The following is a 57257-nucleotide window of genomic DNA, read 5'->3' on the forward strand; positions in this document are numbered from 1 at the left end:
TCATGGTCCCGGAAGGCATGATGCCGGAGGACGGCAGCGAGACCGGGGCGCTCGAATGCGCCATGGATATAGCGACGGTCCAACTGGCGCGGGCCGCGATGGAGGAGAAACCACGGGCCAAGCCGTTCCTGCTGATGCCCGTTCATATGGAGACGATCACCAACAAGCGCTTCCGGGAAGCCATTCTAGTTGAGCTCAAATTTCTGCCGGACTGGGCAGAGCGCCGGCTGCTGCTTTACGTGACGGGAATAGACGACGATGTCCCCCAGACAGTCGTGCACAACAGTTTCACCTATCTGGCACCGTTTTGCGCTGGATTCGTCGGCGGCTTTTCTCGCAAGTTCAAGAGGGCCGATCAATTGCAGGGCGCGGGCATGATCGGCACGGCCTGCACGGCCGGAGACGCGAAGGAGATCACGCCGAGCCTTGTCGAGGAATTGAGCAATTTCGTGGTGAACAACCACGGCGGCCGCAACAGGACGTTCTTTTTCGGCGCGCCGGACCTCGACACCGCGACCTCGGCCCGCAAGGTTCATTACGACTATGTCGACGGGCCGGGCGTTGCGCCGGCCCTCGGCAGTTTCGGGCCGGTCTTCAGCGTCGCCTAGGCCGTCTTTTTCGCCCGCGCCGCAGCGAGATAGGGCGCCAGATATTTTCCGGTATAGCTGCCCGCGGTCGCAGCGACGTCTTCCGGCGTGCCTTCCGCCACGATCTTGCCGCCGCCCGAACCGCCCTCGGGACCGAGATCGACGATCCAGTCCGCTGTCTTGATGACCTCGAGGTTGTGCTCGATGACGATCACGGTGTTGCCCTGGTCGACCAGCGCCTGCAGCACTTCCAGAAGCTTGCGGACATCCTCGAAATGCAGGCCCGTGGTCGGTTCGTCGAGAATATAGAGCGTCTTGCCGGTCGCCCGCCGGGAGAGCTCCTTGGAGAGTTTCACCCGCTGCGCCTCGCCGCCGGACAGCGTGGTCGCCGCCTGGCCGATCTGGATATAGCCGAGGCCGACCCGTTCCAGGGTCTCCAGCTTGTCGCGGATGGACGGCACGGCCTTGAAGAACTCGGCGCCTTCCTCGACCGTCAGCTCCAGCACCTCGGCGACGGACTTGCCCTTGTAGGTGATCTCGAGCGTCTCGCGGTTGTAGCGCTTGCCCTTGCAGACGTCGCACTGGACATAGACGTCCGGCAGGAAGTGCATCTCGATCTTGATGACGCCGTCGCCCTGGCAGGCCTCGCAGCGCCCGCCCTTGACGTTGAAGGAGAAGCGCCCGGCCTTGTAGCCGCGCGTCTTGGCTTCCGGCAGGCCCGCGAACCAGTCCCGGATCGGGGTGAAGGCGCCGGTGTAGGTCGCGGGGTTGGAACGCGGCGTGCGGCCGATCGGCGACTGGTCGATATCGACCACCTTGTCGAGGAACTCCAGCCCCTCGATGCTGTCGAACGGTCCCGGATGCTCGCGCGCGCCGTGCAGCTTTCGGGCGATCGCCTTCCAGAGCGTCTCGATGATCAGCGAGGACTTGCCGCCGCCGGAGACCCCGGTGACGCAGGTGAGGGTGCCGAGCGGCAGGGAGACGGTCACGTCGTCCAGATTGTTCGCCGTCGCGCCCCTGAGCGTGATGTGCCTGCCCTTCTTCGCCTTGCGTCGCTCCGCCGGGATCGGCACCTGACGGAAACCGGTCAGGTATTGGCCGGTGAGGCTCTGCGGCGCGCGCATGATCTCCTCGGGCGTGCCGGCGGCGACCACGGTACCGCCATGGACACCGGCACCCGGCCCCATGTCGACGACATAGTCGGCTGACCGGATAGCATCCTCGTCATGCTCGACCACGAGGACCGTGTTGCCCAGGTCGCGCAACCGCACGAGGGTCGCGAGCAGACGGTCGTTGTCGCGCTGGTGCAGGCCGATGGAGGGTTCGTCGAGCACGTAGAGCACGCCGGTCAGGCCGGAGCCGATCTGCGATGCGAGGCGGATACGCTGGCTCTCGCCGCCGGACAGCGTCCCCGAAGCGCGGGACATGGTCAGATAGTCGAGCCCGACATTGTTGAGGAAGCCGAGCCGCTCGTTGATCTCCTTCAGGATGCGTTCGGCGATCTCCGCCTGCTTGCCGGTCAGGTTTCCAGTCAGGGCGGTGAACCATTTCACCGCCTCGGAGATCGACATCTCGGTGACTTCGGAGATGTTCAGCCCGGCGATCTTCACCGCCAGCGCTTCCGGTTTCAGGCGCTGCCCGAGACAGGACTCGCACGGGGCGACGGACTGGTATTTCGCGAGCTCCTCGCGGCTCCAGGCAGATTCGGTCTCCCGGAAACGCCGCTCCATGTTGGTCACGATGCCCTCGAAGGGCTTGTTGGTCTGGTAGCTCCGGAGCCCATCGTCGAACGTCATCACCACGCGCTCGCTGCCGGTACCGTAGAGCAGGGCCTTCTGTGCGGCCTCCGGCAGGTCCTCAAAAGCGGTGTCGAGCGAGATGCCGAGATGCTTCGCCAGGCTTTCCAGCGACTGCATGTAATATTTCGAGGAGGAATTGGCCCAAGGCGCGATCGCACCCTTGCGCAGGCTCTTCGAGCCGTCCGGCACGATCAGGTCCGGGTCGAAATACATGCTGCTGCCGAGGCCGTCGCAACTCGGGCAGGCGCCGAACGGATTGTTGAAGGAGAAAAGACGCGGCTCGATCTCGTCGATGGTGAAGCCTGAGACCGGGCAGGCGAACTTGGCAGAGAAGGTCACACGCTCGCCGCTCGTCGCATCCTCGGCGATCAGCAGCCCGTCTGAGAGATCGAGCGCGGTCTCGACCGAATCCGCAAGACGCGTCGCGATCCCCTCGCGCACCACCAGCCGGTCGACCACGACCTCGATATCGTGCTTCAGCTTCTTGTTGAGGGCCGGCACCTCGTCGATCTCGTACATCTCGCCGTCGACCTTGAGACGCTGGAAGCCCTGCTTGCGCAGCTCCGCCATTTCCTTGCGGTACTCGCCCTTGCGGCCGCGCACGATCGGCGCCAGCAGGTAGAGCCGCGTGCCGTCCTCCATCTCCAGGATACGGTCGACCATCTGGCTCACCGTCTGGCTCTCGATCGGAAGACCGGTCGCGGGCGAGTAGGGGATACCGATCCGGGCGTAGAGCAGGCGGAGATAGTCATAGACCTCGGTCACGGTTCCGACCGTGGAGCGCGGATTGCGGGAGGTTGTCTTCTGCTCGATAGAGATCGCCGGCGACAGACCTTCGATGAGATCGACGTCCGGCTTCTGCATCAGTTCGAGGAACTGCCGCGCATAGGCCGAGAGGCTCTCGACGTAGCGGCGCTGGCCTTCGGCATAGATCGTGTCGAAGGCGAGGGAGGATTTGCCGGAGCCGCTGAGGCCGGTCAGAACCGTCAGGGAGTTCCGCGGGATCGCGACATCGACGCTTTTCAGGTTGTGCTCTCGCGCACCCTGAACGCGGATATCCTTCGGTTCGGAAGAGGCTGACATTGGCGGAGATCCCGAGCAGGAACGAAACAGAAACATTTATAAGCGGCATAGCGCGGCTTTGCCACCCGGATTTTGCGGGTGCAGCAAATCCGGGAGATGCCGCCTGACGGAGGCATCGCGACTGGATTAGCGCCTCCGGATATGGGACAGTCCGGCAACAAATTGCAGACTGGCAAATTCGCAGAGTGGAAATAGAACCATGGCAGGCAGCGTCAACAAGGTCATTCTCGTCGGCAATCTCGGACGCGACCCGGATATTCGCACGATGCAGGACGGAAACAAGGTCGTGAACCTGTCCGTCGCGACCTCCGAGACCTGGCGCGACCGCAACAGCGGCGAGCGCAAGGAGCGCACCGAATGGCACCGGGTGGTGATCTTCAACGAGAACCTGGCGAAGGTGGCCGAGCAGTTCCTGCGCAAGGGGTCGAAGGTCTATGTCGAGGGCCAGCTCCAGACCCGCAAATGGACCGACCAGTCGGGTCAGGAGAAATACAGCACCGAAGTCGTGCTCCAGCGCTTCCGCGGCGAGCTGCAGATGCTCGACGGACGCGGTGAAGGCGGAGGCGGCGGAGGCCAGGGCGGCGGCTATGGCGGCGACGACGGGTACAATCAGGGCGGCGGTTACGGCGGCGGCTCAGGTGGTGGATATGGCGGCGGTGGCGGTGGCGGACAGCCTCCTGTCGGCGGTCCGGGCGACCTCGACGACGAGATCCCGTTCTAGGAACCGCGTCGCGACCGGCTCTGGACCGGGAGTAGGGCGATGGATGAGTTCTTCAAATCCAACGAATTGAAATGGAACGAACTGGCCGAGGTGAATTACAGCTCGGCCAGCAGCGATTATGGCGTCGACGCGTTCCTGAACGGTCCCGAGGGCGCGCGAGACCTGCACAAGACGGAGCTTGAGGAACTCGGCTCCGTCGAGGGTCTCGATATCCTGCACCTGCAGTGTCATTTCGGGATGGACACGCTGCTGCTTGCCCGCAAGGGTGCGAAAAGCGTGACCGGTCTGGATTTTTCTCCCGTGGCGATCCGCCAGGCACGGGAACTGGCGGAGAAGGCAGGGATCGAGGCCCGATTCGTGGAGGGAAACCTCTACGACGCACCGCAGCTCATCGACGGGACCTACGATCTGGTCTACGTCACTTGGGGCACGATCTGCTGGCTTCCGGATATCGAGGGCTGGGCGCGCGTGGTCGCGCATTTCCTCAAGCCGGGAGGCCGATTCTACTTTCTGGATCAGCATCCGGTACTGATGAGCTTCGACGATCTCGCGCCGAGACCGCATGCGCCGGTCTACGATTACTTCCATAAACCGGAGCCGATCGCCTTCGACGGAACGGAGGCCTATGCCGACGAATCCGCGGTTTTGCAGACCAAACGAAGCTATGAATGGACCCATCCCGTCGGCGAGGTGGTGACGGCCCTAATCGATGCCGGACTCACCATCGAATACCTCCATGAGTTCGACACGGTCGCCTGGAAGGCGCTGTCCTTCATGGAGCCTTGTGAGGGCGGATTGTACCGTTTGCCGGAAGGAATGCCCCGGCTTCCGCTGAGCTATTCAATATCGGCCCGCAAGCCCCTGTAATCACTTGATTAATCGGGCCGAAAAAATCGCTCTAAAGATTGTCCGAAGATGACGGTTCTGTTATAAAAACAGGGTCTTCCTGAGGTCCCGGCGGAGGGTCGACGATCAAATGGCCGCTACCGCCTGCACAGGGACGTAACCAACCGGAAAAAGCGTGAATTGAGCTCGTCCGAATCCTCCTCCTTCGACATTTCGCCTGTCTCCATCGAAGACGAAATGAAGCGCTCCTATCTCGATTACGCGATGAGCGTGATCGTGTCGCGTGCGCTGCCCGATGTCCGCGACGGCCTGAAGCCGGTGCACCGCCGTATCCTCTACGCGATGAAGGAGGGCGGCTACGACTGGTCCAAGCCCTACCGCAAGTCGGCGAACATTGTCGGTGCCGTCATGGGGCAGTATCACCCGCACGGCGACAGCGCGATCTACGACGCCATGGTCCGCATGGCGCAGGAATTCTCCATGCGCCTGCCACTGGTCGACGGGCAGGGCAACTTCGGCTCGATGGACGGCGACCCGCCTGCGGCCATGCGATACACCGAAGCCCGCCTCGCCAAGGCGGCCGAAGGTCTGCTGCGGGATATCGACAAGGATACGGTCGATTTCGTCCCCAACTATGACGAGACGACGGAAGAGCCGGGCGTTCTGCCGGCCGAATATCCGAATCTCCTGGTCAACGGCGCCGGCGGTATCGCCGTCGGCATGGCGACCAACATTCCGCCGCACAATCTCGGCGAGGTGATCGACGCCTGCTGCGCCTATGTGGACAATCCCGGCATCACCATCGACGAGCTGATCGAGATCGTCCCGGGCCCGGATTTCCCCACGGGCGCGATGATTCTTGGCAAGAACGGCATTCACTCCGCCTATCACACCGGCCGCGGCTCGGTCATGATGCGCGCCAAGGCGGACATCCAGGAAATCCGCAAGGACCGCAACGCGATCGTGGTCAGCGAAATCCCCTATCAGGTAAACAAGTCCCGCCTGATGGAGCGGATCGGCGAACTTGTGCGGGAAAAAACCATCGAGGGCATCGCCGAGCTGCGCGACGAGAGCGACCGCGACGGCGTGCGCGTCGTCGTCGAGCTGAAGCGCGACGCGGTTCCGGACGTGGTTCTGAACCAGCTCTACAAGTTCACCCCGCTGCAGACCAGTTTCGGCGTCAACATGCTGGCGCTGAACGGCGGCAAGCCGGAGCAGATGAACCTGCGCGACATCATCGTCGCCTTCATCGCCTTCCGCGAGGTCGTCATCACGCGGCGGACCCGGTTCCTGCTGCGCAAGGCCCGGGACCGGGCGCATGTCTTGGCCGGCCTGCTCGTCGCGGTGAACAATATCGACGAGGTGATCCGGGTGATCCGGGCGTCCCGCGATGCCGCAGACGCACGCGAGCAGCTGATGGGCCGGGACTGGCCGGCCGAGGATGTCGAGGAATTCATCGGCATCATCGACGATCCGGGGCACAAGGTCATCGACGGCAAGTACCGCCTCTCCGACGCCCAGGTCCGCGCCATCCTCGAGCTGCGCCTGCAGCGCCTGACCGGCATGGAGCGCGAGAAGCTGATCGAGGAAACCAAGGAACTCGCCGCGAAGATCGCCGAGTACCTGGAAATCCTGCAGTCGCGCCCGCGCATGATGGAAGTGCTGCGTGCGGAGCTGGTCGCCGCCAAGGAAGCCTATGCAACGCCGCGCCGGACCGAGCTCGTCGAAGCTGAGTTCGAGCACGACATGGAAGACCTGATCCAGCGCGAGGACATGGTCGTCACGGTCAGTCACAACGGTTACATCAAGCGCGTGCCGCTCTCGACCTACCGGGCCCAGAAGCGCGGCGGCAAGGGCCGCTCGGGCATGTCGACGCGCGACGAGGATTTCGTCAGCCGGCTCTTCGTGGCCAACACCCACACGCCGATCCTGTTCTTCACCTCGCGTGGCATGGTCTACCAGATGAAGACCTACCGGCTGCCCATCGGCACCCCGCAGTCCCGCGGCAAGGCGCTGGTGAACCTGCTGCCGCTCGAGCAGGGGGAATGGATCCAGACCATCATGCCGCTGCCGGCCGAGGAGGAGGAATGGGAGAACATGCATGTCATGTTCGCCACGTCCGCCGGTACGGTCCGCCGGAACGCGCTCTCCGATTTCACCAATATCAAGCGCAACGGCAAGATCGCCATGCGTCTCGATGAAAACGACCGCCTGATCAACGTGCAGCCCTGCATGGAGGCGGACGATGTCTTCCTCACCACGCGGGACGGCAAGGCGATTCGCTTCCGTGCGACCGACGTACGGCTGTTCCGCGGCCGCGATTCGCTCGGTGTCCGCGGTATCAGGCTCGCCAAGGGCGACGAAGTCGTCTCGATGTCGATCCTGCACCATGTCGACTATCAGGACGTGCCGGGTTCGGATGTCCTGGAACGCGATCTCTACCTGAAGCTCGCCGGTCAGATGCGCCGTGCGACTGGAGAGGGCGAGGAGGAGGTCGAAGCACCGTCCGGCGACATCTCGCAGGAGCGCTTCATCCAGCTCAGTGCCGAGGAGGAATTCATCCTCACCGTCACCGAGAGCGGTCTCGGCAAGCGGACCTCCGCGCACGAATACCGGATTACAAATCGTGGCGGTCAGGGGATCGCCAATATGGAACTGACCAAGCGCAGCGGCGGGGTCGTGGCCGCCTTCCCGGTGGCCGACACCGATCAGATCATGCTCGTCACCGACGGCGGACAGGTGATCCGCTGCGCTGTCAACGAAATCAGCATTACTGGGCGCAGAACCCAGGGTGTCTGGATTTTCCGCGTCGATGAAGGCGAGAAAGTCGTGTCCGTCAGCCTCGCAGGCGATGAGAACGGAAACGATGCGGAAGAGGGGGAAGAATCGGAAGCCGACGGTAGCGGTGGCGGAGACGCCTCCGAGAGCTAGCAGGGGACTAGGGAACATGAGAGTAGGTGTTTATCCGGGCACGTTCGACCCGATCACGAACGGGCACCTGGACATCATCCGGCGCGGCAGCAAGCTAGTGGACAAGCTGATTGTCGCCGTGGCGCGCAATGCCGGGAAGGGTCCGCTTTTCAGCCTCGACGAGCGGGTCGAGATGGTTCAGGACGAGATCGACCTGATCAACAAGGCGCATGCGGAAAACGGCATCCACGGCGAGATCGTGGTGATGTCCTTCGGCAATCTGCTGATGCATTTCGTCGAGGAAAACGGCGCGGCGACCATCATTCGCGGCCTGCGGGCCGTTTCGGATTTCGAATACGAGTTCCAGATGGTCGGCATGAACGCCCGGCTCAATGCGAGCGTCGAGACCGTCTTCCTGATGGCGTCGGACCGCAACCAGTTCATCTCCTCTCGCCTCGTGAAGGAGATCGCGCATATGGGCGGGAACATCGACCAGTTCGTCCCGAACCGGGTGGTCGAGCGGGTCGAGGACAAGTTCCGCTGACGGCGGGAAAAAAACTTCTCGGAAGAGGTTGACCGCCGGGCCCTGTTTGCATAGGTTCCGGCTTCCTTTCGGGGGCGCGTAGCTCAGCTGGTAGAGCATCTGACTTTTAATCAGACGGTCACAGGTTCGAATCCTGTCGCGCTCACCATTTCCTCCAATACTCCGTCATCCTCTCTCATCCGCTGTGTTCTTGGGCTCAGCCAGGGTTGCGCACGCGAATCCGTCCGGAAGACCCTTAACCTCAAGGGGCAGGACCATGCGCCGCCAGTAGGGCGCGACGTTGACCGAATCCCTCGTATGGACCTCACCGAGCCAGGGTTCGCGCTTGTTCATCAGTTCCATGTAATGGGCCAGGAACTTGGCCCCCGCGCGGCCCGGATGGTTTCCGACCCATTTCCGGTGCATCGCCGCCTTCGCCGACCTAGCCGCCATTTCACCGTAGATTCGATAGAAGAAATCGTTCCGCTCGGCATCGTACTGGACCAGATGCAGGTATCCGACGGATAGGCGGATCTCCAGTGGATCGAACTCTCTGACCGAGAGACGTTTATTCGCATCGGATTTTGAAGACCAGTAGCCATAGAGCTGTCGCTGTCGCGGTGTCATCCGTGCCTCGTCGAATTTCCACGGGATGATTTCCACATCGTAGGCTTCTGTCGCGGTTAAGATTTCGCCGAGAACTTGGCGGGTATCCATGCCGGTCTCCCCGGAGCGCTTCCCAAAAGAAAATAACATAAAAATTTCTGTAATTTTAGTATCAATATTTGTTTATCATTCTGGCACTTCCTGAATGGCGACAGAGTTCATGCATCCCCGGGCGATCCCGTGCGCCTCTACCCCGTTCACTTTTCTCGTCTCGGCAGAGGTTTAATCCCTACCTTTAGAGCGAATATTTAAGTGCAATACCTTGTTACTTGAAAATTACGCCCATTTTGACGATAGTCTGGGTTGAGCCTTGGCTCAGTCCGAAAAACACGCTGGCTTGGGTGCGTTCTGCCTCTGGAAACCGGTGTGCATTCGGCAACCTTCTGGAAGCAATGACGCTGAATCGGCGCGAACGGCGAAAGGGAATCGGGCGTGGGGCTTCTTGACTTCCTCAAGATCACCGCAGATTCGAGAAAGAAGACGGCGCGGCCGACCAAGGCTCAGGGCATCAAGAGTGTCAAAGCCAAGGGCAAGCTCGATTCCTGCGGTATTGTCAAGATCGACAGCTTCACCTTCAATGTGAAGGACTACAATCTGAAGGGCTTCATCATCGAGCCTTACGACAAGGACTTGCTGATCAAGAGTCAGCGGTTCCGCTTCGAGATCGACGTCTCGAAGGGGCAGCACAAGATGAAAGGCTCCGCCGAGGCTGTGGTTACCAAGGTGACCCAGAATGCACTCGCCGCCGCCTTCACGATCAAGCCCTTCGATCACTGAGGCGCCGTCGGCCGGTTTCTGGTATCTTTCTTGCTGGGATGAGAGAGGTGGCCCTGGATCGGGAAGCTTCCACCGGCAAGGAGATCCGTCGTGGATGAACGCAAGAAACTGCTGCTGATGATGCGGGAGATCCGCAAGAAGATCGACCCGAAGGTCCTCGAACGAGCGCATCAGGCTGCCTTGATTCAGATGGGCGAGAAGCCGGCTCCGATGCAGGAGAACGAAGCGTCCCGGTTGTTCAAGCTCGCACGTGCCAACAATGGCGCCCGCAAGAGCGAGGTGCTCGCTTTCCTCGAGAAGAAGTTCCGCAACAAGCTGAACTGAAGCCTTCAGCCGGCCAATCTTTCCACGGCGCCCGCCAGCCGCTCGTAATCCGCCATCTCGTTGTAGATCTGCGCCGAGAGCCGGCACCAGAGCGTGCCTGTCAGCGGATTGATGGGTATCTGGATTCTGAATTCGTCCGTCAAGCGGTCGCGCAGGGCTTCGGCTTCCTCTCGCGTACTGCCGAAACCGTCCGGCAGACGCACCATGACCATATGTCCGGTCAGTTCCTGTCCCGCACCGCGCTCCGTGCCCCAGCGCGCGGCCAATGCATCGGCCGCCTCGTTGGCAAGCGCAGTGTTGTAGGCGCGGATCGCGTCCTGGCCGTGCGCGTCGATGAAGTCCAGCGCACTCTGCAGGCAAAGCTGGCTCGAGGCGTCGCGGGTGCCGACATATTCGAACTCGGCGTCGTAGCCTTGCTGGTACCAGTGAGAGATCGCCAAAGGATGCGTGGTCGCGCGCTGCACCTCGGCGGTCCAGAGGAAGCCGCAGCCTTTCGGCGTGAACATCCATTTATGCAGGTTGCCGGTGTACCAGTCGCAGGGAATGGCGCTGAGATCGAGATCCAGCATCCCCGGCGCATGGGCGCCGTCGACGAGCACCAGCGCGCCTCTGGCACGGGCGGCTTCCGCCATTTCCCGGAGCGGCAGCACGAGCGCCGTCGGCGAGGTGATGTGGTCGAGGATGACAAGCGCCGGAGCCGGATCCAGGGCGGCGCTGTAGGCCGCGATAATTTCGTCGGCCGATGCGGCAGGAAAGGGCAGGGTGACGCTGCGCAGGTTCCAGCCGTTGCGCGCGCTCATGTGACGGGCGGCGTTCTTAACCGCGCCGTAGGTCTGGTCGGTGATGAGGACGTCGGACCCTGCCGGCAGGTCCAGTTCGCGAAGCACGGCATTGACGGCCTGCGTGGCGTTCTCGACCAGGGCAAGCCCCTCCGATCCGACGCCGAGTCGCGGCGCCAGCGCTGCGATGGCCGCACGCATGCCGGGCTTGTAGTCTCGCCGCATGAAGCGGCTCGGCTCCAGCTCGAGCTTGTCCTGCCAGATCCGCTGCGCTGCCATCACCGAGACGGGAGTCGCGCCGTAGGAGCCATGATTGAGATGCGTGTAGTCCCGCTGCAGAGAGAAGGCTGCGCGGACGGGCGCGCCGAAGGACGGGGACGAGTTGCTGAGGGTGGCGGGACGCGGCATGGTGCTCTCCGGAAGTGGCCCCGTGAGAGTGCCATGGCGGCGAGAGGGAGCGCAGCAGAATGTTCGAGGGCTTCGAGCGGAAAAGAATCCGGACCTCAGGCACGGAGATCAATCTCGTCACCGGCGGGAGCGGACCCGGCCTGCTGCTGCTGCACGGCTATCCGCAGACCCACGCGATCTGGCACAAGGTCGCGCCGAAACTCGCCGAACGCTTCACCGTCGTGGCGACCGATCTCCGCGGCTATGGCGACAGCGGAAAGCCGCCGACCGATGCGGCGCACATGCCCTATTCCAAGCGCGAGATGGCGCGGGACCAGGCCGAGGTGATGTCGGCGCTCGGCATCGAGCGGTTTTCCGTCGTCGGCCATGACAGGGGCGGGCGGGTCGCGCACAGACTGGCGCGGGATTGCCGGGACCGGGTCGAACGGCTCGCCGTGCTCGATATCTGCCCGACGCTCGACATGTACGAGACCACCGACATGGCCTTCGCTTCGGCCTATTATCACTGGTTCTTCCTGATCCAGCCGGCGGACTATCCGGAACGGATGATCGGGGCGGATCCGGATTTCTATCTCGCGAAGAAGATGAAGTTCCTCGCCGATGGAACCGCCATAACGAAGGAAGCGATGGCGGAATATCTCCGCTGCTTCCGAGATCCGGCCACAATCCATGCCAGCTGCGAGGATTACCGCGCCGGCGCCACAATCGATCTCGAACACGACCGTGCCGACCGCAGCGAACGTCTCGATATTCCCATTATCGCACTCTGGGGCGCCGAAGGGATCATCGGAAGGCTCTACCGGCCGCTCGATGTCTGGCAGGCCTATACGAACGGGCCGGTTACCGGCGGTCCCGTGCCGTCCGGACACTACATACCGGAAGAGGCGCCGGAGCGGCTTCTGGAGAAACTTGAAGGCTTTCTTCAAGCCTGAGGGGAACCGATTGCTTCCGCGCCCGGCATCCCTATATGGTCAGGCTCGGGACAGGGAGCTCCATACATGACCAAGGACAATTCCGGCATCGTTCGGCCGACATTCTTCGGGCGGCTGCGGGCCTATCTTTTTGCCGGCATCCTTGTCACGGCTCCGCTTGGGATCACGCTCTATCTGACCTGGGTCTTTATCGACTTCATCGACGGCAAGATCATGCCGCTGCTGCCGGCGAAATATCATCCCGAGAACTTCCTGCCGTTCTCCGTCCCCGGCATCGGACTGCTCGTGATGCTGACCACGCTGACCCTGATCGGGTGGCTGACAGCAGGCATTCTCGGGCGCTGGATGATCCGTCTGAGCGAGCATCTGCTCGCCCGGATGCCCGTGGTGCGCAATGTCTACAGCGCCATCAAGCAGATCATGGAAACCGTGATGGCACAGCAGTCCAACGCGTTTCGCGAGGTCGTGCTGGTGGAATACCCGCGGCGCGGGATCTGGGCGATCGGCTTCATCACCGGTGGCACCGTGGGCGAGGTCCAGAACGTCACCGATGACACGATGATCAATGTCTTCCTGCCCACCACGCCGAACCCGACCTCCGGGTTCCTGCTGTTCATTCCGGACCGCGACCTCTACCGCCTGAACATGACGGTAGAGGAAGGCATCAAGATGGTGATTTCGGCGGGCATCGTGACCCCGCCCGACCGGCGTCCGGAATCTGAGCGCAAGAAGCCGGTGATCCACGTCGAGACCACTGGCATTACCCAGGAATAGGCGTCTAGCCGCCCCTCAGATAGCGGATCGCGGCATCGCGTTCGAAGAGATAGAGCAGGGTGCGCAAGGCCGCTCCGCGCTCGCCCTTCAGGTCCGGGTCGTTGTGGAGGACGAGACGCGCGTCGTCACGGGCGGCCGCCAGAAGATCGTCATGCACCGCCAGATCTGCCAGCCGGAAGGTGGGCAGGCCGCTCTGCTTGGTGCCGAGAATCTCTCCGGCGCCGCGGAGTTTCAGGTCCTCCTCGGCGATCCGGAAGCCGTCCTCTGTCTCCCGCATGACCGCCAGGCGCGCATGGCCGGTTTCAGATAGCGGCGTGCTGTAGAGCAGGAGGCAGGTCGAGGCCTTGCTGCCCCGGCCGACCCGGCCGCGGAGCTGGTGCAACTGGGCGAGGCCGAAGCGCTCGGCATGCTCGATCACGATCACCGTTGCGTCCGGCACGTCGACCCCGACCTCGATCACAGTGGTTGCGACGAGGATATCGAGCGGGCCGTTCTTGAAGCGGTCCATCACCGCGTCCTTCTCTGCCGCCTTCATCCGTCCGTGCACCAGCCCGACCCGGTCGGGATAGAGCCGGCTCAGGTGCTGGAAGCGTTCCTCGGCGGCAGCGACGTCGATCTTTTCGGATTCCTCGACCAGCGGGCAGACCCAATAGGCCTTGTTCCCCGACGCAGCGGAACGGCCGATGGCCTCCGCCACTTCCGAGAGACGGCCAAGCGGGATGGTGCGGGTGTCGATCGGCTGCCGCCCCGGCGGCTTCTCGGTCAGGCGCGAGACGTCGAGATCGCCGTAGGCGGTCATGGTGAGGGTGCGCGGGATCGGCGTCGCGGTCATCACCAGTGTGTCCACGGCGGCGCCTTTCTCGCCGAGGCTCATACGCTGGTGCACGCCGAAGCGGTGCTGTTCGTCGATCACCGCCAGCGCCAGATCCTTGAAGGCCACGCTCTCCTGGAACAGCGCATGGGTGCCGACGACGATATCCACCTCGCCGGCGGCGATGCGCTCCTGAGTCTCCGCGCGGCTCTTGCCCTTGTCGCGTCCGGTCAGAACCGCCATGCGTACGCCGGCGGCGTCTGCCAGCGGCTGCATGGAGGCGAGATGCTGGCGCGCGAGGATTTCCGTCGGCGCCATCATGGCGGCCTGTGCGCCGCATTCGACCGCGTTCAGCATGGCGAGCAAGGCGACAACCGTCTTGCCGCTGCCGACATCGCCCTGAATCATCCGGAGCATCCGCTCCGGTGCCGCCATGTCGCCGTAGATATCGGCAAGCGCCACGGCCTGGGCGTTGGTGAGCTTGAAGGGCAGGGCGGCCTCCGCCTTGTGCCGCAACCTGCCGTCGCCCTTGAAGACGCGACCCTTTCGCTTCTTCTGATGCGCGCGCACCAGCGCCAGCGCAAGCTGGTTGGCCAGCAGTTCGTCATAAGCCAGTCTCTGCCGCGGCAGGGCCGACGGGTCGATGTCCTCCATCGAGGCCGGCGCGTGCGCTGCCATCAGCGCAGTACGCCAGTCCGGGAAATGCCGCATGGCGAGGAACGGCTTGTTGCCCCATTCGGGCAGTTCCGGCACCTCGGGCAGGGCCGCGCCGATCGCCTTGCGCAGGGTCTTCTGGGTCAGGCCATGGGTCAGCGGATAGGTCGGCTCGACCTGCATGATCTCCTTGATCTTCGCTTCCGGGACCATGTGGTCCGGATGAGTCATCTGCAGGCGGCCGTTGAAATGCTCGACCTTGCCGCTGATCGCACAGCGGGTGCCGGTCGGCAGCATCTGGCCGATATAATCCGCCTTGGCGTTGAAGAAGACGATCTCCATCTCGCCGGTCTCGTCCCAGGCGCTGACCCGGTATGGCTGCTTGCGGCTGCGGCCTGGCCGGTGTTCGCCGACGGTGACGACCAGCGTCGCGATCGTGTCGTCCGGCGCGTCCGCGATCTTCGGATTGAAGCGCCGGTCGATGATCCCGCTCGGCAGGTGCCAGAGCAGGTCGATCACGGAACGGCCGGCCAATGTCTCCAGCAGTTTCGCGATGCGCGGGCCGACGCCGGGAAGGCGCGTCGTGTCGGCAAAGAGGGAATAGAGAATTTCCGGTCGCAAGTTACCCGCCGATGCTATTAAGTGCGCGGCTCCAGGACGCGGGCCGAGGGCTGACACGCCAAGGCTTCGATTTATATCCTAGCCGATGCTTCAGACAAACCGGGAGTGAGACCGATGAGCGGGCTCGACGATCGCCGCAAGAAACTGATTTACCGGAGCGCCTATACGGGCACCAAGGAAACCGACCTGCTGCTCGGGGCCTTCGCACGCGCGCACATTGCGGAGCTCGATGAAGAAGGCCTCGACACCTACGAAGCTCTGCTCGAAATTCCCGATCCGCGGCTCTACAAGTGGATCACTGGCCAGGAAGAAGCGCCGGAGGAATACGAAACCCCGATCCTGGACATGATCCGCAACTTCAAACTCGTCGACTAGTCTTTTGAAATATAACAAATCCCTGCTCGAGAGCCCGGCCAAGATCGCGTTCTCCGCGGCGCCGGAAGGCCACGATTCCCGCATCCTGCTGCAGATCGCCGCAAGCCATGGCGGCGCGGTCCATGTCGCACGCGACGATTCGCGTCTGGCCGTGCTGCGCCAGGCGCTCGGCTTTTTCGCGCCGGAACAACAGGTTATCACGCTTCCTGCATGGGATTGCCTGCCTTATGACCGGGTGTCTCCACACGGGGATCTGATCAGCCAGCGGGTCGAGGCACTTGCCCGCATTGCTTCATCCGGATTGCAGGGCGGAACCGTCCTGCTGACGACGGTGAACGCCCTGCTGCAACGCGTTCCGCCGAGACGCTTTTTCACCGATGTGGGGCTGTCGCTCACGCCCGGGGACAGCAGGCCCGTCGAGGAGCTGTCCGCCTTCTTCGAGGCCAACGGGTACCACCGTGCCGCGACCGTGCGCGAGGCTGGCGAATATGCGATCCGCGGCGGTATCGTCGATGTCTATCCTCCGGGTGCCGAAGAGCCCTTGCGGCTGGACTTCTTCGGCGACGAACTTGAGACCATCCGCTCCTTCGACCCGGTCAGCCAGCGCACCACCGGCAAGCTCGATGCCTTCGAGATCTTTCCGGTCGGGGAATTCCGGCTCGACGAGGAGAGCATCCGGCGTTTCCGTGCCGGTTACAGAACCCATTTCGGCGCGGAGATCTCCAAGGATCCGCTCTACGAGGCTGTCAGCGAGGGGCGCCGCCATGTCGGAATGGAGCATTGGCTGCCGCTCTTCCACGACGATCTTGAGACCCTTCTGGATTACACGGGCGCGGTGCCAATTACCTTCGATCATCAGGACGACGCTGCGATCGCCGGGCGGTTCGAGCTGATCGAGGAATATTACGAGGCCCGCAAGAGCTTCCACGACCGGGGCACGCCGGACGGCGGCGTGGTCTACCGCCCGCTGCCGCCGGACAGCCTCTATCTGACGCCGCGCGACCTCGAGAGCCTGCTGGCCAGCCATCCCGTCGGGCGATTTACACCCTTCGCCCTGCCGGAAGGCGGCGCCGGACAGACGGTCGTCGATTGCGGCGGCCATGGCGGCACAGGGTTCGCCGAGGCGCGGGCCATGCCCGACACCGATCTTTATGGCGTGGTCAGGGACACGGTGCTGAAAGAAGCAAAGTCCCGCCGCGTGCTGATCGCCGGATATACCTCAGGGTCGCGCGACCGCCTTGTCACGCTGCTGCACGAGCACGGTCTCGAACAGCTTGAACCGGTCACGTCCTGGAAAGAGGCGGACGCCCTGCCGGCCGGCACCGCCGCCGCCGTGGTTCTGCCGCTGGAGCAGGGTTTTGCCAGCGACGATCTTCTCTGTATCGCCGAGCAGGATATTCTCGGCGAACGGCTTGCCCGACCGACGGTGCGCCGGAAACGCCGCGGCGAGGATTTCCTGCAGGAAGTCTCGGCCCTCCATGAAGGCGACTATGTCGTCCATGTGGAGCATGGGATCGGCCAGTACGATGGCCTCGAGACGCTGGAGATCGGTGGCGCGCCGCACGACTGCCTGCGCCTGATCTATCTCGGCGGCGACAAACTCTTCGTGCCTGTCGAGAATATCGAGGTCCTGTCCCGCTACGGCTCGGCCGAGAGCGGCGCGCAGCTCGACAAGCTCGGCGGGGCCGCCTGGCAGGCGCGCAAGGCGCGGGTCAAGAAACGCCTGCGCGACATGGCCGAGCAGCTGATCCGTCTCGCCGCCGAACGCGAGATCCGCGAGACCGAGCCGGTTGCGCCGCCGCCCGGCATCTTCGACGAATTCTGCGCCCGCTTCCCCTATACCGAGACGGACGATCAGCTGAAGGCGATTGAGGACACACTCGACGATCTCAACCGGGGCCGGCCGATGGACCGGCTGGTCTGCGGCGATGTCGGCTTTGGCAAGACGGAGGTCGCGCTTCGCGCGGCACTTGTCGTCGCCATGCAGGGCTATCAGGTCGCCGTCGTGGTGCCGACCACGCTGCTCGCGCGCCAGCACTACAACCAGTTCAAGGAGCGCTTCAAAGGCCTGCCGATCAAGATCCGCCAGCTTTCCCGTATGGTCGCGCCGAAGGACCAGACCGCGGTGAAGGAGGAACTGGCGAGCGGCGATTGCAGCATCGTCATCGGCACCCACGCGGTGCTGGCGAAGAGCATCCGCTTCTCCAATCTTGGTATGCTGATCGTCGACGAGGAACAGCATTTCGGCGTCGCCCAGAAGGAGCGGCTCAAAGACCTCCGCTCAGAGATTCATGTCCTGACGCTGACCGCGACGCCGATCCCGCGCACGCTGCAGATGGCGCTCAGCGGCGTCCGGCAGATGAGCCTGATCACAACGCCGCCGGTCGACCGGCTGGCCGTGCGGACCTTCGTGATGCCCTATGACGGCCTCGTCATCCGCGAGGCGATCATGCGCGAGCATTATCGCGGTGGTCAGACCTTCTATGTCTGCCCGCGTCTCGAGGACCTGCCGCGGGTGCACGACCGGCTGACCCAGCTCGTCCCGGAAGTCCGCGTCGCGACGGCCCACGGGCGGATGAGCCCTGCCGAGCTTGAGAAGGTCATGACCCAGTTCTGCGACGGGCATTACGACATCCTGCTGAGCACCAACATCGTCGAATCCGGCCTCGACATTCCGAACGCCAACACCATCGTCATCCACCGGGCGGACATGTTCGGTCTGGCCCAGCTCTATCAGCTGCGCGGCCGCGTCGGGCGCTCGAAGACGAGGGCCTACGCCTATCTGACCACCCATCCGACCAAGATCCTGACGGCGGACGCCAAGCGCCGGCTGGAGGTGATGCAGACGCTGGACAGCCTCGGCGCCGGCTTCAGCCTTGCCAGCCACGACATGGATATCCGCGGCGCCGGCAACCTGCTCGGCGAGGAACAGTCCGGGCAGGTGAAGGAGGTCGGCATCGAGCTCTATCAGACCCTGCTGCAGGAGGCTGTCCAGGCGGCCAGGGAAGGGGGCTTCGAAGCAGGCGAGCCGGAAGAGCAATGGACGCCGCAGATCTCGCTCGGCACGCCGGTGCTGATCCCGGAGAGCTATGTGCAGGACCTGACCGTGCGCCTCAGTCTCTACCGCCGGATCGCCAATCTGGTGGACGAATCCGAGATCGACAGTTTCGCCGCGGAGCTTGCCGACCGTTTCGGCACACTGCCGGCAGAGGTCGAGAACCTGCTGAAGGTCATCGCGATCAAGCAACTCTGCAAGCTCGCGGGTGTGGAACGGGTCGATGCCGGACCGAAGGGCGCCGTCATCAGCTTCCGCAACAACGATTTCGTCAATCCGCGCGGCCTCGTCGGCTTCATCGCCAAGCAGGCCGGCAGCGTGCAGCTCCGCCCGGACCACAAGCTGGTGTACCGGCGCGCCTGGGAAAAGCAGGATGTCCGCGTGCGCGGCCTGACGAACCTGATGCAGGAGCTGGTGTCGATCGCGACCTAGCGGTCTTCGGGCGCAATGTCCCTGATCCGCGCGACGTGCGCCGCGATATCCTCTCGGCTGTAGGGCGAGTGGACCCGGACGTCGGAGGGCGGGCGGTGATCGCGGCCGAGTTTCTTCTCCGGCCGCCACGAGCGGAGCGGGCGGATCGGCCTTGGCACGAAATTGCCGCCGCAGGTCGGGCAGACATCGAACAGCACGGTCTCGACACAGTCCGCGCAGTAGGTGCACTCGTAGGAACAGATTCTTGCGTCCCTAGAGTCCGCGGGCAGATCGCAGTCACAGAGTTCGCAATTGGGTCTCAACTGGAGCATGGCGATTTCCCGTTAGTGGTTCCGTAATGGCTTGGGCGACACTCTGCGGAAGTAAGACACGGATCGTTGCGAGCCGCTGTCGTCCGATACTTGGAGGATAATCGATGAAGCTCAATGGCCGCGTCTCTTTCAAATTATGCCCGGGCCTGTTCTTCGCAGCATTCATTCTGGTTTGTGGGGCGATCGCCTCAACTCCGGTCCTGGCTCAGAGCAACTTCTTCGGGAAGGCACAGAATCTCCTCAACACCCTTGGCACCGGCGGTGGCAGCACGACGTCGCTCGATAACCAGACGATTTTCGCCGGTCTGAAAGACGCGCTGAAAGTCGGCACGGAGCGCACGGTCTCACGCCTCGGGACGGAAAACGGCTATTTTACCGATAGTGCCGTTCACATACCGCTTCCGGAGAAACTGGCACCCGTCGCCAAGACGCTGAAGAAATTCGGTTTCGGCAACCTTTCGGACGATCTGGAACTGCGCATGAACCGCGCTGCCGAAGAGGCAGCCCCGGAAGCCGGCGCGGTCTTCGCCGACGCGATCTCCTCGATGTCCCTCGAAGATGTGAAGGCGATCTATCACGGTCCGTCAGATGCGGCGACGCGCTGGTTTCAGGAGCGGACGGGCGACAGCCTGGTCAAGCGGATCACCCCGATCGTGGAGAGCGCCATGGCGGAGCACGGCGTCGTCAAGAGCTACGACGCGCTGATCGGGCAGTATAAAACCCTGCCGCTTGTTCCAAACGTAAAGACCGAGCTGACCGGCCATGTCGTGCAGCGCGCGCTAGACGGGCTGTTTCACTACATCGCCGTCGAGGAAAAGGCGATCCGGGAAAATCCTGCCGCGCGGAGCACCGAGTTGCTGAAGAAAGTCTTCGGCAGCTAGGCCTGGTTCGCGACCGGCGATTTCTGCGAGGCGTCGAGATCGAAGAGCGGAAAGAAGGCTTCCGGCTCCTGGGCGCCCGAGACCGCGTATTGCCGGTTGAAGATGAAGCAGGGAACGCCATTGATGCCGTTTTCGTAGGCGAAGCGGGTCTCCGCCATCACCTCGGTCGCGCCGCCCTTGCCTTCGAGCCAGGTGCGGGTCTCTTCCGCGTCCATGCCGGATGCCTCGGCGAGGGTGACCAGGTTATCGAGATCGCCGATATCGACGCCCTCGATGAAATAGGCGTTGAACAGATTTTCCACCAGGGCGTCCGATGTGCCCATGGCGGTCGCAAGATTGATCGTGCGATGTGCGAGCACCGTATTGGGCGTCCGCTGGATCAGGTCGAAACGGAAGTCGATTCCCTCACCATCGCCCATGCGCCGGATATTGTCGTAGATCTGGCTGGCGCGCTCGGGGCCGCCGAACTTGTTCTCCAGGTAGGCCTGTCGCGACATGCCTTCTACCGGCATGTCCGGATTGAGCTGGAAGGCGCGCCACTGGATCGTGAGGTCCGGCACAGGCCGCAGCTTCAATGCCCGCTCCAGGCGGCGCTTGCCGATGAAACACCAGGGGCAGATTACGTCCGAGAAAATGTCGATCTGAGTCATTCAGGTCCGGCTCCCTGGGCCGTTATTGTGTAGGCTCGCGGTACGGGCGCGGCAGCTTTCTGGCGCGCTTGACGCTTTCTTAAAACGAAGAAACGATGTCCCGCAATCAACACAGGGAAACATCTGGGGACGGAGATGTCGATATTTGAAACGGGCCTGGAGAGAAATGCGGCCAACTACGCGCCGCTCACTCCATCCGATTTCTTGGAGCGGGCCGGTTCAACCTTTCCGGACAAGGTCGCCATTATTCACGGTGAGTTGAGCCGTACATACGGCGATTTTCTGAGCCGCAGCCGTCGTTTAGCTGACGCCCTCCGGAACCGTGGCATCGGTCCGGGAGACGCCGTCTCTATCCTCGCCCCAAATACACCGGCGATGCTGGAAGCGCATTACGGAATTCCCATGGCGGGAGCAGTTCTGAATGCGATCAATACGCGACTCGACGCGGCGACCATCGCATTCATCATCGATCATGCCGAGTCCAAACTGATACTCGTCGATCGGGAACTGGCCCCCCTGATGGAGCAGGCCCTGGAGCAGGCCTCCAACCGGCCGCCGGTGATCTGGATCGACGATCCGCTCGCCGAGGGAGGTAAGCCGCTCGGCGAAAAGGAATACGAGGACTTCCTGGCCGAGGGCGAGCCGTCGCCGGACTGGCCGCGGCCGCCCGACGAATGGCAGTCGATGTCCCTGAACTACACCTCGGGCACCACGGGCAATCCCAAGGGCGTCGTCTATCACCATCGCGGCGCCTACGTGAACGCGATGGGCAACGCCATCGCGTTCGGACTGACCTCGTCCTGCCGCTATCTCTGGACCCTGCCGATGTTTCATTGCAACGGCTGGACCTATACGTGGGGCGTGACGGCCGTCGGCGGGACCCATGTCTGTCTGCGCAAGGTCGATCCGGCGCAGATCTTCGATCTGATCGCGCGCCATGGCGTTACCCACATGTGCGGTGCGCCGATTGTCCTCACCATGCTGATTCACGCCCCGGCGGATCAGAAAACCGCGTTCCCGCAGACGGTGAACATCGCGACCGGCGGGGCGGCGCCGCCGAGCGCCGTGATTTCCGCCATGGGCAAGATGGGCTTCGCGGTCACCCATCTCTACGGCCTGACCGAGACCTACGGCCCTTCGACGATCTGCGCCTGGCCGCCGGAATGGGACGAACTCGATCTCGAGGCAAAGGCCGAGCGGATGGCCCGGCAGGGCGTCTGGTATCCGACGCTGGAAGGCATGAAAGTCGCCGATCCGGAGACCGGCGCGGAGGTTCCGCGCGACGGCAAGACGATCGGCGAGCTTTGCCTGCGCGGCAACACCATCATGAAAGGGTACCTCAAGAACCCGAAGGCGACCGCGGAGGCGCTCGGCGACGGCTGGTTCCGTACCGGCGACCTCGCGGTGCTGCATCCGGACGGCTATGCCGAGGTGAAGGACCGTTCCAAGGACATCATCATTTCCGGCGGCGAGAACATCTCCTCGCTGGAGATCGAGGAGGTGCTCTACAAACATCCGAAGATCATGGAGGCGGCCGTGGTCGCGAAACCGGACGATAAATGGGGCGAGACGCCCTGCGCCTTCGTCACACCGGCGCCTGGCGCCGGCGAGATCGGCATCGAGGAGGTGACCGCCTGGTGCCGGCAGCACATGGCCTCCTTCAAGACGCCGCGCACCGTCGTCTTCGGCGAGTTGCCCAAGACCTCGACCGGCAAGATCCAGAAGTTCGTCCTGAGGGAACGCGCGAAGGAGCTTTGAGGCGCCGGGTCAGATCCGGTAGCGCTCCAGCGCCGCCGGATCCGGCTCGAAACCGATCCCCGGACGGTCCGGAACCTGCACCATGCCTTTCTCCGGGAGCGGGATCGACGGATCCAGATATCCGTCCGGCGCGACATAGAGGTGCTCGAACTGCTCGCAGATGTCGCGGGCGGCCATGAGCTGGAGCGTGGCCCAGTAGCCCGGTCCGAAATAGGGCGCATGCGGCATGATTTTCGCGCCGTGCCGTTCCGCGAGGTCGCAGACCTTGAGGAATTCTGTAACTCCGCCGACCTTCGTCACGCTCGGCTGCAGATAGTGGATCGCAGGTGCCGTACGGGCAAATTCGACCGCGGTGCAGGCATTCTCCCCGCTTGCGATCGGCACGCCATATTCGGTTTGCAGGGCGCCAAGCACCTCGGCATCGTCCGGCGGAAAGACCGGTTCCTCGACCCAGTAGAGATCGAGGCGTTTCATCTCCGGCATGATCTTCCGCGCGATATCCAGTGACCAGTTGCAGTTCACGTCGGTGGAGATTCTGGTTGCCGCGCCGGCACCTTCGCGTCCGGCCTCGATGGCCTCCAGGGTAATCTCGTGCAGCTTGACGGTGCGATACCCTTCCTGCACGACCTTCGCGCCGAAAGAGCGTACCAGATCCGGCTCGCCGTACCGCACAAGGCTTGCGTAGGCGGGCAGGGAGGCCTTTGGCCGATCGCTCAGAAGCTTCGCAAGGGATACGCCTTCGGCCTTCGCTTTAAGATCCCAGAGGGCGATATCGACTGCGGAAATGGCAAAAATGGTGATCCCGTAGCGTCCATGCAGATGCAGGCGCCGCTGGAGTTCGATGTTGAGTGCCGAAATGTCGCCGACCTCACGCCCGATGAGCAGCGGGGCGACCATGTCCTCGATAGCGGCGCCCGTCGCCCGCCGGCAGGAATAGGCGAAGCCGTCCCCCCAGCCGACAAGGCCGTCCTCGGTCTCGATCCGTACCAGCGCAATGTCGAGCTTGGTCCATTTCGTCGGCATCAGCCCGACGCCGGGGCTGCCGTCCTCGAAGGGGATCTGCAAAGGGATGACGTCGACGGATTTGATCTTCATGCGAATGCTTCCTCCGGGCACGTTCCGGCGTGCCCTCGTTTGTTACTTATGTCCGGTCGAGATTGAGACGGTAGACCTTGACCGCGCCGCTGCGTCCGCGCAGTTCAAACTCCCCGACATCCTCGAGATCGGGAGGGTTTCCGGCCGCGACGGCTGTTTCCTCGGACACGAGGACGCAGAGATCCGTACCGGGCGCGACCTGCTTGCCGAGTTGTTCCAACCGGTTCGCCACATTCACCGTATCGCCGATCATGGTGTAGTTGATGCGTCCCGGCGCGCCGATATTACCGACGACCGCCCGTCCGGTCGCGATACCGAGACGGATGTGAAGCACTCTCTGTCCCGTCCGCTCCCGCCGCTCATTGTCCGCGCGCAGCAGTTCCGCGATACGCCGGACCGACCGGAGACAGGCCGCTGCATGGTCCGCGCGTTCCGCAGGTGCGCCCCAGAACGCCATCACGCTGTCTCCGACATATTTGTCGATATTGCCGCCTTCGGCTTCGATGGCTTCGTTCATCAGGGTGAAGTGGTCGTTCGGCAGCGCGACGATCTCTTCTGGCGGTGCGCTCTGCGACAGGGTGGTGAAGCCGACGATATCGGAGAACAGAACGGTGACCTCCCGATCGACGGAGGAAATGCCGGTCGGCTCGGACCTGTCCAGAATGGCGCGGACCAGGGAACGGGGAACATAGATGCCGAACTGAGAAAGACCTTTCACCATGCGGTTGAAAGCGGTTGCCGCGTCGTTGAATTCCCGCACCGAATTGCCGCCGATAGGCGCAACACCGTCGAGTTCGAACTTGGCAACCGCATTCGACGCCGTCGCCAGTTCGCTGACCGGCAGCCGGATCCGTTCGGCCAATTGCCAGAGACGCAGCATGGCGAGCGCCATCACCGCCAGACCGGCAAGCGCTCCGTAAGCCAGATAGCGGATCAAATCCGTGTAACTAGAGGAATCCTCGTCGACATAGATCCCGACGGTAAAGACACCCTCCCGGCTCACCGGTATATCGAGCGTCAGAGAGAAATACCGCGTCTCGCCGACCTTCGCCCTCCGAACCTTGATGCCGTCGCCGTCCTCGAGGTCGTCCACCTTGTGCCTGGCCGGATCGAGAAAAGCGGCAAGCACCGGGTCGCCTATTTCCGATCCGTGCAGCAGCGGCTTTTCGGCCGTCATGCGTTTCGCAATATCGGGATCGGTGAGGGAGGGATGCGCGATCACTTTGCCGTCTTCGTTCACGACAAAGACCAGACCGCCGACCAGATCGACCTGACTGGCGAATTCGGAAAGGTCGTAGAGCGATATCGCGCTGGCGGCGAACCCGAGATAGTTGCCGGTATCGTCGAAGATCGGATTTCGCGCCGTCACGAGAGTCCGCCCGACCAGCCGGGAGAAGATCGGTTCGGCGATAAAGGGCTCAGCCGCCAGGCGGGCTTCTTTGACCGCCCGATCAGCCTCCGAGCCCGGTGCATAGGTGTGCAATCGGGCTGTGCCGTCCGCCTGCACCGTCTCATATCTTCCGTCGGTCCAGAAGAACGCCATTCCACGGATCTGCGGATCGAGCTGCATGGCCGTCCGGGCCATTTCTATATTTGCGGGACTCACCTGAGGGCCGTCGAGAAGGATTTTTCGTCCCACGATCTCGGCCGTTCTGATTGCCGGTTCCATATGCGTGGAGAGAAACCGCGCCGTCGTGTGGATCACGTTGCCCGCGTTCTCGCGCAGCACGGCGAACGCGCCCAAGGTGCCGAAATACATCGTGACCGCCATGAGTGCGACAAGGGCGACGAGAAAGAGACCGCCGATATCCCGCAACAGGAGCGTGCGGATGGTGATGCGGTTCTCCGGGCTGAGACTGTCCGTGTCGATCTTCATGCCAATCCGAAATGCGCGCGGTAACCGGTCGCGTCACCCAGGCTTTCCGCCTCGTAGATCCCGCGGGCAATCGCCCGTGCGAGACAGTTGGCCGCAAAGCCCCCCAGTCTTGCAAGGTCCATGGCCGGTTGAGCCAGCTCCCTCAGACCGGTCGAAACCCCGAACACCGTGTCTCCGTCGAATGGCGTGTGGGCGGGACGGATCGCGTGCGTCAGGCCTTGCTGGGCCATCAGTGCGAATTGCCGACATTCCGCCTTCGATAGCCGCGCATCGGTCGCCACGATGGCAATCGTGGTGTTCTCCCCCGCACGGGCGAGTTTCGGCAGACGAATGCCGCTTGCCCGGTCTTCCGGCCGCGGGCTCTTGCCGCCGAACTCATTATAGATTTCCACATCCCAGGCAAAGAAGGCGCCAGAGAAAGGGTATGTCGCGGCCCCGACCGCGTTCACCGCCACCAGCGCGCCAACCGTCGTGCCGTCTTCGAGCCTGATCGAGGCGCTGCCGAGCCCGCCCTTGAAGCCGCTCGCCTGCGCGCCGTATCCGGCACCGGCATTCCCAAGCGCGAACTCTGGCTTGGCGTCCTCCGCGGCTGCACGTCCGAGCGCAGGGTAGGGGCTGTGCTCTCCCCAGTCCTTGTCGCCGCCATTATTCAGGTCGAAGAGAATCGCTTGCGGCACGATGGGGACAACGGACGGTCCGGCCTTGTAGCCGATTCCTCTGGCACGGAGATGGCCCATCACCCCGCCGGCCGCGTCGAGCCCGAAGGCGGAACCGCCGCTGAGAACCAGCGCGTTGATCTCGGAAACGGTCGCTTCCGGACGCAGCAGATCGAACTCGCGGCTGCCGGTCCCGCCGCCGCGCGCGTCGACCGAAGCCACCATCTCGCCGCTTTCCGGAACAAGGACGGTGACGCCGCTGCGGATCCGCTTGTCATGGGCGTTTCCGACCAGCAATCCCGGCACGTCGGTGATCAGGTTTCGTTTCCCCGGCCGCGACTGCATCTTCTCTCCCCAATCGAGGCATACCCGCCCCCAAGGATCGTCTATTGGACTGATCGCGCAAAATCTTTATATACACGGCGTTCTCCAACAAGGACGGTTTGATGAGTTCCCTGGACCAAGCGGTCGAGCGCCGGCGCACCTTCGCGATCATCGCGCACCCCGATGCCGGTAAGACCACGCTTACGGAAAAACTGCTGCTGTTCGGCGGCGCCATCCAGATGGCGGGCGCGGTCAAGGCGCGTGGACAGCAACGGCGTGCGCATTCCGACTGGATGAAGGTCGAGCGCGAGCGCGGCATCTCGGTCGCCTCGTCGGTCATGACCTTCGACTACGGGAACAACACCTTCAACCTGCTGGATACGCCGGGCCACGAGGATTTCTCCGAAGACACCTACCGGACCCTGACGGCCGTCGACAGCGCCATCATGGTGATCGACGGCGCGAAGGGTATCGAGGAACAGACCCTGAAGCTGTTCGAGGTCTGCCGCCTGCGCGACGTGCCGATCATCACCTTCGTCAACAAGATGGACCGCGAGGCAAGGGACAGTTTCGAGCTGCTTGACGAGATCGAGCAGAGCCTCGCGCTCGACGTCACTCCGGCGAGCTGGCCGATCGGCATGGGGAAAAGCTTTCGCGGCTGTTACGACCTGCTGAACGACAAGCTCATCCTGATGGACCGCGGCAGCCACGATGCGCCGGACGAAGGCCAGACCTGCAAGGGCCTCGACGATCCGAAGCTCGACCAGCTCCTGCCGGCCTCCGCCGTAAGCCAACTGCGCGAGGAAGTCGAGATGGCGCGCGGACTCTGCCCGGAATTCGATCCGGAAGCCTTCCTCGGCGGCCACATGACCCCGGTCTATTTCGGCAGCGCGGTCAATAATTTCGGCGTCCGCGAGCTGCTCGACGGTGTGGCGCGCTATGCGCCGTCGCCGCGCCCGCACCCGACCAAGACCCGCAAGGTGAAGCCGGACGAGAAGAAGGTCGCCGCCTTCGTCTTCAAGATCCAGGCGAACATGGACCCGAAACACCGGGACCGCATCGCTTTCGCCCGGATCTGCTCCGGTCATTTCAAGCGCGGCGCCAAGCTGAAGCATGTCCGCAGCGGCAAGATTATGAACATCCACAATCCGGTGATGTTCCTGGCCCAGGACCGAGAGATCGCCGACGAAGCCTGGCCGGGTGACATTATCGGCATTCCGAACCACGGCAACCTCCGGATCGGCGACGCGCTCACCGAGGGCGAGGATTTGCAGTTCAACGGCATCCCGAGCTTCGCGCCGGAACTGCTGCAGCGGGTCCGGCCGACCGATCCGCTCCGCGCCAAGCACCTTGAGAAGGCGATCGTCCAGCTTGCGGAGGAGGGCGCGGCGAAGGCCTTCAAGACCCGGATCGGCGGCAGCTGGATCGTCGGCGTCGTCGGGGCCCTGCAATTCGACGTGCTGGCGGACCGTATCCGGACGGAATACGACGTTCCGGTGACGTTCGAGCCGGCCGCCCTTCATACGGCACGCTGGCTCGAGGCTGACGATCCGGCGGAGCTGAAGAAGTTCATGGACGCCAATCAGGGCGATCTCGCCGACGACCATGACGACATGCCGGTCTTCATGGCCCGCAACGGCTGGCACCTTCAGCACACCGCCGAGAACTGGCCGAAGGTGAAGTTCCTCAAGGTGAAGGAGCAGATGGCCTGATCGGGGCATCTTCACCGCAGGCCCGCGAAGCCGACCGGACCAATTTGTCGCGTGTCACAAGTGGGTCCCGACGTCCGCCGGTGTGACGGGTTTGGAATGCAGACGAATCAGTCGGGGTACCGGCTACATTCCATAGGATACGCCGCGCCAGTTTCGTCATCCCGACAGACGCCGGGTTCCACTGCGTATCATCGGGCCTGGTGCTGTTTTGCCGGCTCGATCCGCATCTGGTAGCAGTTGTTCTTCGCTGAGCGGGCATGGACGTAGCGCACATCCGGGTGCGCCATGATGGCATCTGCCGTTGCTGCAAGTTCGTTCGCATCGACCACCGTGCCGGTGCCGTAGACGATACGGTCGTCGGCGCCGTAGCCGCGCAGCATGATGCGGTCCCACTCCCTGAACATGTCCGGTATCTGCGTTTCGTCGGCATAGCGCGGGCAATCGCCCGCATGAAGGAAGATCGGGCCGATCTCCGCATAGGGCTGGGCCATGGGGAAGGGACGGTGGGCGAGGATCAGATATTCCTCTCCGGCCGCGATGTTCTCGAGGCAATGGCGGCAAGGCATGGCGCCGCCTTCGGAGATCTTCGGCTCCGGCACTTGCCCGTTGGCGTCTTTGCCGCCCGCCCGGTAATGGCGCGCGTCCTCGGTATCGAGGGCGATGAAACGTTTGTCGGTCATGGATCTGTTCCGGTTCCAGGTTGAGAATGGAACGGATGATCCGGGCAAGACGCACGCGGCGATATCCGCCGCTTGCGCGTCAACCTATTTCGAGCGCCAGGCGCTCCAGAGATCCTGCAGCTGGAAGCCCCAGTAGGCGATCTGCGCGATCACCGGGCCGAGCTGTCCGCCGGCGAAATCAAGTCCGAAGGGCGCGAAGAGCTTGTAGGTTTCGTCGCCGTCCGCAATCGCCTTCGCCACGACCTCGCCGCCGGCGGTGGTCGCGCACATGCCGTGTCCGCCATAACCCTGGTTGAACCAGACACCGTCAGACAGCCTGCCGATCTGCGGCATCTTATGTACCGAATAGCCCATGGTTCCGGGCCAGGCGACTTCCGCCCTGATCCCCTCGAGCTGGGGATAGATGCGCAGGATGTCGCCGATCATCTTCTTGTCGAGATCGCGCGGCGAAAGATTGGAGCTGACCCGTCCACCCCAGAGCAGGCGCGTATCCGGCAGCGCCCGGTAATAGTCGTTCGCGATCCTGCTGTCGGAGGTGCCGTAGGGCGCCCGGATCGCATCCTGCAGGCGATCCCCGAGCGGTTCGGTCAGAACCACATAGGTGCCGACTGGCAGAGTCGCGCGCGACAGCTTCGGATGCAGATAGCCGATATAGCCCGAACAGCAGATCACGACCTGATTTGCGGAAACACTGCCTCGCGCCGTATCGATCCGTTTGCGGTCGTGCGTCAGGTCCATATGGGTGACGACCGAGTTCTCATAAATCCGCGCGCCGTTGGACATCGCGGCGTCGGCGATGCCGTTGGTGAAATTCAGCGAGTGGAACTGGAAGGCCGTCGGGTTCAGCACGCCTTCATAATAACGCGCCGTTCTGTAGAGCTCGCGCATCTGCTCGCGGCTTTGAAACTCGAGGCCAAGGCCGAACCGCTCGTTCATCATGTCCGCATTCGCCTTGAGTCCGTCGGGATTGGCGAACCAGGAGGCCTTCATGATCCCGGAACGCATGGGCCCGGCATCGATGGCGTAGCGCTCGATCCGATTCTTGATGAGATCCATCGCGTCGAGGGTGAGACGGAAGAGGGCATCCGCATCCGCCCGCCCAACCCTGGCCTCGATATCGCCGAGACCGAGACTGTATCCGCCGCTGACAAAGCCGCCATTGCGCCCGGAGGCGCCCCAGCCGACCCGGTTCGCTTCTAGAAGCACGACATCGCGCCCACGCTCCGCCAGTCCGAGCGCCGTGGCGAGGCCCGCCATTCCGCCGCCGACAACGCAGATATCGCAATCCGTATCCGTGTCCAGAACCGGGCGCGCCGCGGGCGCCTTGACGCTGCGGCTATAGTAGCTGTCGATATAGCGCGCGCCGTTTTCCGTCGCTGTGTTCATTATCGATTCCATTCTGCTGCGATATCCGGTGTCGGTTTATAGCCGGTTCGGTGAGGGACCGGTCAAACTGTGCGGAGTCTCACAGTGCTGTCGCGGACAAGCGCGTAGATCCGGTTCTAGAGGTCCGGTCAGACGCTCGTAATTAAGATTTTCTCCACGAATTTCATCTAAATTTTTATTTAGAAAACAGGGGATTAGCCTATGGAAATAGATACATACCATGCACTGACAATCGTTCGTAATGTCGATCGCTCTTTAAACTTTACAATTCGAAACCATTTTGATGGAATGGTATTAGTTCGTAAGCAACGGAACATCCGACGCGGAGGCCTCCTATGACCGTCCAGACACTTCGACGCTCTGCTCTCAAGATCGATACGGCCGATATTGCCGTCGGTGGAAGCGCGGAAGACGTGCGGGCGAGCTACATGGAGCTGACGGCCATGCTCGACCGGCTGCACCGGCGCTATCTCGACGTCGTGCGCGTCGAGCTGGAAAGCATGGGCATCAACAACATCAATCCGTCTCAGGCTCTCATGCTGGTCGGGATCGGCGACGAGGACATTCCGGTCCGCGACCTGATCCACCGCAAGGGATATCAGGCCTCCACGGTCTCCTATAACGTCAAGAAGCTGTCCGAGTACGGCTATCTCGAGCAGGAGCGGGCCGCGCATGACCGCCGGTCGGTGCGCCTTCGGCTCTCCCCGAAAGGCCGGGACGTGGTTGCCCGTCTCAGGGATCTCGAACAGCGTCACATGGAATTCACCAACGGCCGCGCCGATCTCGCGAAAGAGATGGAAGCCGCGACCGCGACCCTGCGTCAGCTCGATCAAATCTGGGCCGAATACATAACTTTCGGCTAAGCCCCACCCCCGAGGCTCCCTAAGCGCGCCGCTTCTGCGGCGCGTTTTTTATGCGCATGCGGCGTCGAGCGCCGCGCGTGCCAACAATCGTGTCGAATCCAGAACCGGGAGCGCGCTGTTGGCGTCGTTGATGATCAGCGGAATTTCGGTGCATCCAAGGACTACCGCATCGCATCCTGCATCCTTGAAGCGCGCGATGACCTTCCGGAAATAGGAGATCGAGTCCGGACGGATAATCCCGGGCACCAACTCGTCCATTATGATCCGGGCGGTTTCGGCGATCTCATCGGGCGAGGGGCGCAACCAGGCAATCTCCGAGGCCTCCAGCTTCTCCGGATAAACCTCGCTTTCGACCAGCCAGCGCGTGCCCATAATGCCGAGCTTTTTATAGCCGTTCCCGACCGCCGCGGCTGTTACCGCGTCCGCGATATGCAGCCATGGAAGCGGGGATCGCTCCGCAAGGAGCGGGAAAGCCTGATGAATCGTATTGTCGGGGCAGATCAGGAAATCGGCTCCGGCGCGCTCCAGCCGACGGGCCGAATCCAGCATGACATCGGCCACGCCCGCCATGTCGCCGGCTTCCAGACAGGCAACGTAGCGCGAGAGCGAGGGCGTATGCATGGAGATATCCGGATGGACATGCGCGCCGAGTCGCTCCGCCCCCTCCGAGCAGATCGTCCGGTAGCACAAAGCCGCGCCTTCGGCCGAACACCCGACGATACCGATATGTTTCATCTGACCCTGTGCCGCCGGCTAGAGCTCGCCGGTCATCACATATCGCAGGATCGCCGCGACCTGAGCCGGCGTTTCGGCCACGGCAAGAGCCGCACCATCGACCTCTTTCAGCGGATGGGTCAGTGATGGATCGTGCTGCACGATCAAGGGCTTGCCGAGTGCCGCCGCATAACCTGCATCGAACGCCGCGTTCCATTGCTTGTATTTGTCGCCAAACCGCACCACGACCACGTCGGCGCGTTCGATCAGGGTGCGTGTCCGGATCGCGTTGATCTTGGCGCCCTTGTGATCGGCCCAGAAATTGTTCTCCTCGGCGCCAAGGATCGTCACGCCGCAATCGTCGCTGTTCTCGTGCACCGTCACGGGCGCGGTGAATGCGATATCGAGAGAAGCATTCCTCGCCGCGTCCTCGATCTCCTTGCGCCAATCCGTATGGATCTCACCCGACAGGTAGACCTCTAGTTCCGCCATCGTCTCCTCCTCCTTAATGACAGGCCATTGATAGCTGATTCGGATCGTCAGTGCAGTGCCTCGGGGAAAGATTAGAGTGGGCCGGAGGACCGTGTTTACGAATCATTATCTCAAAAGTGAGATAAATCGGCTTCTTCACCATGGCGGAGATACCCATGCGGTCCGTGAAATTCGGCTTGTCGATCCTTGTCAGTCTCTTCTCGCTCGGCGGATGCGGTGAGCCGGATCCGGTCCGGATCGGCTTCATCGGAGGCCTGGAAGGGCGGGCGTCGGACATCGGGATCGCGTCGCGAAACGCGGTTCAGCTAGGTGTGGACGAGGTGAATACCGCCGGCGGGATCAACGGTCGAAAGGTCGAGCTCTACGTGCGGGACGATGGTGGGACCGCCGAGGGCGGTGCCGAAGCGGCGCGGGCTCTGGTCGGCGAAAAGGTCGACGCCATTATCGGCCCCAATCTCAGCGTGGTCGCCAGCGGAATGGTTCCGGTCATCAACGAGGCCGGGATCGTCTCGATCTCACCGACGGTCTCCTCCTTGGCCTTCGTCGGGAAGGACGACTATTTCTACAGAATCGGATCCACGACGAGACAATATGCGACCGCTTATGCTGACTTCTGCGAGAAGGCCGGCATCAAGCGGATGGCGATGACCCTCGACAAACGCAATGCCGTTTTTTCCGAAAGCTGGCTTGCGGAGTTCCGTGCCGCGCACGAAGCTCGGGGAGGAGAGGTCATTGCCGCCGTTTCGTTCGATGCCACTGTGAGCGGCGACTTCGCCAGGGTTACGCGCGAGATTCTCGAAACCCGGCCGGACGCTCTGCTTTTCATCGCAAACGGCGTCGACTCTGCCCAGTTTGCTCAGCAGGTTCGTAAACTGGATCCAGACATCCCTTTTTTCGCGGCGGAATGGGCCGCGTCCGAGAGCCTGTTCGAGCTCGGCGGACGGGCAATCGAAGGTCTGATCCTGCTGCAGACATACGATCGCTATGACGATCGAGCGCGATATGTGTCTTTTCGGGATGCCTATCGGGATCGATTTCAGGAAGATCCGGGTTTCTCCAGTGTGGCTGCCTATGACGGGCTGACGGCTCTTTTAGCGGCCTTGCGGTCCGGCAACGAGAACCTGAAAGAAGCGATGGATTCAGTTGGGTCGGTGGAAGGCTTGCAGCAGATCGTTGAGTTTGACGCCTTCGGCGACAGTGAGAGGCGCCGCGTATTCGTCGAAGCCAGAGACGGCAAGTTCATCCGCAAATGATCTTCGGCACGGCCTTTTCCCTCAGGTTTGCGCTGACAGGACTCTTCCTGCTGACCCCGCTGGTGGCGCTGATCATCGTCGGTTCGGTCACACTTGCGGTGCGCCTGCCCCAGATCTCCAAAGAAAACAATGCGATCGCGCGTGCCTCGGCAGCGGAGATGGCGGCCCGCCTGGAAGAATATCTGACCTCGCTCGAGGACCGGTTGCAGGTGGTGGCTTCCGGGATCGACTCGCTTTCCGGCATTAACAGCCACGCCATGCTGGAGGCCGCGCGGGGGCACAGTTTCGACGCGATCTATCTCCTCGACACTGGCGGGATTGTACGCGACGCAAGCGTCAGAAACTTCGATCTCGAATTCACGGTCGAACTTATCGGCACGGATCTCTCGGGCAACAAGCTGTTTCAGGAGACTTCGGCAACTGGGGAAAAGGCATGGAGCGATACGCAGCTCTCTGCGATCACCGGCATCGTCATGGTCGGTCTGGCCGTCCCGGTTCCGAGTACCGGCCAGGTGATCATCGGCGAGGTTTCGCTCGAACAGATCGTTTCCATCAGCCGCTTCAGCAGAAGCAACGAGCAATTGGACCTTTGGATCGTCGACCGACGCGGCGAGATCGTTGCGGATACCAATCCGACCCGCTCCGGCAGGCGCAATCTTCTGAACGTTCCGATTGTCCGCGCCGGGCTTAACGGTACTCCGATCCCGGATGAGATCTCATTCGACGGTTATGACTATTTCGCCTGGGCAGAGTTCTCCGAATCACTCGGTTGGCTATTCGTCAGTCGAATTCCGCGCGGGATGGATAATGCGACGACGCGGGAAACTGTCTGGATCGTCGCGATCGGCTTCATCGCGACATCGTTGCTCGGCGTGTTGCTCGCACCGCTCTGGGCACAGGCGATGATACGCACGATCAGCTCCGTCATCGATCAGGCGCGGATGATCGCGTCGGGGAAAACCCCCGAAGCGTGGCCGACCGGGCCAATCAAGGAGTTCAATCAGTTATCGGACGATCTGGAAGCGATGGCCAACGCATTGGTCAGTCGCGAGAAGGCGCTCAAGGAAATCAACGAAGAGCTTGAGAACCGGGTACGGAACAGAACGCGAGACCTCGCAGCTTCGAATGCCGAACTGTCTCAGGCACTGGACCATCTCCGCAAGACACAGGGAGAACTTGTCGAGTCGGAGAGGCTTGCCGCCCTCGGTCGCCTCGTCGCCGGCGTGGCGCATGAACTGAACACACCGCTCGGGAACAGCAAGCTCAGTCTGTCGGCGCAGATCCACGAGATCGAAAACTTCTCTCGCCTTATGAACTCGGGACTGAAGAAGTCCGATCTGACTGGTTTCGTGGATAGAATGCGCCAAGGAACATCCGTCGCCGAGATGAATGTCGAGCGTGCCTGCAATCTCGTGAGCAGTTTCAAGCAGGTCGCTGTCGATCGCACGGCCTCCTACAGACGGGTCTTCAGGCTCAACGACCTGATCAGCGGAACCGTGCTCACGCTGCAGCCTTCGATCAGCAAGTCGATCAACGTCGTTGTCGAGGAGATCCCGGCAAAGATCGAACTCGACAGCTATCCGGGAGAATTCGGGCAGGTCATAACGAACCTCGTCGACAATGCGGTAAAGCATGCTTTCCCCGACGGAGCAGGAACCGTGCGCCTGACCGTATACGAGCCGGATTCGAAATCGATATCCGTGACTATCGAGGACGACGGGATCGGCATGACGGAAGACATCGCCGATCAGATCTTCAACCCGTTCTTCACCACAAAATTCGGCCAGGGCGGAACGGGTCTCGGTTTGCACATCTCCTACAACGCCGTGGCCAATGTCCTTGGTGGCACCTTGTCGGTGACCAGCGCACCGGGAACCGGTAGCGCTTTTAAGATCACGGTGCCGCTCGTCGCGCCGCAACCGGATACCGAGTCCGAGACTGTCAGGGAAACGTCCTAGCGCGTTTCCCGTCCCCGGCGGCACATGCACTGCCCTTCGTCGGGTTCCATTGACATTCCAAAGCCAAAAAGCTGAAATCCAATTGTCACACGCGATGGCATCGCTGGCCCGGACCCTCGTCCGGGCTCCCCGCAGAAAGGGGCGATGCGCAGAAGAATGCCACGGGTGCGGCGGGAGGATTTGGCAAAAAGAAACTGAGCTCAATGTGACCGGAGGGGTCCGGATCACAGGCCGTTTCGCTTTTCGGGGGACTGACATGACTTTCATTTCGCGCCGCCAGGCTCTGACCACGCTGGCCGCTCTCAGCGCCATTTCCATGCTGCCGGTGACGGCGAACGCCGCCGACAAGATCAAGGTCGCGGGCATCTACACCCAGCCGATCCAGCAGAAGTGGGACGCCCGCCTGCACCAGGGGCTCGAAGCCGCAAAGGCCGCGGGCAAGATCGAGTATTCCTATTCGGAGAAGGTCTCCAACACCGATTATATCCGCGTGCTGCGCGAATATGCCGAAAGCGGTGTCCAGCTGATCGTCGGCGAGGCCTTCGGCATCAGCCGCGAGGCGCGCAAGGTGGCGGACGAGTATCCGAATGTCGCCTTCCTGATGGGCGATCCCTTCAAGCCCCACGGCAGCAACTTCTCGGTCTTCGACAACTACATTCACGAGCCCTGCTACCTGATGGGCATCATCGCCGGGCATATGACCAAGTCCAAGAAGATCGGCATGGTCGGCGGTTATCCGATCGGCGAGGTGAACCGGCTGTTCCACGCCTTCATGAACGGCGCCCGTTCGGTTAACCCGGACATTCAGTTCAAGGTCACCTTCATCGGCTCCTGGTACGACCCGCCGAAAGCCAAGGAAGCCGCCTTCGCGCAGATCGAGGCCGGCGTCGACGTGCTCTATGCCGAGCGTGCGGGCGTGGTCGACGCGGCGCGCGAAAAGGGCATCATCGCCTTCGGGAACGTGAACGACATGAACAAGGAGGAGAACGGCACCAATGTCGTCGTGACCTCCGCGCTCTGGCACATGGAAGAAGCCATTGCTCATGCCATCGACCTTGTGAAGGCCGGCAATTTCAAGGCCGAGGATTACAAGGAATGGACGATGATGCAGAAGGGCGGCGCCAGCCTCGCGCCTTATTATGAGTTCGAGGACAAGATCCCGGCTGAAGCGAAGGCCAAGGTCGAAGAGCTGAAGGCGAAGATCCTCTCCGGCGAGTTCGTGGTCGAGATCAACGACGAAGAGCCGAAATCGACCTTCTGATCCCGCGCTGGGTTACCCCTGTGACTGTAAAAACCGGTGACGTGACGCCCCTGCTGAGCTTCAGGGGCGTCACCAAGCGTTTCGGCCCGCTGACGGCGAACGACGCGATCTCGCTCGACCTGAAGGCAGGCGAGGTCCTGGCGTTGCTTGGCGAAAACGGTGCCGGCAAGACCACGCTGATGAATATCCTCTTCGGCCATTACATGGCGGATGAGGGGGCGATCCTGATCGACGGCAATCCGCTGCCGCGGGGCTCGACCGACGCCGCGATCCATGCCGGGATCGGTATGGTGCATCAGCATTTCACTCTCGCCGAAAACCTTACCGTGCTGGAAAACATCACGCTCGGGACCGAACCGCTCTTCTCCTGGCGCCGGAACATCCGCGCGGCACGCGAGAAGATCTCCTCCATGGCCGTCGAATTCGGTCTCGATGCGGATCCGGACAAACTCGTGGGCGAGCTCTCCGTCGGCGAGCGCCAGCGGGTCGAGATCCTGAAGGCGCTCTACCGCGATGCCCGCATCCTGATCCTCGACGAGCCGACCGCGGTGCTCACACCGCAGGAATCCGACAGTCTCTTCCAGACCCTGAAGAAACTGACCGCGCGCGGCCTTGCGGTGATCTTCATATCTCACAAGCTGAACGAGATCCTCAGCCATACCGACCGGGTTGTGGTACTCCGCCGCGGCAAGGTCGCGGGGACGGTGAAAACATCTGATGCCGACCGTGCCGGTCTGGCTCGGATGATGGTGGGCGAGGAGGTCAAGCGCCCGACCGCTGAGGCGATGGAGCCGGGCGCGCCGGTCGTGCGGCTCGCCGCGGTGTCCTGCAAGGCCGGATCGGAAGCCCAGAGCCTGAAATCGGTCAGCCTGGAGATACGCGCCCACGAGATCGTCGGGCTTGCCGGGGTTGCAGGCAACGGACAGCGCACGCTCGCGAGCCTGCTGTCCGGCCTCGCGGTCGCCGACAGCGGCGATGTCGAGATCCTCGGTGCGCCGGGAACGGACGATCCGACAGCGCTGGTCGCACGCGGTGTTGCCCGTATTCCCGAAGACCGGCATGCGACCGGCGTGGTCGGCGAGATGCCGCTTTGGGAGAACATCATCAGCGAGGAAAGACGGAGTGCGGAGATCGCCCGCGCCGGGATCGTCATCGACAAGGGCAGGGCACTTGAGCGCACCCGCAACCTGATCAAGGAATTCGATATCCGCTGCGAAGGACCTGAGGCCGAAACCCGTTTGCTTTCAGGCGGTAACATGCAGAAGCTCATCCTCGCGCGGGTTCTGTCGCGCGGGCCGCGCTTCATTCTCGCCAACCAGCCGGTGCGCGGCCTCGATGAGGGCGCGATCGCCTATGTGCAGCGCCGTTTGCTCGAAGCGCGCAAGGAGGGTGCCGGCATCCTGCTGATCTCCGAGGATCTCGACGAGCTCTTCGCGCTCAGCGACCGGATCGCCGTCATGTATCACGGCCACCTGTCGCCGGCGCGGCCTGCCTCCGAACTGACTGTCGGCGAGGTCGGATTGATGATGTCCGGCCAAGGCGCGGAGGCCGCCTGATGCGCATCGAGGCACGGCAGCAGGTCGAGGTCTGGCGCATCGTTCTGGCGCCAATTCTCGCCGTCCTGGCGGCTCTGGTACTCGGTGCCGGACTGATCCTCTGGGCAGGAGAGGCGGTGTTCGCCTCCTACTGGGCGCTGCTGAAAGGCGCTCTCGGGTCGTCCTTCGCGATCAACGAGACCCTCACCCGGACCACGCCGCTGATCTTCACCGGCCTTGCCGCCGCCGTCGCCTTCCGCGCCAAGTTCTACAATATCGGTGCCGAGGGGCAGCTCTATTGCGGGGCGCTCGCCGCCACCTTCTTCGGAACCGGTCTCGTCGGACTGCCGCCTTTCCTGATGATTCCCTTCCTGATGCTGGTGGGCGCGATCGCGGGCGGTGCCATCCTGATCGTGCCGGTGCTGCTGAAGACCCACATGAAGGTCGACGAGGTGGTGACGACACTACTGCTGAACTTCGTCATCCTGCTGCTCGTCGGCTACCTGCTCGAAGGCCCCTGGAAGGACCCGATGTCGCTTGGCTGGCCACAGGCCGCACCGATCGTGGACGAGGGGATCTGGCCGCCGCTGCTTGCCAAGGGACGCCTGCACCTCGGCTTCGTCTTCGCGCTGATCGCGGCCGCGCTTGCCTGGGCGCTCATGCGCTTCACGGTCTGGGGCTACGAGATCCGCGCCGTCGGTCTCAATGCGTCCGCCGCCGGTTTCGCCGGGATCGGCGTCAATGCGACGGTGATCCGCACCGCGCTGATCTCCGGCGGTCTTGCCGGTCTCGCCGGTGTGAGCGAGGTCGCGGGGCTCAAGGGGTACCTCACGCTCGATCTCTCACCTGGCTTCGGCTATGCGGGCATCGCCGTCGCCATGCTCGCGCAGCTGCATCCGCTCGGTGTCATCCTCTCCGCCTTCTTCATCTCGGCGGTCTATGTCGGGGCCGACGCGATGAGCCGGACCACGGATATCCCGACCTATATCGCGGACGTGCTCGTCGGCCTTTCGGTCCTCACCATTCTGGTCAGCGTCATGCTCACCCGCTACCGTATCCGCTGGAGCTGAGGCGATGATCGGCGACCTGCTCGAAATCCTCCTTACCGCCGGCTTCTGGGCCGCCACCATCCGTATCGTCAGTCCGCTCATCCTCGGCACCCTCGGAGAGCTGATCTGCGAGCGGGCAGGGGTGCTCAATCTCGGCATCGAGGGCATCATGACGATGGGTGCGATGGCCGGATGGATGTGGGTCTACCAGGGCGGAGACCTATGGGGAGGGATCGTCTTCGCCGCCTTCATCGGCGCGCTGTTCGGTATGTTTCACGCGGGTTTCACGGTCTATCTGGGGCTGTCCCAGCACGTGACCGGCATCGGCATCACGCTCTTTGCCTCCTCGCTCAGCTACTATGTCTTCCGCATGCTGCTGCCGACCGCGACGACCCCTCCGAAGATCACGCCCTTCCAGCCCTTCGCGGTCCCGGTCCTCTCCGACATCCCGGTGATCGGCGAGGCGCTCTTCACCCAGACGCCGCTGACCTACCTGGCCCTGCTCTCCGTTCCCGCCGTCTGGTACGTGCTCGAGCGGACGCCCCTCGGCCTCGCCGTCCGCATGGCGGGGGAGAACCCGGTCGCGGTCGAGAGCCAGGGCATCGACGTGCTGGTGGTCCGTACCGGCGCTGTCATGGTCGGCAGCGCCTTCATGGCGATCGGCGGCGCCTTCATCACCATGAGCGCTTTCGACGCCTTCTATTTCGGCATGATCAACGGCCGCGGCTGGATCTGCGTCGCGCTGGTGATCTTCGCCTCCTGGCGGCCCGGAAAGGCGCTGCTCGGCGCGCTGCTCTTCGCCGGGCTCGACGCGCTGCAGGTCCGCGCGCAGCAGCTTGCCGGCGCCCAGATCCCCTACCAGTTCTTCCTTATGGCCCCGTACCTGCTCTCCATCGCCGCCATGGTGGTGATGGCGCGGCGGGCACGCTATCCGAAGGCGCTGCTGGTGCCGTTCCGGCGCGGCGACCGGGTCTGACAAACAAGGTTTCAACGATGCTCGATATCCTGATTACCAACGCAACGCTCCCCGACGGGCGCACGGGCCAGTCCATCGCGATCGCGGGCGGGAAGATCCTTGAGGTCGGCCTGAACGTGACCGGAGCGGCCGGCCGGACCATCGATGCGGGCGGCTGCCTCGTGACGCCGCCCTTCATCGACCCGCATTTCCATCTCGATTCCACCCTCAGTCTCGGGGAACCGCGCCTCAACCAGTCGGGCACGCTGCTCGAGGGCATCCAGCTCTGGGGCGAACTGAAGCCGCATCTGACCGGTGACGCGATCAAGGACCGGGTGCGGGAGCTTGCCCGCTGGTCCATCGCCAAGGGGACGCTCGCGATCCGCAGCCATGTCGATACCTCGGACCCGCGCATGATCAATGTCGACGCTCTGATCGAGGTCCGTGAGGAGCTGAAGCCCTATATCGACATCCAGCTCGTCGCCTTCCCGCAGGACGGCTACTTCCGCTCCGCCGGGAACGTGGAGAACGTCGCGCGGGCGCTCGACAAGGGGGTCGACGTGGTCGGCGGCATCCCGCATTTCGAGCGCACGATGGAAGACGGCGCCCGCTCTGTCCGCGCGCTCTGCGAGCTGGCGGCGGACCGCGGTCTCCGCGTCGACATGCATTGCGACGAAACGGACGATCCGATGTCGCGCCATATCGAGACACTGACGGCGGAGACCAGGCGCCTCGGGCTCGAGGGCAGGGTGGCCGGGTCGCACCTGACCTCGATGCATTCGATGGACAATTACTACGTCTCGAAGCTGCTGCCGCTGATGGCGGAGAGCGAGATCCATGCAATCCCGAACCCGCTCATCAACATCACCCTGCAGGGACGCCACGACACCTATCCGAAGCGCCGCGGCATGACCCGGGTGAAGGAGATGACCGCGCAGGGCATCAACGTCGCCCTCGGTCACGACTGCGTCATGGATCCCTGGTACAGCCTCGGCAGCCACGACATGCTGGAGGTCGCCCATATGGCGGTGCATGTCGGGCAGATGACCGGCGTCGAGGAGATGAAGGCGATGTTCGCCGCCGTGACCGAGAACTCGGCAAAGGCGATGGGCCTCGAAGGCTACGGCATCGCCAAGGGCTGCAATGCCGATCTCGTCATTCTCCAGGCGGGCGATCCGATGGAGGCCATCCGCCTGAAGCCGAACCGCCTATTCGTGCTCCGCCGCGGCAAGGTGATCGCCGAGGCCCCGCCGCAGATGAGCACCGTTTCGATCGGTAGCGAAAGCTACAGCGTCGATTTCCGCCGCGCCTAGGCGAGTTCCGCGTCCAACGCCTCGAACAGGCGATCGACGTCGCCCATGTCGTTGAAGAGATAGGGACTGACCCGCAAGGCATTGTTCCGGAAGCAGATATGGACGCCGCGCGCGGCCATCTTCTTCTCCAGGCCCTCCGGCCAGGGCATGTCGCGATAGAGCCCGATGAAATGCCCGATGCGGCGCTCCTTCGGAGGGTATTTCAGCCCGCGCTCGGCCGCCTTGTCCGCGACGGCATCCACCAGTCCGCTCAGATATTCGTGGATGGCCGCCGGTGTCCATTCCGCGATCTGCTCCAGCGCCGTGACCGACATCGGCATATGCACCATGCTGTCGGCAGCCCCCATGTCATAGCGCCGCGCGCTCGGCTTCAGTTCGCCGCCGAGCCCGTCACCGCTTTCCATCGAAGGCGCACCCGTCCGGGCCTGCTGGTTCAGCTCCAGCGGCATGCCGCGCTGATGCTTCGGCGCGACATACATGAAGCCCATCGTGTCGGGACAGAGTAGCCACTTGTAGCCGGAGGCGACGACGAAATCCGCCTGAACCTTCTTCAGATCGAAGGGCCGCGCGGCGATCGACTGGGTCGCATCGACCACGAGCGGGATCCCGCGGCGGCGGCACTCGGCGCTGACCGTTTCCAGATCGACGAGCGCGCCGTCCGACCAGTGGCAATTCGGCAGGGCGACGATGCCGACCCCGTCGTCGAGCGACTCCAGTACCGGCCCGGTCCAGTCGAAATCCTCCCCGCGCCGCACCAGACGCACGTCCCCGCCTGCAATACGCGCCAGACGGATCCAGGCATAGACGTTGGAGGGAAACTGTCCGCCGAGCATCAGCACGTCCTTGCCCGCTTCGAGTCGCAGATTTGCCGCGGCGGTCGCGATGCCGTAGCTGGTCGAGAAGCAGATGGCGATATCGTCAACGGTCGCGCCGATCAGCCCGCCGAAAAGCGTACGGCAGCGCTCCATCTCCGGACCAAGATCGGCCCGCTCCGGCGTCCAGGGGTGCAGTTTCCTTAGCAACCCGCGCTGCCCGGCTTCAAAACTCGCCTTCAGGCACGGCGACTGGCTGGCGCTGTTGAGGTAGGCGACACCGTCCGGCAAGTCGAACAGGTCGCGCTGGCAGGCGAGGGGCATGGAAAGAGGCTCCGCTGGAAGAGTTGTTCCGGAGACGGGCGCCCCGGCTCCTCAACTAAACGGCGCCTGCATGTTCGCAGTCAAGCCCGGTGGGCGGCTTGGCGGTCCGGCTCGACACGGCTCCAGCGGAAATATTTGACCTTCTGGTCTCCCGTTAGTGAACCGGCGAAGCTGGAGGTGCTGAGGAAATTGGTGATCCCAATGAGATGCGTCGGCGTGCGTCTGTCGTTTCCCAGCGGAAGGACTAGACGCTCACCGAGGACGCTCGCCCCTTGTTCCGACTGATGATCGGTCAGAATGAAAAAGGCGGCGGGTATTTCCAGCATGAGCCGCCAGCGTTTCGAAATCGCCTCTGCGGCGCCGGACTGCATGATATCGGATAGCCGCATCCCCTTCAGATTGCGGCGGTAGCGCTGCGTGTGTTCCTCGCCGGCGATGCGGTAGACGAAATCTCCTCCCGCCAGCACCTCGACGACGAAAATGTTCGGCAGCGCCCATGGAAAGTCCACGGGGTCGATGTCCGCATAGGACGGCATCGCATGCCCGTCGCGCAATGTGAGCCAGTAATCGAGAAATCTGCGATGCAGGCGCGTTCCGTCACGCGGTGCAAGCTCCTCTACGGGAACCCGATCCTCTTCGTTGAATTCCATAGTTAGGCTGAAGTCCGTATCGTGCAGGAATACCGCCGCATCATCTGCGGGTGTTCGAAACCGACTTTTAGCAGAGAGAATTAAACAAAAAGAAAACGGCAGCGAAAAAGAAGCGCTGGCGGATGGGGTGGGATTCGAACCCACGAGACGGTCACCCGCCTGCCGGTTTTCAAGACCGGTGCCTTCAACCACTCGGCCACCCATCCGTTCGTCATGAGAGACGAGGCCGGCTGTCTATACGCAACGATGATGCTTCCCGCAACCGTCAAGAGAACCGGAAAGGCATTGATCAATTTGCAGCATTAGTACTACACATGAGGCATAATAGTCATACTTGAGGATTGAACTTCCTGTGATCCGAAAACCTTCTACAGCGTCCAGCGGTCGAACTCTGGCCCAGGACACCACCGAAGCATTGCGCGCAAAGATCGCTTCCGGCCCGATGAAAGCAGGGGACCGCCTGCCGACCGAAAAGGAGCTCGAAGCCGAATTCGGCGTCAGCCGCACGGTGATCCGCGAGGCTGTGGCCGTTCTCAAGGCCGACGGCTTGGTGGAGCCGCGGCGCGGCGCCGGGATCTTCGTCCGCGATCCCGAAGGCTCGCGCCGCAAGAACCTGCCGAGCTTCGTACCGTCCGGTGTCCACGAGGCGCTGGATCTGCTCGAACTCCGGATGGCGGTCGAGATCGAGGCGGCCGGACTTGCGGCGACGCGGCGAAGTCTTTCCCAGGACGCGCGGATCCGCGAATGCCAGGTGCAATTCGAGCGCGCCATCGAATCCGGCGCATCGGCGGTCGATCGTGATGCCGCGTTCCATCTTGCGATCGCGCAAGGCACGAACAACAGCCTTTTCACTTCTTTTCTCGAATCGCTTGGCAGCAACGCCATTCCGCGCAGCAACCTTTCGGACGAGGACCGTGCACGGCTGATCGACCGCTCCTATCTCGAGCGGGTGAACAAGGAACATCGGGCAATCGTCGATGCGATTTCCGCCGGCGACGCGGACGGCGCCCGGGTGGCCATGCGCGCGCATCTGAGCGGCAGCATTACCCGTTACCGGACATCTCTTTCCACCTGACGCGGATACTTCGCGAATACGGGAGACCCATTCATGAATGTGCCGGTCGACTGCGTGCTGGATGTCCGCGCGACGTTGGGCGAGGGCGCGGTCTGGGACAGCGGGACCGGTTCGCTCTGGTGGGTCGATATCGCGGCACCGGCGCTCCATCGCTACATGCCCGGCACCGGCCGTGCGGAAGAGTGGCCGATGCCGTCCGCCATCGGCTGCGTCGCCCCGCGCCACGCAGGAGGCGCCATTCTCGGGCTCGAGCAGGGCTGGTCCGCATTTGATCCGACGGATGGTTCGATTTCTCTGATCAACGACCAGGCCCCGGCCCGGCCCGGTCACCGCTTCAATGACGGCTCGGTCGATCCGGCCGGTCGTTTCTGGGCAGGAACGATGCCGAAAACCGGTCCAAAGAATGCCGCGGCCGGAGAGGCGGGCGACGGTGAGCTCTTCTGTCTTGACGCCGATGGTTCCTGCCGCATGGTCGTCGACGGGCTCTACACCCAGAACGGTCTCGCGTTTTCGCCGGACGGCACGCGCATGTATCTCTCAGACAGCCACCCCGCCGTGCGGACGATCTGGCAATTCGACTACGAGCTGGAGAGCGGAACGCCGACGAACCAGCGGCTCTTCTTCGACACGAGAGAGGTCGCGGGGCGTCCCGACGGTGCCGCGATGGATGCCGACGGCTGCTACTGGATGGCCGGCATCGAGGGCTGGCAGATTCTCCGAATCACGCCACAAGGCACGGTCGACCGTACCATCGCCGTTCCGGTCGAAAAGCCGACCTGTCTCGCGTTCGGCGGCACCGACCTCAAGGATCTCTACATCACCTGCATGGGGCCAGGCCTGATCACGCCCGGCACCGAAGAGCGCCAGCCGAATGCGGGCTGTCTCTTCGTCTGCCGTCCGGGTGTCGAGGGCTACGCGCCCCCGCCCGCCGCTGCGTGACGCCTAGCCTTCGATCAGGCGCGGCAGAGTCAGCGAGATCTCAGGAATGAAGGTCGTCAGCATCAGCGCGACCAGGATCGCGGCATAGAACGGCCAGATCGTCTTCACTGCCCGTTCGATAGGAACCTTGCCGACGGCGCAACCGAGGAAAAGACAGGCCCCGACCGGCGGGGTGCACAGCCCGAGCCCGAGGTTCATCATCAGGATCATGCCGAACTGCACCGGATCCATGCCGATGGAAATCACCACCGGCAGGAAGATCGGCGTGCAGATCAGGATCAGCGCGGCCATGTCCATGATCATGCCGAGGATCAGCAGCATGGCATTGATCATCAACAGCATGCCGATCGGGTTTTCCGTCACGCCGGTCATGAAATCGATCATCCGCGACGGCACCTGGTAGAAGGTCAGCATGTAGGCGAAGGCGGTCGCCGAGGCGACCAGGATCAGCACCATCGAGGTCGTGCGCACCGAGTTCACCACGGCGGTCTTGAACGCCTCCCAGCTGAGAGAGCGGTAGACGATCAGGGTCACAAGGAAGGCGTAGAGCGTGCCGAAGGCACCGGATTCGGTCACCGTGAAGACGCCGGACAACACACCGCCGACGATGATCACCGCCGTGAAGAGGCCGGGCAGGGCCGCCACGAAGCTGAGGAAGAGGGCGGTGAAACCGGGGAAAACCTCGACCGGATAATTGCGGCGGACGGCGATCAGATAGGCCGCGACGGCGAGACAGATGCACATGAGCACGCCGGGCACGACGCCGGCGAGGAAGAGTTGCGAGATCGAGATTCCGCCGCCCGCCGCGATGGCGAAGAGAATCATGTTGTGGCTCGGCGGAACCAGGATGCCGGCGATGGAGGAGGTCACGGTCACGTTGACCGCATAATCGTCGTCGTAACCCTTTTCCTTCATCACCGGGATCAGGATCGAGCCCAGCGCTGAGATGTCCGCGACGGCGGAACCGGATATCCCGCCGAACAGCATCGAGGAGAGCACGTTCACGACGCCGAGGCCACCGCGCACCTTGCCGACCGCGGCCGACGCAAAGCGCACCAGCCGGATCGCGATGCCGCCATGGAACATGAGTTCGCCGGCGAAGATGAAGAAGGGGATCGCCATCAGCGAGAAGACGTTGATCCCGGAGATGATGCGCTGGAAGGCGACGACCAGCGGCAGCCCCTCGACGAAGAAAGCGGTGACGGCGGCGACCGCCAGCGCGAAGGCGACAGGAACGCCGATGACGACGCAGACGGCAAAGACGCCGAGCAGAATGAGAAGACCCATGACGGCGCCCCTATGAGCTCTGGTTACGCGGATCCGGGGTCTTCTCCCGGAAGAATCTGATCAGATGGCCGATCGAATAAAGCAGGCATGCCGCGCCGCAGAACGTCAGCGGGACCGCGCGCAGTCCCTCCGGGAGATCGATCAGGGGAATCTGGGTGCTCCATTTGAAGAGCACGAGCTTGTAGGTCTGCACCATCATGACGAGGCCGAAGCCGCCCATGATGAGATAGGTGAGCAGCTCCATCAGACGCTGCACCGGCCGTGGCGCGATATCGCGGAAGAAGGAGACGCCGAGATGGGAACGCTCATGCACGCCGGAGGCGGCCCCGACAAAGCCGATCAGCGAAACCAGAAGCAGGGCGATCTGCTCCACCCAGGTGGGAGTGGCGTTCAGGACGTAGCGGCCGAACACCAGCCAGCCGAAGATCACCGTCAGGACGACCATGCCGATCCCCGATACCCAGAGACTGAGTCCGGAGAGGCGGTCGAGCAGACGGTAGAACAGCCTGAAAATGTCGGCCGCGCCGCGCCTGGAGCCTTGAGCACCGCTTTCGGCGCCAGTCGAATGCATGGAGTTCATCTGCACATCCCGGGTCGTGGCCGCCCTGAGGCGGCAACACAAAGATCAAGCAGGAAAAAGGTGCCGCCGGAGCGGTCGCGCGAGCGACACCCCGGCGGCCACGGGACAGGAGCTTACTGAGTGGCCTGGATTGCCGCGACGAGCGGCTTCAGTTCCTCGTTGCTGGCGAGGAATTTCTCGTAGACCGGCTTCATGGCGTCCTGGAAGGCCTGCTTGTCGGCGACATCGTTGAACTTCACGCCGGCCTTCATGACCATCGCACGGCTCGCTTCGGCGCGTTCCGCCCAGAGCTTGCGCTGCAGGTCCGCGGATTCACGTGCCGCGGCCTTGACTGCCGCCTTGTCGGCATCCGAGAGCGCGCCATAGACATCCGCATTGATACAGACGCATTCCGGGATGATCAGGTGCTGGGAGTCCGAATAGTAGCCCGCGACCTCGAAATGACCGGTCGATTCATAGGACGGCCAGTTGTTCTCGGCACCGTCGACCACGCCGGTCTTCAGCGACTGATAGACTTCGGAGAAGGCCATCGGCGACGGGTTGCCGCCGAGCGCGGAAATCATCCCGGAATAAAGGTCGTTGTTCATCACGCGGACCTTCATGCCTTTCACATCATCCGGGTTCATGATCGGGCGCTTGGAATTGTAGAAGGAGCGCGCACCGGCATCATACCAGGCCAGCGCGATCATGCCCTTCTTCGCCATTCCGGCGCTGATCTGGTCCCCCGGCGCCCCATCGAGGGCCCGGTGCATATGGCCTTCATCCTTGAAGATGAAGGGCAGGGAGACGACGTTGGCCTCGGGAGCGATCGGACCGATCGGACCCAGGTTGAAGTTGCCGATCTCGACCGCGCCGATGCGGAGCTGCTCGATGGCGTCCGGCTGGTTTCCGAGAACCCCGGAATGGAACATCTTGAGCGTGTAGCGCCCATCGGTCTTCGCGGCGAGAAGCTCGGCGAACTTGTCCATGGCGACCGTGTTCGGATAGCCCGGCTTGTGAATGTTCCAGCCTTTCCATTCGGCCGCATCGACGGCGCCGGAGAGACTGACGGCCAGGGTCACGGCAACAGCCGCGGAACCGATATTCCGAATAAGTGACATTTGGTTTTCCTCCCTTTTGGTCCGGCTCAGAGGCCGGAGCAGGGGCACCTTTTGTTGATTTATCTGATTGGGTGCCCGGTTCCGGGGAAACGGCACACACGGCGCCGCTCCTCGTTGAAAAGAAGTATGCCCTGTTTCCGAAATTGGTCAATCTATTGGGCAATACATCTTACTTATTTCTTATGCCGCTTTCCGCATGCCCTTGATCACGTTCAGAAGCTCGGCGACATCGCTGTCCCGCGCCGTGCTCAGCGGCGGACGGACCGGCCCCGGATCGCGGCCGACCGCGCGAAGGCCACCCTTGATCAGGCTCACCGCATATCCCGGCACCCGGTCGCGGATTTCCGCGAACGGATAGAAGAACTCCCTCAGAATTCGGTCGGTCGTGACACGGTCGCCGGCCCGCAGGGCGCGATAGAAGTCCAGCGCCAGTTCCGGCACAAAATTGAACACCGCCGAGGAATAGGTGCTGAAACCGATCCCGTCATAGGCGGAGGCAAACAGTTCGTGCGTCGGCATGCCGCCGACATAGACCAGGCGATCCGCCAGCTCCGCACGGATCCGGGTGATCAGGTCGATCTCGCCGATGCCGTCCTTGAAGCCGATGAGGTTCGGGCAGACCTCGGCAAGGCGCGCAATGGTCCCGGCAGAGAGCCGGCAGGTCCCACGATTGTAGACCACCACGCCGATGGAGACCGCGTCGCAGACCGCTTTCACATGGGCGAACTGTCCCTCCTGCGTGCCGGCCATCAGATAGCTCGGCAAGAGGAGCAAACCGTCCGCGCCGGCCGCCTCGGCCGCGCGAGCATCGGCGATCGCCCGGACCGTATTCACGCCGCAGCCGGCGACGACCGGGCAGCGGCCATCCGCCGCCTCGACCGCCGCTCGGACGATTGACGGATATTCCTCCTGCCCGATGGAGAAATACTCCCCGGTCCCCCCGGCCGCGAACAGGGTTGCGGCATCGAAGGAGGAGAGCCAGTCGACATGCTCCTGATAGGGGGCAGGGGCGAACTTCAGCTCCGCGTCGAAATGCGTTACGGGGAACGACAGCAGACCGCTTCCCATCTTTGTTTTCAGATCCGGGGGAGAGAGAGGCACTGTGCGGCTCCTTGAGTCAGGCGAGGGGGCTCAGGCGAGAGGTTTCTGACGGGTCACCCGTTTCGGGTCGCCCTCATATCCGGTGCTGGCGAAGGGGCCGCCCTGGACCGCAAGCGCGACCTCGTTTCCGGGCTCGGGCGGGCCGGCATCGACCTCGGCGGCCCAGACATCGGATGAATCCTGGGGCTCATAGCCGAGCCGCCTTGCGGTCTTGTTGTCCCAGAGCGTGCGGGAATTGTCGGAAACGCCCCAGACGATCTCGTGGTGCAGTTCCGGCGTCTCGAGGCCGACGCGGCAGAGCCGCGTGAGATCACCGATGCTCACCCAGGAGGCAAGAGTGCGCGGAGTGTTCGGCTTCTCGAAACACCAGCCGATCCGGATCGAGAGAATGCCGAGGCCGTAATTGTCGGCGAAATACTGCGACAACCCTTCTCCGAACACCTTGCTGAGACCGTAGCGGCAGTCGGGACGAGGGCGCTCCGACCCATCGAGGCGTTGGGTGCGCGGATAGAACCCGATCGCATGGTTTGAGCTGGCGAACACGATCCGTTTCACGCCGGCCTCGTAGGCCGCCTCGTAGAGCCGGTAGGTACCGTCGATATTGACCCTCAGGATATCGTCCCACTCGTGCTCGACCGAGAGACCGCCGAGATGGATGATGCCGTCGACGCCGGCAACCAGACGCTTCAGGTCCGCGGGATCGGTGATGTCCCCGATCGCGATTTCCTCGCCGTCAGCCGCCGGGCCGAGGTCGGCAATGTCGCTCACACGCAGGACCGGATAGACATTTGCGAGTGATTGGCGCATCCGGCGGCCGATCCCGCCCGCCGCCCCGGTCAGCAGAACACGTCTCATCAGAACTCACATTGATATGATTAATTTATATATTAAGCTTACGTAATATGACTTATCTGTCCAGAGCTATATTGTCAGCCCTTTACGGCTACCGCCCGGCAGAGCAGGCGCCGCCCGAGTCCGGGCGGATTCGCCATTTCCTCGGCGGTAGTGCCACGCGGGGCCTGGCATTGATCTCTTGCAATCAACGACTTGTGAGCTGGTTTTGACCTATCTTGCGAGCTTTCTAGCCCTGTGCCACAACTTCACGAACCGGCAGGAATCACAAAGCTTGGCATTGGACGCGCGCAACATGATGAGACGATCAATACTGGCAGCAGGACTTCTCGCAGCCATTTCCTTCGGTCCGGCCTCCGCCTCCGAGCAGCCGTTCGAGGCATGGGTCGCCGACCTTAAAGCCGAAGCTGCGTCACAGGGGATCAAGCGCGATATCCTGGATCAGGCTTTTGCCGGAGTTGCTCCGATCCCGCGGGTGATCGAACTGGACCGAAAGCAGCCGGAATTCACGCTCACCTTCGAACAGTATCTCACCCGCGTCGTCCCGGACGCCCGGATCCAGAAGGGCCGCCAGTTGCTGGCGGAGAACAGGGCGCTGCTGGACGAGGTCTCGGCGAAATACGGCGTTCAGCCGCGCTTCATCGTCGCCCTCTGGGGGGTGGAGACGGATTTCGGCCGCATCACGGGAGGTTTCCCGGTGGTCGCCTCTCTCGCTACGCTCGCCTATGACGGTCGCCGTAGCGCGTTTTTCCGCAAAGAGCTGCTGCTCGCCCTGAAGATCCTGGACGAGGGGCATATCGCTCCCGGCGACATGAAAGGCTCCTGGGCCGGCGCGATGGGGCAGAGCCAGTTCATGCCATCCAGCTTCACCAATTTCGCCGTCGACCATAACGGCGACGGACACAAGGACATCTGGGGCACCAAGGAAGACGTTTTCGCCTCGATCGCCAACTACCTGTCCCGTTCCGGCTGGAACAACGACATCAACTGGGGCCGTGCGGTGACGCTTCCGGCCGGCTTCGACAAGTCGCTGATCGATGCGAAGGTCATCAAGACCATGCGCGAGTGGGAAGCGCTCGGCGTGACCAGGCGGGACGGCGGCGCATTGCCGGAACGCAACCTCACCAGTCATCTCGTGGTTCCGGGGGACGGAGAGCTGGCGCCGGCCTACCTTGCCTATGCGAACTATGACGTGATCCTGAAATGGAACCGGTCGAGCTATTTCGCGACCGCTGTCGGCACGCTGGCCGATGCGATCGGTCGCCCGTAGTCGGCGATCCAGTTATCGATCCCGACGGCCACAAAATATGGTAGTGTTGAGCTCACGCAGAGGCAGCGGTAGTTTTGCGGAAACTGGACGAATCAAAGGGACACTTATGAAACCTCTCGCCACGCTTTCATTGGTGACGCTTGCCGTTCTGCTTTCCGCCTGCGCGGAAACCGAGTTCGTCGTCCACACGGCCAAACAGATCAACAACGCGACCTCCGACGGACGTCCGCTCGGAACCTACAAGATTGGCTCGCCATACCAGATCAACAACGTCTGGTATTATCCGCAGGTCGACTACGGTTACGAGGAAACCGGCATCGCCTCCTGGTACGGCCCGAACTTCCATAACAAGAAGACGGCCAATGGCGAGATCTTCGATCAGAACGATGTCTCGGCCGCGCACCGGACCCTGCCGCTCCCGAGCGTAGTGCGGGTGACCAATCTCGAGAACGGCCGCGCGCTTGTGGTCCGGGTCAACGACCGCGGGCCGTTTGCGCATGGGCGTATCATCGACATGTCTCGGAGAGCTGCCCAGTTGCTCGGTTTCGAACGGCAGGGAACCGCCAAGGTGCGGGTCGAGATCCTGCCGGAAGAGAGCAGGATCATGGCCGAGGCCTATAGCAACGGCCGGCCGGTCCGACTGGCGAGCCTTAATATACCGCCGGCGAAGGTCCCGGTGCCGGCGCCGACAGCCGCCCCGAGCGTTCCGGTTTCCAAGGGATCCGTGTCCTCCATCCCGGGTGCGGTGACTTTGACGCCGCCTCCGGCCCCGGTCAGCCCCGCCGCAGTGTCGGCCAGTCCGGCCGCGCAAGGCAGTGCGGTCGACCTGCCGGTACACTCCGAGGACAGTCCTGCCGTGATCCAGACGGTGCCGGAAAAGACCGAGATCTTCGTTCAGGCGGGTGCGTTCACCAACGCGACCAACGCGGACAAGCTTACCCAGATGCTCGCCTCAGTCGGGCCGGTCATGATTTCTCCGCGCGAGGTGAAGGGGAAGTACTTCTACCGCGTCCGTCTCGGCCCGCTCGATACCGTCGAGGAAGCGGACAGAATTCTCGAGGCGGTGATCGACCGCGGTTATCCGGCCGCCCGCGTGATCGTCGAGTGAGCCGGCGCGGCGGCAAGGAGTGCGGATATCCGGGCCGGTATGTCTCATTTAGATCAAATTTGCCCGTTACCTTTCCCAACGGGCAGGGCTATAGAAACCGCAGGTTTCACGGGTAGCCACCTTTCGGACCAGTGACGGGTAGGGAATTCATCATGACTTTCGCCAGCAATCTGAACGCAGCGATCAGACGCGCAGCCCGGGTGTTGCCGGCCGCTCTCCTGTTGCTGACGGTACAGATTTCGGCTTCCGAAGCCCTCGATACGAGTGCGCGCGAGGCGTTCCTCATCGATTTTGATACCGGCGCGGTGCTGTTCGAAAAGGATTCGGAAAAGCCTATGCCGCCGGCGTCCATGACCAAGATCATGACGGCGTTCATGGCTTTCGAGCGCCTGAAGGACGGACGCCTTTCGATGGACGACACCATCGCGATCAGCGAGAAAGCCTGGCGCAAGGGTGGCTCCAAAATGTTCGTGAAGGTGAACACGCGGGTGCCCATAAGCGATATTCTGAGGGGGATCATCGTACAGAGCGGAAACGATGCCTCGATTGCCTTGGCCGAGGCGCTCGCGGGGACGGAAGAGGCATTTGCCGAGGAAATGACCCGGCGCGGCCGGGAGATTGGCCTGACCAACAGCACTTTCAAGAACGCGACCGGCTGGCCGGACCCCGAACACCGCTCCACCGCGCGCGATCTTGCGTTTCTGGCGATGGAGATCATCCGAAGATTCCCCGAATACTATCCGATCTATTCCGAGACCACTTTTACCTACAACAACATCAAGCAGGGGAATCGGAACCCGCTGCTCTACAAGAACATGGGGGCCGACGGCCTTAAGACCGGCCACACCGAAGCGGCGGGATACGGCCTGACGGCCTCCGCCATCCGTAACGGCCGGCGGCTGGTGCTCGTGGTCAACGGGCTCGAGAGCGTCAAGGACCGGTCGCGGGAGTCGGAAGCGCTGCTGGACTGGGGTTTCCGCGAGTTCGAGAATTATCAGCTTTTCACCGCCGGACAGACCGTTGCGGATGCCGATGTCTGGCTTGGCAACGCGAAGACCGTGGCCCTCACGACCGATCGCAATGTCCTGCTGACAATCCCGCGGACCTCGCGGCCGAAAATGAAAGTCAGCGTTGTCTATGAAGGCCCGATCCCGGCGCCGATCACCGCGGGCACACAGCTTGCCACCCTCAGAGTGACGGCGCCCGAGATGGAAGACGTCAACATACCGCTTTTTGCGGCGGCGGATGTCGAACAGCTCGGCGTTTTTGGCAAGGTCGGAGCGGCGGTCCAGTATCTCGTCTGGGGCAGCGGTGGCTGACCAGCCGGGCCGCGCACGCGGACGTTTCATCACATTCGAAGGCGGAGAAGGGGCCGGCAAAAGCACCCAGATCCGCTTGCTTGCGGATGCCCTCGCAGCGTCCGGCCTAGAGGTCTGTCTGACCCGGGAGCCCGGCGGCTCGCCGGGTGCCGAACAGATCCGCGAACTGCTTGTCACAGGCGAGACGGGCCGCTGGGACGCCCTGACCGAACTTCTGCTGCTTTATGCGGCGCGCCGCGACCATGTGCAGCGCCTGATCGAACCCGCTCTGACGCGCGGCTGTTGGGTGCTGTGTGACCGCTTCGCCGATTCCACCATGGCCTATCAGGGGTACGGACACGGTCTCGATCTCCAGAAGATCAGGGATCTGCACCGCATTGTGCTCGGCGAGCTGAAGCCGGACCTGACCCTGGTGCTCGACCTTGCCCCTGAAGTCGGTCTTGCGCGGACGCGGGCGGGCGGTGAGGCCGAGAGGCGCGGCGGAGAGGACCGTTTCGAGCGGATGGAACTCGCCTTTCACGAACGCATGCGCGACGGTTTCCGTGCGATCGCCGAGGCAGAGCCGGACCGCGTCGCCCTCATCGACGCCGCGCGCGACACCGACGCCGTGACAAATGACATCACGGCACTTGTCCGCACCCGCCTCGGGGCGGCGGTATGAGCGAGGAGCAAAGCATCCCCTTGCCCCGGGAAACCGAGGAGCTCGTCGGTCACGAGGCCGCTGAGCGCGCCATGGCCGAGGCGGTCGCGTCCGGCAAGATCCCGCATGCCTGGCTGATCACCGGTCCCTCCGGCATCGGCAAGGCGACGCTTGCCTACCGTTTCGCGCGCCACATCCTCTCGGGCGCCGGCGCGGCCGCGGACGAGGGGCCCGGGCTGTTCGGCGACGCGCTTCCCGCCGTACCAGCGAGCCTCAATGTCCCGCGCGACAATCCTGTCTTCTCCCAGATCGCAGCGGGCAGTCATCCGGACATGCTGGTCGTCGAGCGCGGCTACGACGAAAAGCGGAAGAAGATGCGCGGCGAGATCGTGGTCGACGACGTCCGGCAGATCGGCAACTTCCTGCGTCTGACCCCGTCGCTCGGCGGCTGGCGGGTCGTCGTGCTGGATAGCGCCGACGAGATGAACCGCAATGCGGCCAACGCCGTCCTGAAACTGCTCGAGGAGCCGCCGCGCCAGGCCTTGCTGTTGCTGGTGAGCCACGCGCCGGGACGCCTGCTGCCGACAATCCGCTCGCGCTGCCGCGCCGTCCGCCTCGGACCGCTTTCCGACGCCCAGGTCGCGGAACTTCTGACGAAGCACCTTCCCGAACTCGACCCGGCGAGCGCCGAAACCCTGGTCGCTCTCTCGGAAGGGAGCATCGGCCGGGCTTTGTCTCTCGCTGCAGAAGGTGGCATCGACGCGCTCCGGGAACTGTTTCGCGCCCTTGAGAGCTATCCGCAGATCAAAGACCTTGCCGTGCTCGAACTGGCGGATAAATGGACCCGGGCAACGAAGGCCGAGGAAACGGATCCTTTCGAGACCGGCATCGCTCTGCTCGACTGGTGGCTCGGCCGGATCGCACGGGATGCGGCGTCCGGCGACCGCCCGGTTGACCGCGTTCCGGGTATGGCTGCCGCCGCCGAGAAACTCGCGGCCGCCCTCGGGCCGGCAGGGATCGCGGAACGCCGCGCCGGCATCTCCGCCATGCTCGGCCGCGGCAGCCGGCTCAGCCTCGACAAGCGGCAGATGCTGATGGACGCCTTCCAGATGCTCGCCCCCGATCACGCCGGATCCTGACGTTTCGTCTTGAAACTGGAGGGTGCGGGGGGTACCTCAAGACACCCAATTCAATGTTTGCCCCGAAACGGGACAGCGACCGCCGATCGGACAGTTTCCATGAGCGCGCATTACTACCTGACGACGCCGATCTACTACGTCAACGACAAGCCCCATATCGGCCATGCCTACACGACGCTGGCCTGCGATGCGCTCGCGCGCTTCAAGCGGCTGGACGGCTATGAGGTCAAGTTCCTGACCGGCACCGACGAGCATGGCCAGAAGGTCGAGACCGCGGCCGCCAATGCGGGCGTCGATCCGCAGAGCTTCACAGACCGCGTCTCGCAGAATTTCCGCGATCTCGCAAAGGCGATGAACTATTCGAACGACGATTTCATCCGCACCACGGAGGAGCGTCACAAGAAGGCCTGTCAGGAGATCTGGAACAAGCTTCTGGAGAAGGGGCACATCTATCTCGGCGCCTATGCGGGCTGGTACTCGGTGCGCGACGAGGCCTTTTTCACCGAGACGGAAGTGGTCGACGGCAAGGCGCCGACCGGCGCACCGGTCGAGTGGGTCGAAGAGCCGAGCTATTTCTTCGATCTCTCGAAATGGCAGGAGCCGCTGCTGAAGCATTACGAGGAGAACCCGGACTTCATCGCCCCCCAGGCGCGGCGCAACGAGGTGATCAGCTTCGTGAAGTCCGGCCTCCGCGATCTCTCGGTCTCGCGCACCAGCTTCAAATGGGGCGTGCCGGTACCGGGCGACGACGCGCACATCATGTATGTCTGGCTCGACGCGCTGACCAACTACATCACCGCGGCAGGCTATCCCGACACGGAAAGTCCCGAGTACAAGGCCTTCTGGCCGGCCGATCTGCACATGGTCGGCAAGGACATCCTGCGCTTCCACGCGGTCTACTGGCCGGCCTTCCTGATGGCCGCCGACCTGCCGCTGCCGAAGCGCGTCTACGCCCACGGCTGGTGGACCAACGAGGGGCAGAAGATCTCCAAGTCGCTCGGCAACGTGATCGATCCGCTGGAACTGGTGGAGAAATACGGTCTCGATCAGGTGCGCTATTTCCTGCTGCGCGAGGTTCCGTTCGGCAATGACGGCGACTTCTCGCACCAGGCGATGGTCAACCGGATGAACAGCGAATTGGCGAACGATTTCGGCAACCTCTCGCAGCGCGTGCTCTCGATGATCGCGAAGAACTGCGGCGCTGCCGTCCCGGCGCATGGCGCGTTCACCGAGGCAGACCTGAAGCTGCTGAACGCGGCGAC

General features: G+C 62.9%; 50 protein-coding genes and 2 tRNA genes (2 of these 52 running past the window's edge). 31 read left to right on the top strand and 21 right to left on the bottom strand.

Going from position 1 to position 57257, the window contains the following annotated elements; translation table 11 throughout:
- Positions 1–608 carry the final stretch of a hypothetical protein gene (locus JJ959_RS00400; RefSeq protein ID WP_292879296.1) on the top strand. 613 nt of this gene lie to the left of the window's left edge, so the window shows 608 of its 1221 coding nt (coding positions 614–1221); the start codon falls outside the window, past its left edge; its stop codon occupies positions 606–608.
- On the opposite strand, the gene uvrA is transcribed toward JJ959_RS00400, so the two are convergent.
- On the bottom strand, positions 605–3469 hold the full coding sequence (gene uvrA / locus JJ959_RS00405) for an excinuclease ABC subunit UvrA (RefSeq protein ID WP_292879297.1): 2865 nt from the start codon (positions 3467–3469) through the stop codon (positions 605–607). The two genes, JJ959_RS00400 and uvrA, sit on opposite strands and share 4 nt — an antisense overlap.
- A 199-nt stretch (positions 3470–3668) precedes the next feature.
- Here uvrA and ssb point away from each other — a divergent pair, with 199 nt between their 5' ends.
- The 5 genes from ssb (at position 3669) to JJ959_RS00430 (ending at position 8638) form a co-directional block, all read left to right on the top strand.
- Positions 3669–4190 carry a single-stranded DNA-binding protein gene (ssb, locus tag JJ959_RS00410; RefSeq protein WP_292879298.1) on the top strand — a complete coding sequence of 174 codons (522 nt, stop codon included), beginning with the start codon at positions 3669–3671 and terminating at the stop codon, positions 4188–4190.
- 39 nt (positions 4191–4229) lie between these two features.
- Positions 4230–5057: a class I SAM-dependent methyltransferase gene (locus JJ959_RS00415; RefSeq protein ID WP_292879299.1), complete on the top strand. Its 828-nt coding sequence runs from the start codon at positions 4230–4232 to the stop codon at positions 5055–5057.
- A gap of 159 nt (positions 5058–5216) precedes the next feature.
- Positions 5217–7967 (top strand): DNA gyrase subunit A, encoded by a 2751-nt coding sequence (gene gyrA, locus JJ959_RS00420; protein ID WP_292879300.1) that lies wholly within the window; start codon positions 5217–5219, stop codon positions 7965–7967.
- A gap of 16 nt (positions 7968–7983) precedes the next feature.
- Complete coding sequence (gene coaD / locus JJ959_RS00425; protein WP_193180713.1) at positions 7984–8490, top strand: pantetheine-phosphate adenylyltransferase; 507 nt, start codon at positions 7984–7986, stop codon at positions 8488–8490.
- Positions 8491–8562: 72 nt separating this feature from the next.
- Positions 8563–8638: transfer RNA gene (locus tag JJ959_RS00430), tRNA-Lys, on the top strand.
- Between the two features lie 17 nt (positions 8639–8655).
- Here JJ959_RS00430 and JJ959_RS00435 read toward each other — a convergent pair.
- A complete protein-coding gene (locus JJ959_RS00435; RefSeq protein WP_292879301.1) occupies positions 8656–9186 on the bottom strand; it encodes a hypothetical protein in 531 nt (176 codons plus the stop codon).
- A gap of 381 nt (positions 9187–9567) precedes the next feature.
- Here JJ959_RS00435 and JJ959_RS00440 point away from each other — a divergent pair, with 381 nt between their 5' ends.
- Positions 9568–9912 carry a hypothetical protein gene (locus JJ959_RS00440; protein ID WP_292879302.1) on the top strand — a complete coding sequence of 115 codons (345 nt, stop codon included), beginning with the start codon at positions 9568–9570 and terminating at the stop codon, positions 9910–9912.
- A 90-nt stretch (positions 9913–10002) separates the two neighbouring features.
- On the top strand, positions 10003–10236 hold the full coding sequence (locus tag JJ959_RS00445) for a hypothetical protein (RefSeq protein ID WP_292879303.1): 234 nt from the start codon (positions 10003–10005) through the stop codon (positions 10234–10236).
- A 5-nt stretch (positions 10237–10241) separates the two neighbouring features.
- Here the strand turns inward: JJ959_RS00445 and JJ959_RS00450 are convergent, their stop codons facing one another.
- The gene (locus JJ959_RS00450; protein ID WP_292879304.1) at positions 10242–11423 is read right to left on the bottom strand and encodes an aminotransferase class V-fold PLP-dependent enzyme; all 1182 of its coding nucleotides are present in this window, start codon (positions 11421–11423) and stop codon (positions 10242–10244) included.
- A gap of 59 nt (positions 11424–11482) precedes the next feature.
- On the opposite strand from JJ959_RS00450, the gene JJ959_RS00455 reads away from it, so the two are divergent.
- Positions 11483–12355: an alpha/beta hydrolase gene (locus JJ959_RS00455; protein WP_292879305.1), complete on the top strand. Its 873-nt coding sequence runs from the start codon at positions 11483–11485 to the stop codon at positions 12353–12355.
- Positions 12356–12421: 66 nt separating this feature from the next.
- Positions 12422–13129, top strand: a complete 708-nt coding sequence (locus JJ959_RS00460; protein WP_292879306.1) for a DUF502 domain-containing protein — start codon at positions 12422–12424, stop codon at positions 13127–13129.
- 4 nt (positions 13130–13133) lie between these two features.
- Here JJ959_RS00460 and recG read toward each other — a convergent pair whose 3' ends face one another.
- Positions 13134–15215 (bottom strand): ATP-dependent DNA helicase RecG, encoded by a 2082-nt coding sequence (gene recG, locus JJ959_RS00465; RefSeq protein ID WP_292879307.1) that lies wholly within the window; start codon positions 15213–15215, stop codon positions 13134–13136.
- 114 nt (positions 15216–15329) lie between these two features.
- On the opposite strand from recG, the gene JJ959_RS00470 reads away from it, so the two are divergent.
- Complete coding sequence (locus JJ959_RS00470) at positions 15330–15590, top strand: succinate dehydrogenase assembly factor 2 (protein ID WP_193180701.1); 261 nt, start codon at positions 15330–15332, stop codon at positions 15588–15590.
- 4 nt (positions 15591–15594) lie between these two features.
- Positions 15595–19077 (top strand): transcription-repair coupling factor, encoded by a 3483-nt coding sequence (gene mfd / locus JJ959_RS00475; protein ID WP_292879308.1) that lies wholly within the window; start codon positions 15595–15597, stop codon positions 19075–19077.
- On the opposite strand, the gene JJ959_RS00480 is transcribed toward mfd, so the two are convergent.
- Positions 19074–19388: a DUF1272 domain-containing protein gene (locus JJ959_RS00480; protein ID WP_292879309.1), complete on the bottom strand. Its 315-nt coding sequence runs from the start codon at positions 19386–19388 to the stop codon at positions 19074–19076. The two genes, mfd and JJ959_RS00480, sit on opposite strands and share 4 nt — an antisense overlap.
- Before the next feature lie 104 nt (positions 19389–19492).
- On the opposite strand from JJ959_RS00480, the gene JJ959_RS00485 reads away from it, so the two are divergent.
- The gene (locus JJ959_RS00485) at positions 19493–20269 is read left to right on the top strand and encodes a DUF4197 domain-containing protein (protein WP_292879310.1); all 777 of its coding nucleotides are present in this window, start codon (positions 19493–19495) and stop codon (positions 20267–20269) included.
- On the opposite strand, the gene JJ959_RS00490 is transcribed toward JJ959_RS00485, so the two are convergent.
- Positions 20266–20919 (bottom strand): DsbA family oxidoreductase, encoded by a 654-nt coding sequence (locus JJ959_RS00490; RefSeq protein WP_292879311.1) that lies wholly within the window; start codon positions 20917–20919, stop codon positions 20266–20268. The two genes, JJ959_RS00485 and JJ959_RS00490, sit on opposite strands and share 4 nt — an antisense overlap.
- 135 nt (positions 20920–21054) lie before the next feature.
- Between JJ959_RS00490 and JJ959_RS00495 the strand changes: the two genes are divergently transcribed.
- Positions 21055–22677, top strand: coding sequence for an acyl-CoA synthetase (locus JJ959_RS00495; protein WP_292879312.1), 1623 nt, complete (start codon positions 21055–21057; stop codon positions 22675–22677).
- A 9-nt stretch (positions 22678–22686) separates the two neighbouring features.
- On the opposite strand, the gene JJ959_RS00500 is transcribed toward JJ959_RS00495, so the two are convergent.
- Genes JJ959_RS00500 through JJ959_RS00510 form a run of 3 tightly spaced genes read right to left on the bottom strand, consistent with a single transcriptional unit; the run spans position 22687 to position 26649 of the window.
- The gene (locus JJ959_RS00500; protein ID WP_292879313.1) at positions 22687–23772 is read right to left on the bottom strand and encodes a mandelate racemase/muconate lactonizing enzyme family protein; all 1086 of its coding nucleotides are present in this window, start codon (positions 23770–23772) and stop codon (positions 22687–22689) included.
- A gap of 46 nt (positions 23773–23818) precedes the next feature.
- Positions 23819–25648, bottom strand: coding sequence for an adenylate/guanylate cyclase domain-containing protein (locus JJ959_RS00505; protein ID WP_292879314.1), 1830 nt, complete (start codon positions 25646–25648; stop codon positions 23819–23821).
- Positions 25645–26649: a P1 family peptidase gene (locus JJ959_RS00510; protein ID WP_292879315.1), complete on the bottom strand. Its 1005-nt coding sequence runs from the start codon at positions 26647–26649 to the stop codon at positions 25645–25647. The genes JJ959_RS00505 and JJ959_RS00510 overlap by 4 nt, the downstream gene beginning before the upstream one ends.
- 101 nt (positions 26650–26750) lie before the next feature.
- On the opposite strand from JJ959_RS00510, the gene JJ959_RS00515 reads away from it, so the two are divergent.
- Positions 26751–28340, top strand: a complete 1590-nt coding sequence (locus JJ959_RS00515; RefSeq protein WP_292879316.1) for a peptide chain release factor 3 — start codon at positions 26751–26753, stop codon at positions 28338–28340.
- A gap of 188 nt (positions 28341–28528) precedes the next feature.
- Here JJ959_RS00515 and JJ959_RS00520 read toward each other — a convergent pair whose 3' ends face one another.
- Both JJ959_RS00520 and JJ959_RS00525 read right to left on the bottom strand, forming a co-directional pair.
- Positions 28529–29020, bottom strand: coding sequence for a DUF1203 domain-containing protein (locus JJ959_RS00520; RefSeq protein WP_292879317.1), 492 nt, complete (start codon positions 29018–29020; stop codon positions 28529–28531).
- Positions 29021–29104: 84 nt separating this feature from the next.
- Positions 29105–30406, bottom strand: coding sequence for an FAD-binding oxidoreductase (locus JJ959_RS00525; RefSeq protein ID WP_292879318.1), 1302 nt, complete (start codon positions 30404–30406; stop codon positions 29105–29107).
- 335 nt (positions 30407–30741) lie between these two features.
- Here JJ959_RS00525 and JJ959_RS00530 point away from each other — a divergent pair, with 335 nt between their 5' ends.
- Positions 30742–31269, top strand: a complete 528-nt coding sequence (locus JJ959_RS00530) for a MarR family transcriptional regulator (protein ID WP_292879319.1) — start codon at positions 30742–30744, stop codon at positions 31267–31269.
- 48 nt (positions 31270–31317) lie between these two features.
- Here JJ959_RS00530 and JJ959_RS00535 read toward each other — a convergent pair whose 3' ends face one another.
- A complete protein-coding gene (locus JJ959_RS00535) occupies positions 31318–32004 on the bottom strand; it encodes an amino acid racemase (RefSeq protein ID WP_292879320.1) in 687 nt (228 codons plus the stop codon).
- A gap of 18 nt (positions 32005–32022) precedes the next feature.
- Positions 32023–32475: a YtoQ family protein gene (locus tag JJ959_RS00540; RefSeq protein WP_292879321.1), complete on the bottom strand. Its 453-nt coding sequence runs from the start codon at positions 32473–32475 to the stop codon at positions 32023–32025.
- Positions 32476–32630: 155 nt separating this feature from the next.
- Here JJ959_RS00540 and JJ959_RS00545 point away from each other — a divergent pair, with 155 nt between their 5' ends.
- From JJ959_RS00545 to JJ959_RS00575, 7 genes are all read left to right on the top strand, one after another.
- Entirely contained in the window at positions 32631–33728 is a 1098-nt protein-coding gene (locus JJ959_RS00545) for an ABC transporter substrate-binding protein (protein WP_292879322.1), read from the top strand.
- Positions 33725–35686: a sensor histidine kinase gene (locus JJ959_RS00550; protein WP_292879323.1), complete on the top strand. Its 1962-nt coding sequence runs from the start codon at positions 33725–33727 to the stop codon at positions 35684–35686. The genes JJ959_RS00545 and JJ959_RS00550 overlap by 4 nt, the downstream gene beginning before the upstream one ends.
- A gap of 256 nt (positions 35687–35942) precedes the next feature.
- Positions 35943–36947, top strand: coding sequence for a BMP family protein (locus tag JJ959_RS00555; RefSeq protein ID WP_292879324.1), 1005 nt, complete (start codon positions 35943–35945; stop codon positions 36945–36947).
- A gap of 20 nt (positions 36948–36967) precedes the next feature.
- A complete protein-coding gene (locus JJ959_RS00560) occupies positions 36968–38503 on the top strand; it encodes an ABC transporter ATP-binding protein (protein ID WP_292879325.1) in 1536 nt (511 codons plus the stop codon).
- Positions 38503–39552, top strand: a complete 1050-nt coding sequence (locus JJ959_RS00565; protein ID WP_292879326.1) for an ABC transporter permease — start codon at positions 38503–38505, stop codon at positions 39550–39552. The genes JJ959_RS00560 and JJ959_RS00565 overlap by 1 nt, the downstream gene beginning before the upstream one ends.
- 4 nt (positions 39553–39556) lie before the next feature.
- Positions 39557–40507, top strand: a complete 951-nt coding sequence (locus tag JJ959_RS00570; protein WP_292879327.1) for an ABC transporter permease — start codon at positions 39557–39559, stop codon at positions 40505–40507.
- Between the two features lie 17 nt (positions 40508–40524).
- Entirely contained in the window at positions 40525–41799 is a 1275-nt protein-coding gene (locus JJ959_RS00575) for an amidohydrolase family protein (protein ID WP_292879328.1), read from the top strand.
- Here JJ959_RS00575 and JJ959_RS00580 read toward each other — a convergent pair.
- The 3 genes from JJ959_RS00580 to JJ959_RS00590 form a co-directional block, all read right to left on the bottom strand.
- Positions 41796–42935 (bottom strand): aminotransferase class V-fold PLP-dependent enzyme, encoded by a 1140-nt coding sequence (locus JJ959_RS00580; protein WP_292879329.1) that lies wholly within the window; start codon positions 42933–42935, stop codon positions 41796–41798. The genes JJ959_RS00575 and JJ959_RS00580 overlap by 4 nt on opposite strands.
- Positions 42936–43015: 80 nt before the next feature.
- Positions 43016–43729 (bottom strand): PAS domain-containing protein, encoded by a 714-nt coding sequence (locus JJ959_RS00585; RefSeq protein ID WP_292879330.1) that lies wholly within the window; start codon positions 43727–43729, stop codon positions 43016–43018.
- Positions 43702–43791: transfer RNA gene (locus tag JJ959_RS00590), tRNA-Ser, on the bottom strand. The genes JJ959_RS00585 and JJ959_RS00590 overlap by 28 nt, the downstream gene beginning before the upstream one ends.
- Positions 43792–43937: 146 nt before the next feature.
- On the opposite strand from JJ959_RS00590, the gene JJ959_RS00595 reads away from it, so the two are divergent.
- Both JJ959_RS00595 and JJ959_RS00600 read left to right on the top strand, forming a co-directional pair.
- Positions 43938–44660 (top strand): FadR/GntR family transcriptional regulator, encoded by a 723-nt coding sequence (locus JJ959_RS00595; RefSeq protein WP_292879331.1) that lies wholly within the window; start codon positions 43938–43940, stop codon positions 44658–44660.
- A gap of 33 nt (positions 44661–44693) precedes the next feature.
- The gene (locus JJ959_RS00600; RefSeq protein ID WP_292879332.1) at positions 44694–45599 is read left to right on the top strand and encodes an SMP-30/gluconolactonase/LRE family protein; all 906 of its coding nucleotides are present in this window, start codon (positions 44694–44696) and stop codon (positions 45597–45599) included.
- Positions 45600–45602: 3 nt separating this feature from the next.
- Here the strand turns inward: JJ959_RS00600 and JJ959_RS00605 are convergent, their stop codons facing one another.
- The 5 genes from JJ959_RS00605 to JJ959_RS00625 all read right to left on the bottom strand — a co-directional run bounded on the left by JJ959_RS00605 (position 45603) and on the right by JJ959_RS00625 (position 50522).
- Complete coding sequence (locus JJ959_RS00605; protein WP_292879333.1) at positions 45603–46886, bottom strand: TRAP transporter large permease; 1284 nt, start codon at positions 46884–46886, stop codon at positions 45603–45605.
- A 10-nt stretch (positions 46887–46896) separates the two neighbouring features.
- Entirely contained in the window at positions 46897–47466 is a 570-nt protein-coding gene (locus JJ959_RS00610) for a TRAP transporter small permease (RefSeq protein ID WP_292879334.1), read from the bottom strand.
- A 113-nt stretch (positions 47467–47579) separates the two neighbouring features.
- On the bottom strand, positions 47580–48566 hold the full coding sequence (locus JJ959_RS00615) for a TRAP transporter substrate-binding protein (protein ID WP_292879335.1): 987 nt from the start codon (positions 48564–48566) through the stop codon (positions 47580–47582).
- Between the two features lie 180 nt (positions 48567–48746).
- Positions 48747–49667: a 5-dehydro-4-deoxyglucarate dehydratase gene (kdgD, locus tag JJ959_RS00620; RefSeq protein ID WP_292879336.1), complete on the bottom strand. Its 921-nt coding sequence runs from the start codon at positions 49665–49667 to the stop codon at positions 48747–48749.
- Positions 49668–49697: 30 nt separating this feature from the next.
- Positions 49698–50522, bottom strand: coding sequence for an NAD(P)-dependent oxidoreductase (locus tag JJ959_RS00625; protein ID WP_292879337.1), 825 nt, complete (start codon positions 50520–50522; stop codon positions 49698–49700).
- Between the two features lie 292 nt (positions 50523–50814).
- On the opposite strand from JJ959_RS00625, the gene JJ959_RS00630 reads away from it, so the two are divergent.
- The 6 genes from JJ959_RS00630 to metG all read left to right on the top strand — a co-directional run.
- Positions 50815–51789 carry a lytic transglycosylase domain-containing protein gene (locus tag JJ959_RS00630; RefSeq protein WP_292879338.1) on the top strand — a complete coding sequence of 325 codons (975 nt, stop codon included), beginning with the start codon at positions 50815–50817 and terminating at the stop codon, positions 51787–51789.
- Between the two features lie 106 nt (positions 51790–51895).
- Positions 51896–52897, top strand: coding sequence for a septal ring lytic transglycosylase RlpA family protein (locus JJ959_RS00635; RefSeq protein ID WP_292879339.1), 1002 nt, complete (start codon positions 51896–51898; stop codon positions 52895–52897).
- Positions 52898–53049: 152 nt separating this feature from the next.
- Positions 53050–54216, top strand: a complete 1167-nt coding sequence (locus JJ959_RS00640; RefSeq protein ID WP_292879340.1) for a D-alanyl-D-alanine carboxypeptidase family protein — start codon at positions 53050–53052, stop codon at positions 54214–54216.
- Entirely contained in the window at positions 54209–54877 is a 669-nt protein-coding gene (tmk, locus tag JJ959_RS00645; RefSeq protein WP_292879341.1) for a dTMP kinase, read from the top strand. Before JJ959_RS00640 ends, tmk begins: the two co-directional genes overlap by 8 nt.
- Positions 54874–55995, top strand: coding sequence for a DNA polymerase III subunit delta' (locus JJ959_RS00650; protein ID WP_292879342.1), 1122 nt, complete (start codon positions 54874–54876; stop codon positions 55993–55995). Before tmk ends, JJ959_RS00650 begins: the two co-directional genes overlap by 4 nt.
- Positions 55996–56094: 99 nt before the next feature.
- Positions 56095–57257, top strand: partial view of a methionine--tRNA ligase gene (gene metG, locus JJ959_RS00655; protein ID WP_292879343.1) — the 5' portion only. 370 nt of this gene lie beyond the right edge of the window; only the first 1163 of its 1533 coding nucleotides appear in the window; the start codon lies at positions 56095–56097; its stop codon lies off the right edge, out of view.

The sequence above is a fragment of the Nisaea sp. genome (assembly GCF_017640745.1).
In the GTDB taxonomy this organism is placed as follows: Bacteria; Pseudomonadota; Alphaproteobacteria; order Thalassobaculales; family Thalassobaculaceae; genus Nisaea.

Bases quoted from the DNA above. Each gene is read 5' to 3' on its own strand.
- uvrA (WP_292879297.1), bottom strand. From the start codon at position 3,469: ATGTCAGCCTCTTCCGAACCGAAGGATATCCGCGTTCAGGGTGCGCGA.
- ssb (WP_292879298.1), top strand. From the start codon at position 3,669: ATGGCAGGCAGCGTCAACAAGGTCATTCTCGTCGGCAATCTCGGACGC.
- JJ959_RS00415 (WP_292879299.1), top strand. From the start codon at position 4,230: ATGGATGAGTTCTTCAAATCCAACGAATTGAAATGGAACGAACTGGCC.
- coaD (WP_193180713.1), top strand. From the start codon at position 7,984: ATGAGAGTAGGTGTTTATCCGGGCACGTTCGACCCGATCACGAACGGG.
- JJ959_RS00435 (WP_292879301.1), bottom strand. From the start codon at position 9,186: ATGGATACCCGCCAAGTTCTCGGCGAAATCTTAACCGCGACAGAAGCC.
- JJ959_RS00450 (WP_292879304.1), bottom strand. From the start codon at position 11,423: ATGCCGCGTCCCGCCACCCTCAGCAACTCGTCCCCGTCCTTCGGCGCG.
- JJ959_RS00455 (WP_292879305.1), top strand. From the start codon at position 11,483: ATGTTCGAGGGCTTCGAGCGGAAAAGAATCCGGACCTCAGGCACGGAG.
- JJ959_RS00460 (WP_292879306.1), top strand. From the start codon at position 12,422: ATGACCAAGGACAATTCCGGCATCGTTCGGCCGACATTCTTCGGGCGG.
- JJ959_RS00470 (WP_193180701.1), top strand. From the start codon at position 15,330: ATGAGCGGGCTCGACGATCGCCGCAAGAAACTGATTTACCGGAGCGCC.
- JJ959_RS00480 (WP_292879309.1), bottom strand. From the start codon at position 19,388: ATGCTCCAGTTGAGACCCAATTGCGAACTCTGTGACTGCGATCTGCCC.
- JJ959_RS00485 (WP_292879310.1), top strand. From the start codon at position 19,493: ATGAAGCTCAATGGCCGCGTCTCTTTCAAATTATGCCCGGGCCTGTTC.
- JJ959_RS00490 (WP_292879311.1), bottom strand. From the start codon at position 20,919: ATGACTCAGATCGACATTTTCTCGGACGTAATCTGCCCCTGGTGTTTC.
- JJ959_RS00495 (WP_292879312.1), top strand. From the start codon at position 21,055: ATGTCGATATTTGAAACGGGCCTGGAGAGAAATGCGGCCAACTACGCG.
- JJ959_RS00500 (WP_292879313.1), bottom strand. From the start codon at position 23,772: ATGAAGATCAAATCCGTCGACGTCATCCCTTTGCAGATCCCCTTCGAG.
- JJ959_RS00505 (WP_292879314.1), bottom strand. From the start codon at position 25,648: ATGAAGATCGACACGGACAGTCTCAGCCCGGAGAACCGCATCACCATC.
- JJ959_RS00510 (WP_292879315.1), bottom strand. From the start codon at position 26,649: ATGCAGTCGCGGCCGGGGAAACGAAACCTGATCACCGACGTGCCGGGA.
- JJ959_RS00515 (WP_292879316.1), top strand. From the start codon at position 26,751: ATGAGTTCCCTGGACCAAGCGGTCGAGCGCCGGCGCACCTTCGCGATC.
- JJ959_RS00520 (WP_292879317.1), bottom strand. From the start codon at position 29,020: ATGACCGACAAACGTTTCATCGCCCTCGATACCGAGGACGCGCGCCAT.
- JJ959_RS00525 (WP_292879318.1), bottom strand. From the start codon at position 30,406: ATGAACACAGCGACGGAAAACGGCGCGCGCTATATCGACAGCTACTAT.
- JJ959_RS00530 (WP_292879319.1), top strand. From the start codon at position 30,742: ATGACCGTCCAGACACTTCGACGCTCTGCTCTCAAGATCGATACGGCC.
- JJ959_RS00535 (WP_292879320.1), bottom strand. From the start codon at position 32,004: ATGAAACATATCGGTATCGTCGGGTGTTCGGCCGAAGGCGCGGCTTTG.
- JJ959_RS00540 (WP_292879321.1), bottom strand. From the start codon at position 32,475: ATGGCGGAACTAGAGGTCTACCTGTCGGGTGAGATCCATACGGATTGG.
- JJ959_RS00545 (WP_292879322.1), top strand. From the start codon at position 32,631: ATGCGGTCCGTGAAATTCGGCTTGTCGATCCTTGTCAGTCTCTTCTCG.
- JJ959_RS00550 (WP_292879323.1), top strand. From the start codon at position 33,725: ATGATCTTCGGCACGGCCTTTTCCCTCAGGTTTGCGCTGACAGGACTC.
- JJ959_RS00555 (WP_292879324.1), top strand. From the start codon at position 35,943: ATGACTTTCATTTCGCGCCGCCAGGCTCTGACCACGCTGGCCGCTCTC.
- JJ959_RS00565 (WP_292879326.1), top strand. From the start codon at position 38,503: ATGCGCATCGAGGCACGGCAGCAGGTCGAGGTCTGGCGCATCGTTCTG.
- JJ959_RS00570 (WP_292879327.1), top strand. From the start codon at position 39,557: ATGATCGGCGACCTGCTCGAAATCCTCCTTACCGCCGGCTTCTGGGCC.
- JJ959_RS00575 (WP_292879328.1), top strand. From the start codon at position 40,525: ATGCTCGATATCCTGATTACCAACGCAACGCTCCCCGACGGGCGCACG.
- JJ959_RS00580 (WP_292879329.1), bottom strand. From the start codon at position 42,935: ATGCCCCTCGCCTGCCAGCGCGACCTGTTCGACTTGCCGGACGGTGTC.
- JJ959_RS00600 (WP_292879332.1), top strand. From the start codon at position 44,694: ATGAATGTGCCGGTCGACTGCGTGCTGGATGTCCGCGCGACGTTGGGC.
- JJ959_RS00605 (WP_292879333.1), bottom strand. From the start codon at position 46,886: ATGGGTCTTCTCATTCTGCTCGGCGTCTTTGCCGTCTGCGTCGTCATC.
- JJ959_RS00610 (WP_292879334.1), bottom strand. From the start codon at position 47,466: ATGAACTCCATGCATTCGACTGGCGCCGAAAGCGGTGCTCAAGGCTCC.
- JJ959_RS00615 (WP_292879335.1), bottom strand. From the start codon at position 48,566: ATGTCACTTATTCGGAATATCGGTTCCGCGGCTGTTGCCGTGACCCTG.
- JJ959_RS00625 (WP_292879337.1), bottom strand. From the start codon at position 50,522: ATGAGACGTGTTCTGCTGACCGGGGCGGCGGGCGGGATCGGCCGCCGG.
- JJ959_RS00630 (WP_292879338.1), top strand. From the start codon at position 50,815: ATGATGAGACGATCAATACTGGCAGCAGGACTTCTCGCAGCCATTTCC.
- JJ959_RS00635 (WP_292879339.1), top strand. From the start codon at position 51,896: ATGAAACCTCTCGCCACGCTTTCATTGGTGACGCTTGCCGTTCTGCTT.
- JJ959_RS00640 (WP_292879340.1), top strand. From the start codon at position 53,050: ATGACTTTCGCCAGCAATCTGAACGCAGCGATCAGACGCGCAGCCCGG.
- JJ959_RS00650 (WP_292879342.1), top strand. From the start codon at position 54,874: ATGAGCGAGGAGCAAAGCATCCCCTTGCCCCGGGAAACCGAGGAGCTC.